Raw genomic sequence first — 57,671 nt, forward strand, 5'->3', positions numbered from 1 at the left:
ACATCCAAGAGAGTCGGGCAGCTGTGATTGACGAAAGCGTGCCGCAGTCAAAAATATAATTCAACATTATTATTTCTGTTACATATAATATTGCATTATGCATGCGCTCATATTGGCGTCCTCTGGCAAAAGGGAAATGGGATGATTGTTGATGAACCGATACGGATCAGGCAGCTTCAAGCCCTTAATATTCTTGCTGAAAGTGGCACGATGAGCTTGACAGCCAAGGCCATGAACATCTCTCAGCCCGCCGTAAGCCGCCTGCTCGCTGATCTGTCGAAGGAATTGGGCTATCCGCTCTTTTCGCGCTCGGGTCGTCGCCTAACACTCACGCGGGAGGCCCAATATTTATTGCCCGAAATCCAGCGGATTTTTGGTGCTATGGGGCAAATCCGCAATCTGCGTCAGAATATTCAGTCAGGAACCAGTGGCCATTTGAAAATCGCCTGCCTGCCCGGTTTTTCAACGAGTCATCTGCCGGGTGTCGTCGCAGATTTCCTATCCGCCCGCCCGGAGACTAAGGTAACAATCGAGCCAGACCGACCAGAAAGAATTCTGGATTGGGTCATCGGGGAACAATACGATTGCGGCATTACGGATGGTTTTCGTTCGCATCACGCCTTGGATAGTAAAACCATCCCTATTCGCTGTGTTTGCGTATTCCCGGAAGGGCATCGGCTTGCATCAAAATCGATCATCCACCCAGAAGATCTCGCAGGCGAGCGCATCGCCCATGACCGTTTCGGCAGCGAGTTTTATCTGCGCTTGCGTGACATCCTGGACGCTGCAGGCATCGCAATGGACAACTTTATTGAAACGCGGCAGTTCACATGCGCCTGCGAGTTGGCAGCCAAAGGTGTGTGTGTATCGGTCGTCAGCGAGCTTGATGCCAAACAATATGCTGGCAGAGGGGTCGGTTTCCGCCCTTTCTCCGCCAACATAACTCACCAACTCTCGCTTGTGTGGCCAAATCACAAGTCAACCTCGATCCTCACCCTAGAGTTTCTGGGACTGTTTGAAAAAAGCCTGCAGCCTTTTGCTCTCCCGGAAAGCTAAGTCCCGATTTCTAAGCCACGGTAGATAAATGTGCTGCTGGTAAAGCTGCGGGAGGCCGAGCGTCTGGTCTGTTGTTCTCGGACACCTCCATAGACTGCTCAGCGTTACTCTCAGAACGGGATATGAATGTTCAAGCTCGCCCCGTAGGATTCAAAATCGCTGGCTCCGATCCCGTCGTAAAAGCCCTCGAACGCGATTTTAATTCCGCGATCTGGGACGACGAAAGTCGCACCGGCCTCCAGCCGGCCTCGGAAATCCGATTGCGACGATGCCAGCGTGGCGTCCGTCGGATTGGCCCCCTGCAACTTGTTGAAATCATAGATGCCCGAGAACGACAGATAAGGCGAAAACTGCGTGTTCCCGTCCAATGCCAATTGCCACGAAACTCGCGGCCCGAACTCAAACCGCCCAAGGTCGAACTCCTGCGACGGGATTACGCGCCCAAGGGAATCTGTATAACTTTCCTGCTTTTCATAGTAGTAGATCAGCCGCGCAAACGGGCTGATCGTGGTGCGCGCATCCAGTTTGAAATCTCCGGTCAGCCCGCCTTGCAACAGGAACCGCTCGGTGTCGAAATCATCTTCGAACAGCCCAAGCGCATTGACCGTGTTGGAGGATTGCCCATAGGTCGCCGCTACATCGAGATAGAGGTTCTGGTCCAGACGCACCACCACATAGGGCCCGGCCATCCACCCCGTACCGTTGGCCGAGGTTCCGGCGGCGCTATTGTCCTCGTCGGTGATATCCAGCTGTCCCATTACCCCCAGAACAATCTTGTCCGACCACCGGTAATCCACTCCCGCAAAGAACAGGCCGGAGCGGCTCTCGAAATTGCCATTCTCGGTCACCGCATAGGTGCCCTCAGCCCAAAAGTCCCAGCCGGAAGCGATGACCGGTGCCAATACAGGGGCCTCCGTCGTCTCCGACCCGGCTGGTTCCGTGGCGCTGAACCGCAGCGCAGGAACCCGTGCCGCTATCGCATCCTCTGCCGCGGCCTCTGCGCCCGCCTCAGCGGTCCGGAGCGACTCGCGCCAGCGCGACCCGTCATTGCGGCGGCGTGCTTCCTCCAGCAGCGCGCGCAGGCTGAAGCGGAACGTCGCGGATCTCCTGTTTGAGGTAGCACGCAACCCAAACCCATTGCGCCCCTGCTGTCGTGTCAATCCGCCTTGTGTCAGTCTCGACACCAGATCCGGTTGATTGGACACGATGGTATTGGCGCGGTTGGAGACAAAGGCCGCTATTACCTCCTGGGTTTTCTGAATATCCGCTTCTGCATCGCGGTCATTGGTGAGCGCGAAATTGACGCTACTGAGGCCGGTGGCGCTTGCGCTGACATCATAGGAGGTCAGCGTCGATCCACCGGCGTAGCTGGACGCCGTATCATTGGCTGTCATGGCAGAGCTGGTCACCGTGCCGTCAGAGCCGGTGGTGAGGGTTTCGGTTCGTGTCCCGGTGCTGGCAAAGACCACCGAAGCCCCGCTCGCCGGCGCGGTAAAGGTCACATCAACCCCTGCAACGCCAGCGCCGCCGCTATCAGTCACCCGCGCAACAAGGGGCGCGGCGAATTGCGCGCCGACCTCGGCCACCTGGCCGGAACCGGACTGTATCGACAACCCGCTTGCCACGCTCTGCGCCGTGCCGGTGACGGAAATGTCAAACGGGTCCTCATCCGCGTCGTCAGAGCCAAGGCTCAGATCAAACCCATAGGCGCCGCCTGCGATGGCCGTATAGTCCACCTGCAATGTGGTGGTGCCGCCACCGCTGGCAACGCTTGTTGCCGCGAGGGACAGGCTGTCCACCGTCACATTGTTCTGATTGCTGATGCTGCTGGCCACCGAGGGCGCATCAAGGGTCAGAACATCCGTGCCGCTGTTGGTGATGGTATAGGTGACCGACGTGGCGGTGCCGGGCGTTATCACTCCTGCGATACTGTCGGTGCCTCCATCACTAAGCGCCCCACTGGCCGAGGAGGACACCTCGATTTCCGGCGTCCCGCTCGCGGCCCCGGCCACCGTGATGTTGAACAGGCTTTCATCCGCATCGGTATTGGCCACTTGCAGATCAAAGCTATAGGCCCCGCTGGCTTGCGGGGTATAGGAAATCTCAAGCGTCGTGGTGCCGCCACCGCTCGCCACCGTATTTGACGCCAGCGTCAAGCCGTTCACCACAACGTTGGTTTCGTTGGAAATGTTTCCAGCGACCGTCGGTGTCGTGATGTTGAGCGTATCGGAGCCGGAATTGGTGAATGTGTAGGTGATGACATTGACTGAACCGGCGCTAGGGGTCCCGGGGATCGTATCCGTGTCACCGTCCTCCAGATTGCCCCCACTCGAGGAGCCGACGCCGATTTCCGCGCTGCCGGTCGCCGTGCCACTTATCGTCAGGTCATAGGTGCCCTCGTCAGCGTCGTCACTGTCCACGTCCAGCTCGAAGGAGAACGCGCCTGCCGCTGTTGGCGTATAGGCCACCGTGAAGGTGGTGCTGGCGCTGGCCGCAAGGCTGCTGGTGCCCGGTGCGGAGATGCTGTCCACGCTGACGTTGCTCGCCGCCGCGCTGGCGGGCGTGCCGCTCAGGGTCAGGGTCGCGGTGCCGGTGTTCTCCACCGTGTAGGTCAGCACCTGCTGCACCCCCACCGCCACACTGCCCTGCGCATCGGTGCCACCATCCGCCAGCGAGGTCGCCGCCGGGCGTTGCAGGTCAATCTCCGGCGAGGCCACCGCCAGCGACGCGTTGGAGGGGCCGGAATTGCCCAGGCTCGACGTGAGATCGCCGCTGGTGTTGCTGTAGCTGCCGTCGGTCGCCGCGGTCACATCCGCCTGCACTGTGCAGCTGGCGCCTGCGCTCACCGTGCCGCCGGTGTAGGAGATCGTGCTGCCACCGCCGCTCGCCGTCAGCGTGCCGCCGGTACAGGTGGTGGAGCCATTGGGCGTCGCCGCAACCTCCACCCCCGCGGGCAGGGTGTTGGAGAAATCCAGCGACGTCGCCGCCGCTGCATTGGCGCTGTTGTCGATGGTGAAGGTCACCGTCGCGGTTCCATCCGCCAGGATCGTCCCCGGCGCGATCGCCTGGCTGAACCCGGGGGCCTGTGTCGCCGTGCCGCTGATCGTCAGGTCATAGGTGCCCTCATCGGCGTCGTCACTGTCCACGTCCAGCTCGAAAGAGAACGCGCCTGCCGCTGTTGGCGTATAGGCCACCGTGAAGGTGGTGCTGGCGCTGGCCGCAAGGCTGCTGGTGCCCGGGGCGGAGATGCTGTCCACGCTGACGTTGCTCGCCGCCGCACTGGCGGGCGTGCCGCTCAGGGTCAGGGTCGCGGTGCCGGTGTTCTCCACCGTGTAGGTCAGCACCTGCTGCACCCCCACCGCCACACTGCCCTGCGCATCGGTGCCACCATCCGCCAGCGATGTCGCCGCCGGGCGTTGCAGGTCGATCTCCGGCGAGGCCACCGTCAGCGACGCGTTGGAGGGGCCGGAATTGCCCAGGCTCGACGTGAGATCGCCGCTGGTGTTGCTGTAGCTGCCGTCGGTCGCCGCGGTCACATCCGCCTGCACTGTGCAGCTGGCGCCTGCGCTCACCGTGCCGCCGGTGTAGGAGATCGTGCTGCCACCGCCGCTCGCCGTCAGCGTGCCGCCGGTACAGGTGGTGGAGCCATTGGGCGTCGCCGCAACCTCCACCCCCGCGGGCAATGTGTTGGAGAAATCCAGCGACGTCGCCGCCGCTGCATTGGCGCTGTTGTCGATGGTGAAGGTCACCGTCGCGGTTCCATCCGCCAGGATCGTCCCCGGCGCGATCGCCTGGCTGAACCCGGGAGCCTCCGTCGCCGTGCCGCTGATCGTCAGGTCATAGGTGCCCTCGTCAGCGTCGTCACTGTCCACGTCCAGCTCAAAGGAGAACGCGCCTGCCGCTGTTGGCGTATAGGCCACCGTGAAGGTGGTGCTGGCGCTGGCCGCAAGGCTGCTGGTGCCCGGCGCGGAGATGCTGTCCACGCTGACGTTGCTCACCGCCGCACTGGAGGGCGTGCCGCTCAGGGTCAGGGTCGCGGTGCCGGTGTTCTCCACCGTGTAGGTCAGCACCTGCTGCACCCCCACCGCCACACTGCCCTGCGCATCGGTGCCACCATCCGCCAGCGAGGTCGCCGCCGGGCGTTGCAGGTCAATCTCCGGCGAGGCCACCGCCAGCGACGCGTTGGAGGGGCCGGAATTGCCCAGGCTCGACGTGAGATCGCCGCTGGTGTTGCTGTAGCTGCCGTCGGTCGCCGCGGTCACATCCGCCTGCACTGTGCAGCTGGCGCCTGCGCTCACCGTGCCGCCGGTGTAGGAGATCGTGCTGCCACCGCCGCTCGCCGTCAGCGTGCCGCCGGTACAGGTGGTGGAGCCATTGGGCGTCGCCGCAACCTCCACCCCCGCGGGCAGGGTGTTGGAGAAATCCAGCGACGTCGCCGCCGCTGCATTGGCGCTGTTGTCGATGGTGAAGGTCACCGTCGCGGTTCCATCCGCCAGGATCGTCCCCGGCGCGATCGCCTGGCTGAACCCGGGGGCCTGTGTCGCCGTGCCGCTGATCGTCAGGTCATAGGTGCCCTCATCGGCGTCGTCACTGTCCACGTCCAGCTCGAAAGAGAACGCGCCTGCCGCTGTTGGCGTATAGGCCACCGTGAAGGTGGTGCTGGCGCTGGCCGCAAGGCTGCTGGTGCCCGGGGCGGAGATGCTGTCCACGCTGACGTTGCTCGCCGCCGCACTGGCGGGCGTGCCGCTCAGGGTCAGGGTCGCGGTGCCGGTGTTCTCCACCGTGTAGGTCAGCACCTGCTGCACCCCCACCGCCACACTGCCCTGCGCATCGGTGCCACCATCCGCCAGCGATGTCGCCGCCGGGCGTTGCAGGTCGATCTCCGGCGAGGCCACCGTCAGCGACGCGTTGGAGGGGCCGGAATTGCCCAGGCTCGACGTGAGATCGCCGCTGGTGTTGCTGTAGCTGCCGTCGGTCGCCGCGGTCACATCCGCCTGCACTGTGCAGCTGGCGCCTGCGCTCACCGTGCCGCCGGTGTAGGAGATCGTGCTGCCACCGCCGCTCGCCGTCAGCGTGCCGCCGGTACAGGTGGTGGAGCCATTGGGCGTCGCCGCAACCTCCACCCCCGCGGGCAATGTGTTGGAGAAATCCAGCGACGTCGCCGCCGCTGCATTGGCGCTGTTGTCGATGGTGAAGGTCACCGTCGCGGTTCCATCCGCCAGGATCGTCCCCGGCGCGATCGCCTGGCTGAACCCGGGGGCCTGTGTCGCCGTGCCGCTGATGGTGAAATCAAAGGGATCTTCATCGGCGTCGCTGTTGACGAATGACACATCAAAGGAGAACGCGCCAGCTGCCGTCGGCGTGTATTGCACGTTGAACTGCGTGGTGCCGCCCGCAGCGGTGACGGTTGTACTCCCGGGCGCACCAACTGAATTCACTGTGACGTTGTTTAGACTTGATAAGGTCGCCGTGGCCACCGTCAGGTCGGCGGTTCCGGTATTGGTGATCGTATAGGTGAGCGTCTGCGCGCTGCCCGACGCCACCGTGCCCTGCGCATCACTGCCGCCATCCGATACCGTATTTGTGGTCGAGGAGGTCAGATCACTGATCTCGGCTTCGGCATCGATCGTGCCCGAGATGGTGACATTGAATGTGGTTTCATCCGTGCCGTCATCGGCGTCGTTAGTGGTGAAGCTGAACGGAACCGAGAACCCTGCGCCATCGGTGGTGGAACTGGGGGTGAAGGTGATGCTGATGGCATCGGTTTCTGTGCCACCCGATGCCACGGATGCGGTAGCGATGGAGGTGGAGCCGAATGACGCATTGGTCGGCGTGCCCAGGGTCAAGCCCGACAGCGTCAGTGTTTCCGAACCGCTGTTGCTGACATCATAGGTGATGGTTGTGGCTGTGCCGCTGTTGATCGCCGTTGCAATCGTGTCGGTCCCGCCGTCCGCCACGGTATTGCCGGTGGATGAAGAGAGATCGTCAATTTCTGGCGCACCATCCAGAGAGCCTCCGCCACCCGATGCCGTATAAACAAAGCTGAAGGGCGTACCCCCATGGGTGCCGCTCACCGTACACCCCGCAGCGCAATTGATACCTGTCAAGCTACCGCCATCCGCATCGAGTGTCCCCTGATCGCTCCCGTTGTTCACGTTGAACACAAGATCCCGGGTGTCGTTTGCAGACGGATCAAAGATGAAGAAATTGGTGCTGGAGCCGCTAACAATCTGAATCTGGATCAGATCGTCAGACAGCGCTGAACCTGCGGCGCCAGTTTCGAGGGTGCATTCGTCTTCTGTGAGGTTCATTGTGAGCGGGTTACCGGGCGATGTATTGGCCGGACAGTCGGTGAAGGACGCCTCTGCCGCCTGCGGGATCACAAAGAGCGAGAGCAGCAGAAACAGGAGCACACCACTTAGTCGCCGTCTCATCGGGCTCCAACCGCTCTCACGTCTCGAAATCGGACACCCCGAGACCAAAGGTGTTACCGCGCAACGACCGGCGCATACCGCGCTTTCGTTCCCAAACTCAACCATGAATAGTTCACTTCCAAACCGTCAACCACGCTCCAAAATCGTCGAGCGCAAACAATATTACAACCATCACTAGATTTTGAGGAATTTTAAAACAAGTATAATTTATGATTTTATATTTACGGCGGTTCTTTTCGACACATTCCACAAAACAATCTATGGTATTTATCAAATACCTACCCGCATCCCATTCAAGGATGCAGAATGGCACCTCACCATGCGGCACGGCGCGCACAAGGCTTAGGGCGGGGCAATGGCCAAACAGAGCGAACAGGAAGATAGATCCAAAAATATGGTCAAATAACCTTCAATCTCAGAATGAGTGGTTCCCTCCCCAGCATGATGACGCCACCACCAAAACGTAACACAGAAGATTGACACCACAATTTGCGTACAAAACACAAAACAATCATAGGAATATTTTTATTGCCAAAATAGCTGAACATATGTGACGCTCGAAGAATCACAAGAGCGCACTTATTATACCACCTATAGGGTATTGATATCATGCCTATCGTGCCAGATACGGTTGAGATCACACCAATAACGCGCACTTTTGGGGGAGATTATGTCAGAACCTTTTCTCGCTGAAATTCGCATCGTCGGGTTTAACTTCGCGCCCCGAGGCTGGGCATTTTGCGATGGGCAGATCCTACCCATCAATCAAAATCAATCGCTCTATTCCTTGCTCGGCACCACCTATGGCGGTGATGGGCGCACATCCTTTGCGCTGCCTGATTTGCGCGGCCGCACCCCCTTGCATGTTGGAGAGGGGCACGGATTAGGACAAAAGAATGGCGCAGAGACCACGACGCTGAGCTTCAGTGAAATGCCGGCTCACACGCACTATGTGCGTGCCTCCTCTGCGCCCGGGAACTCGCCCACTCCGGACGGACATCTCCTCGCCGCCGAAGTTTCCCCGGATACAGTCTACCACTCCCCCGATCCAGGGACGCTGGTCGGGCTGCGTTCAATCACAAATGTTGGTGGTTCTCAGGCGCACGAGAACATGCAGCCCTATGTCGCGGTCAATTTCTGCATTGCCCTTCAAGGGCTGTTTCCGTCGCGCAACTGAGCACGAAAGGACAGAGTATGTCGGAACCCTTTGTAGGTGAAATCCGCATGTTTGCGGGCAACTTCGCCCCCCGCGGCTGGGCCTTCTGCGATGGGCAGTTGCTGGCAGTGTCGCAGAACGACGCGTTGTTTTCCCTTTTTGGCACCATTTACGGCGGCGATGGTCGCACGACATTCGGCCTCCCTGACATGCGGGGGCGGTTGCCGATCCACGCAGGAACCGGCCCTGGCCTCAGTCCGCGACGACTGGGCGCGAAATCTGGCGCTGAAAACGTCACCCTTACGGTGAATCAACTGCCTAGCCACACGCATCCGCTGCAGGCGTCTACAGCCCTTGGCGATGCGGCCAGCCCGCAGGGCAATGTGCTGGCGGAAGGCGACGGGATCAATCACTACACGGCCTCCGATCCCTTCACGCAGATGTCTTCGCAGATGGTGACCCATACGGGCGGGTCGCGATCCCACACCAACCTGATGCCCTTTTTGTGCGTGAATTTTATCGTGGCGCTGTTCGGCATCTACCCGAGCCGACATTAGGAGGCGAAAATGTCTGAACCCTTTATCGCTGAAATCCGGATCTTTGCCGGGAATTTTGCTCCGCGCAGTTGGGCATTTTGTAATGGTCAGCTTTTGCCGATCGCCCAGAACACCGCCCTGTTTTCGCTGATCGGCACCACTTATGGCGGCGACGGCCGCACCACAACCGCGCTGCCGAATATGGAAGGGCGCGCGCCCATGCATCCCGGGCGCGGTCCTGGCCTCACAGCCCGCCGCCTCGGGCAGATAGGGGGCAGCGAACAGGTGACACTCACCGAAGCGCAGTTGCCTAATCATAGCCACACAGCGATGGCCAGTACCAACCCGGCAGACACGAACATCCCAAGCGACACAGCGACGCTTGGCAGAAGCGGCTTTGACCGTCTTTATCAGACCGATACCGACTCTAATCAGGTCGACCTTGCCTACGAGGCGATGCCCGGGGCGGGCGGAGGGTTATCGCACAACAACATGCAGCCCTATCTGACTTTGAATTTCATCATCGCGCTTCAGGGCCTTTACCCGTCGCGCAGCTGACCCTGCCCCTGCGACACCGCCTACGCCCAGCTCAGCCTATCGGAAGGACATTTCGACATGTCAGTTGAAGACGCCACCCTCGCAGAATTCGAAGGAAGTGTGGTCACAGAACCGAGCTACTTTCGGATCTTTTTTACCGCCCTCACTCCGGCGGGCGCGTTGGGCTACAAGGATCAGACTGTCGAAAACGGCGGTTTTGACAGCGGTTTCACGGCTTTGACCGACACCAGCTACCAGTCGGGGCATTTAAACGCTTCGGTCACCCAGAATGGGTATGTCTCCGTTCTGGCAGTGGACGCGGCCACCGGAGATCTGACCTATATACGCGAAACCCAAACCGAAGACGCCGACAACCGTTTTGCACTTCCTCAATACCTAGGCAAGCCAGACGGGGTGAGCGGCATTATTGATACGGTGTTGATCAATGGTTTGACCGGACGCGCGAACGTGTTCCTGTCCAGTTCAGAAGCGGACAATACCATCTGGTGGAAGTTCCAGAACCCCAACACCGTGGTTGAGAAAACCGTCAAAGTTCTACCACCCGGAACCGAAACTCCGATCGAAGTGACAGTACCCGTAGAAGTACCACCAGCGCAGATCTGGTCGGACTGGCAACAGCTGCCCGGTGCGCTTGTCAGGCTGACCGCCACACAGAATGCGGATGGCCGCATTTTTCTTGCCGGTATTAATGCGGACGGAGTGCCTTATCTGAACCTTCAGTCCAACGACAGGCCATTCTTACCCGAGAGCTGGAGTGGCTGGCAGGACATCTCCGAAGGGTTGGCAGGCTTCGAACAGATCGTCTGTGGCCTCGACCACAATGCACTGGTCCATATTTTCGCGCGGATCGGCGACAAGATCTACATGAAGGTGCAGCAACAGGTCAGTTCCAGCAGCTTTGGCGGCTGGGTGCTGTTTGCCTCCTTCGTGTCTCCGGTGCATACGATGGATGTGTCCACTTCGCCCCAAGGCGGTCTCTACCTTGTCGCCCAACTGAGCTATGGGGCAAACTGCCCGGTCTATGCAAAATATCAGACCGGGACTGGATCGGATGATTGGTCCGACCCGGCCGTCATCGGGCACGTCTACCAAAACTGCAATCTGATCCTGCAACCCAACGCGGACACCAGTCTCAGCCTGTTTTCTCTCGATCCAGACACCGGCAAAGCGGCCTATCTGCGTCAACAATCCCTTGGTCATTGGTCAGCGACATGGACCGAATTGGGGGCAGGCTATGCTGCGATCGCGACCACACAAGACATTACGCCCAACCCATCATGATCCCCGCATCCGTCCTCCCCGCAAAGCTCAAGGTGCGACCGCAAGCAACCGCCTCCTTGCCATTGCAGAACCGTGCAGCCGCACTGGGCTTGGGGTATCGATGGATCACGCCCGAAGATCACGCTTTCCTGACAGCGCTCTATCGAAGCACACGTGAAGTGGAGCTGGACCGCACCCCCTGGGATGAGCTGGAAAAACAAGCGTTCATCGCGATGCAGTTCGAGGCGCAGCACGCCCACTATCAGGCACACTACCCAGATGCGCTCTGGTTGGCGATCCTGCATGAGGACGAGCCTGTCGGACGGCTCTATCTGGAGCGCTGGGAGCGCGAACACCGAATTATCGACATCGCCCTGCTGCCCAAAGCACGCGGTCAGGGTTTGGGGTGCGCCATTATTCTTGATCTTCAGGAGGAGGCGGCAGCATTGCAAAAATCAGTGAGCATCCATGTCGAAAAAGCCAATCCAGCGCTGACGCTTTATCTGCGGCTCGGCTTCACCACACAGGAGGACAAGGGCGTTTACGACCTGATGCGCTGGGATCTTCCGGCCGATCAGGTGAAGACCGCCTCATACTGAATGCCTGCGTCCTTTTCGGCGACGGGTACAAGAAACACCTCCTGTTCACCGAACTCTTCCTCAAACAATCGATATGTTGCCTGTTCCAGAATGGGCGACCTAGGACCTTGCCAAAGCGTGGAAAACGCCCCGCCCTCTCGCGCACCAGAACCCATTGCCTTCACTTCGATCAGCGACAGATGCACATCCTCTGAAACAGATCGCACTTCAAACGCTCGGTCCAACAATGCTTCGAAATCGGTTGATGTAAGCGAGTGCAGAGTGGTCATGGGATCTCCTGAGCATTTGCGTCAATACGGCGCATCAAATGCGCAACTTATGCGAAGGTAACCCGCGCACCTCTCAACCGCAAATCCTGTTTTAGCCCCCAACCTTCGGTCTACCATGAACACGCCTCCCCGGCGCAGCTGATCGCGATTGCATGTCACTACTACAGTCAGCCGCCAGCTATGCGATTGGGGCTCCACTCAGGCCGCGAAAACTGATTTTGACACCGCGCATCGCTTTTCGCGACTAGGTGATTGCAAATAGGCGCTGGCACCCTGATATAGCAGGTGAGCCAAACGGAAAGACACAGATGCAGCAGGAAGACGGGAAAAGCAGGCGTCCCTCATTGTCACTCCCGATCTTACGCACGTCGCGTCACCAACATAGGGCCGGGACGTTGACCCTTGGCAACCTCCTCACAGCATTGGGTGAATCTTCCTTCGGATGGGCTATTGTCGTTTTCTCACTCCTGACGCTGCTTCCTCTCCCGCCTGGATCTACTCTTTTGACGGCTTTGCCCCTTCTCGTGACCACAGCGCAAATGGTGCTGGGCTATCCGCATGTGAAGCTTCCTCGATGCCTGGCTAACCTTCGGCTTGATCCAACGAAGCTGAGAAGAACTGTATTGCGCCTTCGGCCGGTGACGCGTCGACTGGAACGTATGTTGGTGCCGCGTTACAGAGCACTCTTTGCGCAGCGCCACGAGCGTGCACTCGGTCTAGTGATGTTTATCATCGCTTTTGCGCTATTCTTACCAGTTCCTCTAAGTGGCTGGTTTCCCGCGATTTCTTTGTTCATCATTGGGGTTGGAATTGTGGAGCAAGATGGTTTGGTTTGCGGCTTGGGTTTGGCACTTGGGGTGATGTCAGTGGTGCTGACGGTGACAATCCTCGCCAGTGTCGCTATTGGGGCTGACGCACTAATCCATTAACTGCAGCATAGTCCTATGTCCGCCATCAGCGACTAATCTGGGTGACACAATAGCCAGCGGATTGGATTTTAAGACCCAAACCGTTTTTGTATTATCTTGAACGAGAGAATGATCGGGACTGCCAGCACAAACAGAAGCGCCAAAGCTAAGAATGCCTCGTTGAAAGAAAGCATCGCCACCTGCGGTTTCAGCGTGCTTTGTAGCATCAAGGCAGAAGCGGGTTCTGCTAGGCCGGGTTCAAAACCACGCTCTACCAACACTTCGCTGAGCATCTGTCTGCGCAACCCAAACCATGTATTTGAAGGATCAAAATTCCGCCCGAGAACCTGCAGGTTCGTGGCATTCATGCTGGTGTTGTAGCTGCTCAAAACCGCCACACCGATAAGGCCACCAAGTTGACGCCCCCAATTGAAAAGCCCAACTCCATCTGCACGATATATGGGTTTGAGTCCGCTGAGTGTGATGAGCGTCAGACTGAGAAACAGGAAACCCAACCCAAAGCCTCGCAGCAATAGCGCGCCGCTCAGATCCTGCCAGCCGCTTTGCAAGCCCGTGCGCGACATCAACCACATAGACGTCATAAACAGCAAAACCCCAAGTGGAATAAATGCTATCGGCGGAGTGTTTCGGTACGTGATGAGCCACCCAGCCAGACACAGCCCTGTGATCGTCGCCAAACCCGAGGGTAACAACAACAGACCCGCCTCACCTGCGGGGAAACGCAGCACGCTCAAAGTGAAGGCCTGTATCAGAAACGCACTGCCAAAGAGCGCTGCGCCGGCGATGAAACTCACGAAAAACCCAAACGTGAAGTGATCATCACCGAACACGCCACGATCAAGAAGCACCTGATCTGATTTTGTGACGAGGCGGTGAATGCAAATCGCCATGGCGACAACGAACACCGCCGCGCTCCAGCGTAAATGTCTGGCCTCGAACCAATTCCACCGTGTGCCTTCATTCAGAATATACGTGAGGTTTAGCATCGCGATTGCAAACAGAACGAACCCGAGCCAGTCAAACGGGTTCACGGCGTGCTGGTACTTTGGGAAAACACTCTCCGGCATGCAGAGCAAAATCAAAGCTGCGCCTGCGGCGAGGCCGATACTCAAAACGAAAGAGGCCTGCCAGATCGCAGCGTCGATAAAATACCCCTGCACCACGGGGGCAAGAGAGGTCGGCGCCACAACAACAGCCAAGGCAAATATCGCCTGGACAAGGCCCTGCCGATTTGACGGAAAGACCCCCAACAACAGGGTTTGCGCGGAAGCGATCAACATCGCTCCGGCCGCGCCCTGCACCGCCCGACTGCTGATCAGCACAGTATAATTTACGGATATCGCACAAATCAGGGATGTTACCGAACAGAGCGACAAAGCCACCCAAATGACTGTCACCAAACTATATTTTTTGATGAACCAACTGCCGCAGGGAAACAACGTCAGCTTGGCCGATAGATAGACAATACCGATCCATGCCGCCTCATCGGGGGTCAGGTGAAATGTTCCCATGACGTGCCCGCGGGCCATTCCAAATATTGTTGCATTCAGCGCGTCCAGCATCACTGCGAGCACCAGTCCCACCAACAGGAGCGATTGTTTTAGCCCGAAGCACGTGGCTCGCAGGGTTGATCTGCAAAGGTCATTCGTCGCTTCACTCATCGCCCGCACCGCCAAGAGGAAGGCGAGTAGCCTCGATACTCACCTCAGCAGACATTCCGGGGCGGAGCCTGTGAAATAGTGGATTCTGTTGATCCAGCTCAATTTTTACCGGGATGCGTTGTACAACCCGGATGAAATTTCCGGTCGCATTATCTGGTGGCAACAGGCTGAACTCCGCTCCGCTCGCGGGTGCGATACTCTCCACTCTTCCCGTTAAGGCGATATCCTGAAAACTGTCCACGCGGATCGACACAGTTTGTCCGGGTTCTATCCGTCCAAGTTGCGTTTCCTTGAAGTTGGCGACGACCCATTTGTGGTCATTTGAGACAACAGACAAAAGTGGCGCTCCGGGGCGGGCGTATTGGCCAAGCTCTGCGTGGAGATTGCCGATAAATCCGCGTTCTGCGGCACGTATCGTCGTCTCAGACAGCGATATTTCCGCGAGTTGCAGTTGCGCCGCCGCCTGCTCTATTGCGGCATCCAGCGCTGATGATTGAGCGTCAAGAACACGCAATTTCTGCTCTTGTGCACGAAGACCTGCACTGGCTCTCTCATGCCCTGCGCGTGCCTTAATCGCAATGGCAGTTACCACTTCTAGACGCTCCGCTGGGACCCAACCATCGGCGATAAGGTTGTTGGTTCGATGCAGGTCTTTTCCGGCGCGATCCGCCTCGGCCTGCGCCGCCGCAATCATCGCATGCGCTTCATCTATAAAAACGGTTTGCATCTGCCGCTCTTCATCAAGCCTGAGTCGTGCAGCTGTTGCCGCCGCGAGTGCTGCTTTCGCCTGACGGACGCGCGCTGCGTGATCTGCGTGATCAATACGCAAAAGCACATCGCCTTTCTCAACCAGTTGATTGTCGTTCACAGCGACTTCGGCGATGTAACCGGAAACCTTCGGCGCAACCGCAACGATATCGCCCCGAATATAAGCGTTATCTGTGTAAACCCGTGATTGTGCGTTGCTCCAAAGGCCATACCCGCTGGGCAGGGCAATTAAGACCACGATTAAGACCCCAACAAGACGCAGTTTTCCGGATGATGGGCGTGGCATTGGCGATCTCCCTCTCATGTGGGCCCCATTTTGGCAGTGGGACACTTCCGCTATGGTACGACTTCGTACCATTGCAAGGTAGGGTACGAAGTCGTACCTTTCAAGCCAAAGAAATGACGGAGTTCTCTATGTCTGCCCCGGTCACACCGCCAACCGACAAACAAGCCGCAAAACGAGAGGAAATCTTGAACGTGGCGTGGGAGATATTTGCGAAGGAAGGATTTGGCCGCACCAGCATGGATCAAATCCATGCCTGTGTGGGGGGATCGAAGCGCACGCTCTACAAGCATTTTCCCAATAAAGAGAAGCTCTTTGAAGCTATGATCGAACGCATTTCGGGTCGTGTGATCAAAGCTCTGAAGCCGCGCTCTGCAAGCGAGAGCTTGGAGGCAACGCTGTTCAGGATGGGCGTGGACTACCTGACGGTATTGCTATCGGAGGATGGTCTGGCGCTGTATCGGGCGATGACCTCAGAAGCGCAACACTTCCCGGAACTGTCTCGGGATTTCTTTGAAAATGGGCCGGAAGCTGCCACCAAAAGCCTCGCCCAATTTCTATCCCTGCAACAATCTAAGGGATCGCTGCCTGATATCGATTTAGAAACAGCAGCGGAGTTATTTCTTGGGGCCGTGCGCGGGAACTTGCATCTTTCTGCCGTTTTGGCGGGCCGCTCTCATTCACCCGAGGTCATCCACAATAAAGTGTCAGACGCGGTACGTGCCTTTTTAAAAGATTGAGCACGCGCCCTCCGATCGCTGGTGCTGAGCTAGTTGGTTTCACCAGAATATTGCGGCCCCGGATGAAGGCAAGCTGTAGCATGTGCGCCAGTATTGGGCTGTGGCACGATCTGCGCGCAGTCGTCTTGAGAACGCGGGCACCGACCACGGAAGACACAGCCGGAGGGCGGGTTCATCGGGGACGGCATGTCACCGACCATCGGCATGATGCGCTTTGCTCGCTCCGCCACCGGATCAGGGATTGGCACCGCCGAAAGAAGCGCCTGTGTGTAGGGATGTTGCGGATCATTATAGAGTTCAGCTTTTGGCGCCTTCTCCATAATCCGCCCCAGATACAGCACCATCACCTCATCAGAGATGTTTTTAACCACACTCAAATCGTGGGCGATAAAGATCATCGCCAACCCCAAATCACGCTGCAATTCCTTCAAAAGCTCAATCACTTGTGCCTGAATTGAAACATCCAGCGCCGAGACGGGTTCATCACAGATCAAGAGTTTTGGTTCGACGATAAGCGCACGGGCAATACCGATACGCTGGCATTGGCCACCGGAAAACTCATGCGGGTAGCGGTTGATCATCTGCGGCAACAAACCCACCCGCTCCATCATCTGCGCAACACGTTTGCGGCGTTCCTTGGCCGGAATATCCGGGCGGTGCGTTGCAAGTGGTTCGGCGATGATTTGCCCCAGTGTCATACGCGGGTTCAGCGAGGCCAGCGGGTCCTGAAACACCATTTGGATTTCAGAGCGGTATGGTTTCATCCGGCGTGGACTTAGCGACAGAAGGTCGGTTTCGCCGCGCCACGTCACCTGCCCCGTGGCCGGAACCATCTGGATCAGACCACGCGCCATTGTCGACTTGCCGCTGCCAGACTCGCCGACAACACCGAGCGTTTTGCCCGCCTCCAGGTCAAAATCCACACCATTGACCGCGTGCAGATAGCGCGGTTTGGTCCAAGGCATATCGCCGGGGCGCACGAGCTGAAATTTGATATCCAATTTGCGGACGGAGAGAAGTGGACTCATGCGGCGACCTCCTCAACTGGGCGCTGGCATGCGCGCGCGCGGTCTTCGGCAAAAGCGGTTAGCGCGGGCATTACGCGGCAATCCTCAGCGGCAAAGCGACAGCGTGGGCGAAAGGGGCAACCTTCCGGCGGAGCGGCCATATTCGGAGGGTTGCCGGGGATTGCCTTCATGGCGGCGTCTGCATCATCGACACGCGGCACCGCTGCCAGCAATCCGCACGTATAAGGATGCGAGGGAGCCGCAAAAAGCGGCTCTGTGGGGCCCTGCTCCATCACGCGACCGCCATACATAACCAGCACACGTTCACAAAACCCCGCAACCACCCCCAAATCATGCGTAATCAGGATCGTCGCCATGCCAAAGTCTTTTTGCAAATCACCCAATAGATCCATGATCTGCGCCTGCACGGTCACGTCGAGCGCGGTTGTCGGTTCATCTGCGATCAAAATATCAGGTTTGCACAGAAGCGACATTGCGATCATCACGCGCTGTCGCATGCCGCCGGAAAATTCATGCGGATAGAGCCGAATACGTTCCCTCGCGGCAGGGATTTTTACAGCATCTAACATGCGTATCGACTCAGCGAGCGCGTCTCGCTTTGACAGACCCTGATGCAATGTCAGGACTTCGGTCATCTGGTCGGATATCCGCATATAGGGGTTAAGCGACGTCATTGGATCTTGAAAGATCATCGCAACCCGCTCCGCTCGTATTTTATTGAGCGCCTTGGGCTTTGCACCCAAGATTTCTTGCCCATCAAAACGTATGGAGCCTTCGGTACGCCCGTTGGGGGCGAGCAACCCCATAATAGAGAAGGCGGTTTGCGATTTTCCAGACCCGCTTTCACCAACGATGCCCAAGGTTTCACCACGATCGATGGAAAGCGAGAGGTTATTGACCGCATGCACCGGTCCGTCTTCGCCGTCAAAAGTGACAGAGAGATTGTTGATCTGCAAAAGCGACATCAGCGATCCTTGGGGTCAAGTGCGTCTCGCAGCCCGTCACCCACAAAGAACAGGCCGAACAGCGTGAGACAGAAGAACAGGAGAGGGAAACCCAACTGCCAGGTGGTACCATAAGCGATGGTCCCAGCCCCTTCGGAAATCAGAGCCCCCAAAGATGTCAGTGGTTCCTGTACTCCAAGGCCGAGGAACGAAATGAAGCTCTCGGTCAGGATCATCAGCGGCACCAGCAGAGTGGCATATACCGCGATCACACCAAGCAGGTTTGGCACAATGTGGCGCAGAATGATTACTGGTGCGGACACCCCCGTGGCACGGGCGGCCTCGACGAATTCGCGGCCCTTGATGGTCAACGTCTGGCCGCGCACGATCCGCGCCATTTCCATCCATGAGATCACACCGATCCCCGCGAATAGTATCGTGATCGAGCGTCCGTACATGACCAAAAGCAGGATCAGCACAAACATGTAAGGCACCGCCATAAATATATCGACGAGCCGCATCATGATGTTGTCTGTACGCCCGCCGACGTAACCTGCAATGGCCCCGTAAAGCGTACCAATGAGGCAAGCAATCAGCGCACCGACCAGTCCAACCGCGAGACTGATTTGCGTTCCCTGTACCGTACGCGCAAAGAGATCCCGTCCAAGATCATCAGTGCCAAAATAGTGGCCACTTGCGAATGATGGCCCACCCAATTCGGCAACCTGCCCCATGACGTTATAGTCGAGTTCCTCGTTCGACCACTGTGCGAAAAAGTTTCCAAAGAGCGCGAAAACCACCACGAAACCGAGGATGGCGAGCCCCACAAGGGCCGCCTTGTTGCGCAAGAAACGCCGCCGTGCATCGGACCATGGGGATCGGCCTTTTCCAACGAGCGTATTGGCTTCGACGGCCTGTTCCGGTGTCATTGCCATGTTAATACCTGATCTTTGGATCAATCCATCCGTAAAGGATATCGACCACGAGGTTGAAGAAGATGGTCAGCGCGCCCATCAGAATCGTCACGCCCATCATGACTGCGTAATCGCGGTTCAGGGCGCTATCGACAAAAGCCTTGCCGATGCCGCCGGTCGAAAAATAGATATCAACCACCACCGAGCCTGTGATCATCGCCACAAAGGCGGGACCAAGATAGGAAATGACAGGTAGCATCGCAGGCTTCAGCGCGTGACGCAGAATTACCTGACGTTCGGGCAGGCCTTTCGCACGCGCAGTACGAATATGGTTTGAGGTCAGCACCTCAAGCATCGATGAACGCGTGATCCGCGCGATCGACGCCATGAAAGACGTTGAAAGCGCGATCACTGGCATGATCCAATATTCGGGCCCCTGCCAGCCACCTCCCGGCAACCAACCGAGCCACAGCGTGAAGACCAAAACAAGGATTGGTGCCATCACGAAGTTGGGCAACACTTGCGCTCCGATGGAAACTCCTACCGCGGCATAATCCAACAGAGAGTTGTGTCGCATGGCTGCTGCCACACCAAGGCTCGCGCCAACAATCACCGCAACTGCAAAGGACAAAAGCCCATAGGTCAATGTGATCGGGAAGCCTTGCGCGATGATCTCATTTACCGTGCGGTCTTTGTAGACAAAACTCGGGCCGAAATCGAATTCGCTGACGATCCCCCAGACATAATTGACGATCTGCCTCCACAAGGGATCGTCGAGGCCGTATTTCGCATTTAGGTTGGCCAAGACCTGCGGCGGCAATTCCCGTTCCGATGTAAATGGCCCGCCGGGGGCGGAATGCATCAATACGAAGGAAATCACGATCAAAAGCAAAAGCGTCGGGATCGCAATAGCAAGACGCTTAAGGAAGTAAGTGAACAAGACTGTCGCTCCCGGAACAAGTCGAGGTGGCTAGGTATAAAGGCGAGCGATCCACCTAAAAGGGCCGCTCGCCCGAGTAGAATTACTCCGCGACGCGGTATAGATCCTTACCATACCAGTTATTGTTCACATTGTTTTGCGGCAGACCTTTGATATCTTCGGCGATCATATCGACGTTGGCATAGTGATAGATCGGGATAATCGGCATTTCTTCCGCCAGAATGCGTTCAGCGTCTTGATAGAGCGGCTGCGGGTTTTCAGCGGTCTTGCTATCTTTCATGACCTTGTCATAGGCGTCGTTGAAAAACTCGCCGTTGTTGTGACCAGAGTAAGAGGTCATGAGGTCCAGATAGGTCGACGCCTCATTATAGTCTCCGCACCACGCATAACGCGCCATGTCAAAGTCCTGATTTTGCATCCGGTCGGTGTGAACCTTCCACTCATAGTTATCAAGCGTGATGTTCACACCGATTTGCTTGAGCATTTGTGAGGCCGCGATGGCAATCTTCTTGTGGTCCTCGGAAGTGTTGTACTGCAGCGTCAGATCAAGCGGATTGTCTGATCCATATCCAGCCTCTGCCATCAGGGCCTTGGCTTTTTCCAGACGTTGAGATTGATCCATCTCATCCGCCCATTCCAACTCAGGACGCTCAAAATCCGCAATCGCCCAATGGGTCCAATTATATGAGGCCTTTTGCCCCCCCTGCAGAATGCGGTCGACGATAATGTCGCGGTCAATCGCATAGGCCAGCGCCTGACGGACCCGCACATCGCGCAAGGCTTCAGGGCCCTTTTCCCCCACATTCAGCATGTAGATGTAAGAACAATTATAAGGGGTCGAGACCGCTTGCTCAGGGTATTCTTTCTTTAGCCGCGGATATTGCCCTGCGGGAATATCCACCCGATCCAGCTCGCCCGCCAGGTAGCGTGTCAGACCTTGGTTCACATCATTGATGGTCAATGCCGTGAGTGTTTCCATCACCACATTGTCAGCATCCCAATAGGTGTCGTTTTTCTCCATGACTACCCGTTCGCCCAGTTGATGGGCGGTCAGAGTATAGGCCCCGTTGCCCACCAGCGTTCCCGCATCGGTCCAGTCATCTCCATGCTCCTCCACAACACTTTGCAGCACCGGGAAGGTCGATGCGTGGACGAGCATTTGGGGGAAATAGGGCAGCGGTGTCGTGATCTTGACCTCAAGGGTGTGGTCATCCACTGCCCGCACACCAAGTTCTTCGGGAGATTTGTCACCCGCGATCACCTCAGGTGCATTCTCAACCTGCATCAATTCCATGTACCACGCGTACTCCGACGCGGTCACAGGGTTGGCCAACCGGCGCCAGGAATAAACAAAATCCGCGGCGGTTACTGGTTCGCCATTGGACCACTTGGCATCTTTGCGCAGGTTGAATGTGTAGGTTTTACCATCTTCCGACACCTCGTGATCCAGTGCCACGCCGGGAACCAAGTCGCCGTTTCCGTCTTCGTTGTAGAGCCCTTCAAAGATGTTACGCAGCACATCAGAGCCTTCGACATCGGTATTGATTTGCGGGTCCATCGACTTGATCGCATCCAATAGCCAGAAGGTATAGGACTGATCTGCGGCCAAAGTTACGCCCTCAGGCACATCCGCCGCATGCGCCTGCAGCGCGAGACCCAAGGCAAGTGCCGAGGACGCCAATGTTGTGCGAATTTTCATGATGACTCTCCGTCTGTTGGTAGCTTTTCTCGTTATGATTGAAGTCATCCAATCTGAATCTGTATTCAGTTGCAAGAGGGTGCCTTGCGTCATCAACAGAGAGCAATTTTGCGCCGATGGAAGAACGGACGGAGTACAAAGTAAAGGAATATGAGACTTGGCTGGGCCCTCCGCATTTTTCCTATTCAGTCATAAATCGATTTCCCGCCCTCATACGTATGCCGCCATTCGGCAGGCTGCGCATAAGGCACCGGGACAGGGGAATTAGTTGAAATAGGCCTGCAGTTTTTGATGATGTCACACGCCTGACAACTGCTCGTGAACCCACGGGCGTTCAGGTATTTGGCCTTAGATGACAACGCCCCGCGTTGCGATGTGGATGGATGGCACAAATAGGTATCAAGCTGCGACCGATCACGGCCAACAGCGCATAGATCACCTGTGCGCCTACCAGAACAAACCTACGAACTCAGCACCGTACAGCATGTTCCGGAACACCTGATTGCTCCACGGGAACTTGATAAACACAGCCCTGAGCTGGATTTGGGTTGGCAATTCCCTCAAAGGCCGTCGTTACAAAAAGTGTCTGCATATTCGGCCCACCAAACGCGGGACAAGAAGAATGCAACCCTGCCACTTTAATGATCCGGTCAACTTCACCGTCTTGAGAGTACCGAACAACCCTGCCCGCACCCCATTGCGCATTCCAAAGGCCACCTTGTGCATCAACCACCGAACCATCTGGGTTAAAACCTTCGGATCCGGGATCAGCAAAGACGCCGGGTTCACCTTTGGGCCACCCTTCATGGTCAAGCGGTTGCTTCAAAATCCGCCCTTGCTGCGTATCTGTAAAATACCCGGTGCTGCCATCCGGAGAAAAGCAGATCGAATTGGGGATCGACAGGCCCGACCAGAGCTTTCGCAACTCGCCACGATAATACCGGTAGATCGCGCCGTATCCGGCTTCTGCGCGCTTTCCCATGGTGCCGATCCAGAACCCGCCTTTTGGGTCGGCGCGACCATCGTTTGATCTGGTATCAGGATTGTTGGCTTCAAGTTCACAAATCAAATCGCGATGACCTGTGCCAATATCAAATCTCCACAGCCCAGTTTCAGAGGCGATAAGCAATGTGTCTGTATCAATCCAACCCGCGGCAGAGTGGCATTCGCTGAATTGCCACTCCAAGGCCTGACCGTCGACACGAGACAAGAGCCTATGCCCAAGAATATCAAACCAGAACAGCTGCTTGCGCAAAGGGTGCCACAACGGACCTTCCCCTAATTCGCAGGCGCGCTCATCGAATACTGTCGCAATATCTGTCATAGTCGGGCCTCGTCGTAGCTCACCGCAAATGCGGCGGCTTTGTCTGCCACGATTTGAGCCGTATCTCCCGGCTTAAAAAGTGCACTTCCAACGCCGATGCCATTAGCCCCAGCCGCAAGCCATTGCGCCAAGTTTGTTGGTGAAACGCCACCGACCGCCCAGCACGGCACTTCAGATGGTAAAACTGCACGGATAGCCTTTAGTCCTGTCGGCCCGATAACCTCTCCCGGGAAAAACTTTAGCGCATCTGCTCCACTGGCCAGAGCCGTGAAAGACTCAGAAGGCGTCATCACCCCCGGATAGGATCTAAGCCCAACCTGCTTGGTCTTGCGAATAACATCTGGGTTTACGTTCGGCGAAACCACAAAGCGCCCGCCTGCCGCGGCGACCTCGCCCACCTGTGTAGATGTCAGCACTGTTCCGGCTCCAATACTGGCCCGTGCTCCGTGTGCTTGAACCATGCGGCTGATAGAGGAGAGAGGATCGGGAGAATTTAGCGGCACCTCAATGATGGTAATGCCTGAATCGATCAGGGCCCCGCAAATTGCAACGGCTTCATCCGGGGTGACGCCGCGCAGTATCGCCATAATGTTTCGGGTCACACGTCTTCTCCTTTTAGCGCAGACCGTGCAGCGATGAGACCTGCGAGGGTCATGTCCTCAGTTTCGGCGTGGCGGACCTCGGGCGCAAGTCGGTCCAGAGAAGCATATAGCTCCCTTGTCCGTTTCTCGCCGACTAGAATTACAGGGTTTTGTTCCCAAAAAGAACGCGCCCCGGCGAATTCCAAACCTATCAACAATCCTGATAAACGCGCCCGCGTTTCCCCGCGATCTGGCGTGGCGAGCAAATTCTGCGCTCTCAAACCAAAGAGCGTAGCGCTGGTGTCTGCAGGGGCGGCTAACCCCTGCGCCACGGCGTCGGCAAACGCGGCATCGTCCCAATCACCGTCGAGGCTCTGCCGTAGGATCGAGTGTTGCGTGAGGATGGCATACAACTCTCCAGTCATAAACGTCCTGAACTCAAGGACTGCGCCACCTGCGACGCGCACCCATTTTGTATGCGTACCGGGCAGGCAGATCACGCCGTCAAACTCTGGATTTCGGGCGAGAACACCAGCTATCTGAGTTTCTTCGCCCCGCATCACATCCGGCGGGTTTGTTTGTGACAAGCCCGGCAAGATGCGCACATCTATGCGACTATCATGCGTAATAACCCGCGATACGGTCCCGTTTTGCGAGGCAGCGGGAACCGAAACATAACCTGCTTCCCGCCAGCCGCCGCGTGCACCAGCCATCCCGCAAACCAAAACCGGAGTTGGGCGGTCTGGCAGCAAGTCTTCGACAAGCGACAGAAAGCTCTCCTCAAATTGGTCCTCTCGCAAACGCCCCATCCCGTGATCCGATTTACGCCGTTCCAGAACGGTGTCATCCGCGCGCATTGCCCAAATCCGAAGGTTGGATGTCCCCCAATCAACTGCAATCCAATCTGGTGCTGTCATACGCCACTCACATCGTTGGGCAGCAGCGCGTCAGGCATATTCTGATAGCAAACTGGACGCAGAAAACGCCGGATCGCCAGCGTTCCCACACTGGTCGCGCCGAAGTTGGTCGATGCAGGATATGGTCCGCCATGCACCATACCGTCGCAAACCTCGACACCGGTTGGATAGCCGTTGGTCAAAATACGCCCTGCCTTTCGCTCAAGAACTGGCATGAGGTGGCGCGCAAGGTCGCTGTCACTGTCATCCATCATCAGAGTGCAGGTCAGTTGACCCTTGAGAGAGCGAGCCACCGCAAGCATCTCCTCGCGATCTTTCACGCGAACGATCACACCAAACGGGCCAAAGATCTCGTGAGCGAGCGTGTCGTTTACCAACCATTCATCACCCGTTGTTTCGCAGAGATAGGGCTTTGCCCTGCGCCCATCACAGACAGAACTCAGAGCCTCCGTTACTCGGCTCATGTCAGCTACCCGTTCGCAGCCAGCTCGATAGCTGTTTGCAATCCCTTCGGTCAGCATGGTCTGGGCACCAACCTCAGACAGGGCCAAACGCGCAGTTTCAGTGAAAGAGGCAGCACTTGGTCCCTCCATCAAAACGACCACGCCGGGATTGGTACAAAATTGCCCTGCTCCCATGGTGAGTGATGCGGCCCAACCTTGGGCCAAGGCCTCGCTCCGTGCTGACATCGCTTCCGGCAGCAGGAATATCGGGTTCACGCTGCCCAATTCGCCGAAGAACGGAATCGGCGTTGGACGGTTGGCACACAAGTCAAATAGGGCGCGCCCGGCACCGAGCGATCCGGTGAACCCCACCGCTGCTATGAGCGGGTGCTGCACCAATGCGGCGCCCAATTCATTCGTATTGCCTTGCACAAGATTAAAGCACCCAGGATGCAGATCGCATTTCGTGATCGCGGCAAGGACCGCTTCAGCAACTATTTCGCCTGTGCCTGGGTGGGCAGGGTGGCCCTTAACCACAACCGGACACCCCGCTGCCAAGGCTGACGCGGTATCGCCGCCGGCTGTAGAAAAGGCGAGCGGGAAGTTTGATGCACCAAAAACCGCAACTGGCCCTATTGGGCGCTGCGCCATCTTGAGGTCCGGGCGTGCCAGAGGCTGACGGTCCGGTAATGCGGGATCGTGACGGTGGTCGAGGTATTCGCCCACTTCAATATGGTCTGCGAACAGACGCAACTGACCAGTGGTCCGGCCCCGTTCCCCCTGCAATCGCGCCTCAGGCAGGCCGGTTTCTCGAACGCCAATTTCTGTGATTTCTTCTGCCCGAGCGTCGATCTCACCCGCGATGGAGCGTAAAAACGCAGCCCGCTCTGCGCGAGAGATGTAGCCAAAGGTCCAGAACGCGTCCTCTGCGGCTTGAACCGCGCGATCGACATCCTTTGCGTCACCATTGGCCGTCTCGTGCGATAGTCCGTCGATCGGCTGAGACGCAAAAGTGGTGGCAGAGCCGATCCACGCGCCTCTAATCAAGTGTTTTCCGTGCGGTCGATACGCCATGAATTACCTCTTTATTTACCCCAGCGCAGCGCGATCAGGTCGAGTTCTCGTGACAGTGAAATAAGCCGCTCTTTGGTACGTGGCGACAGCGGAGTAAGCGGATGGCGCACGTAATCAGAGCCGATCACGCCGCCCTCCATCATCACCGTTTTTGCTGCGCGCAGCCCACACTGGCGATTTTCGTGGTTGATCAGCGGCAGGCATAGTTTCCACTGATCCAGTGCCGCCTCTAGATTGCCTGCACGGTAGTCTGTTACAATGTGGCGGATCATTTCCGGCTGCAGTGCCGAGGTCATCGTTCCCGTACAGCCTGCATCAAGATCGGCCAGCAACGTCACCGCTTCTTCGCCATCAAATGGTCCGACAATATGCTCTGCACCCAAGTCGATCAGCGCGGCGAGTTTGTCGGCTGCAAACGGTGTTTCGATCTTAAAGTAAGAGACGTGTTCGATCTCCCTCGCCATCTTGACCAGTAATGGTACGGGCAAGGACACGCCCGATAGCGGCGCATCCTGCACCATGATCGGGATAGAAATCGCGTTCGAGACGGCTGCAAAATGTTCGAAAACTCCCTGTTCAGGAGGAGCAAGCCCCACGCCATGATATGGCGGCATCATCATGAGCATCGACGCCCCCAAACTCTGCGCTTCTTTCGCGCGATGTATGACGATGTCCGTTGCAAAATGGCTGATCGTGACAATGACCGGAACCCGGCCTGCCACATGGTCAAGACTGACCCGAGTGAGGGTCGCGCGCTCTTCGTCCGACAGCAGGAACTGTTCGGAATAGTTGGCAAGAATACAGATCGCATCGACGCCTTGGTCGATCATACAATCGAGCACGCGCCGCATCCCATCGGGATCAATGGCCCCATCGCTGTGAAACGGTGTTGGAGCGACCGGCAGAATACCGGTGAGTGGATTTTGCATTTTGACCTCTCAGTCTCAGGTCACGCCAAGACGTGAAACCTGCATGAAAACTGCCCTCTGCACTGCCAGAGAAGCAAAAGAGTCAGCGATGCGCTGGACTTGGTGTTCAACGACTCCCAGCCCTCGCTCAGTCGATTACCATTCGAAGGGTTCAACGGTGATGCGCTTGCCGAGTGTAAAAGCATCGGCCACATGCCGCATGGGCGACAGATCCATATCTATGCCCCCCCTTTGCACCAATGAGGCCATCTGAGCGTAAAGACGAGAGTATTCACCGGCCAGATCAGAAACACCTTCGTCAATCTCGCCATCAATCGTCAGCTTATCACCACCATTTTCAAGGATCATAATGCCTTGATCCGTTTCGGCCTGAATGGTCCATGTCGGCGCGCCGGGCTCCAGCCAGTCGAGGCTCATGGACACCTCAGCCCCCCTCGGATGATGAAAGCTGCATTCCGCTGCAATTGGCGTCTCGCGGTTCGCGGGAAAGTGAAGCTGAGCCCCGGTCAGATGGACTGGCTCAGGCAGAATTTCCGTCAGGATCGACAGTGCGTTGATGCCCGGATCAAAGACACCTAAACCGCCTGCCTCAAACACCCAGTCTTGCCCGGGATGCCATTGCCGCACATCTTCTCGCCAGTTGATCGTCAGTTTCCGCAGTGTCTTCTCTGCAAGCCAAGCCTTTGCCGCGGGCACTTTGTCTGCTTGTCGTGAGTGCCACGTTGCATAAAGCGACACCCGATGAGCTTGCGCCATCGCTTTGAGCGCGTGGCATTCCGAGAGCGTCGCACCGGGCGGTTTTTCAAGCATCACGTGCCGACCCGCGCGGATTGCCGCAGCCGCATAGTCAAACCGTGGAACCGGCGGCAGGCAGAGCGACACGACACGGATGTCTGGCCGCTCTTCCAGCATCTGTGCAAAATCATGAAAGGCGGGAACGCCCGCCACTGTGCCATGACGCGACACGGTCGCAGACAAATTCCAGTCAGGGCTGTTCTGGATCGCGGGCACATGTTGGTCGATTGCGATCTTTCCGATGCCGATTAATGCGATTTCCATCAATGAGAGTCCTTTCCGACAGGAGATCCCCGGCACCCCTTCAGAAAATCGAGATCAGCGCCGGTATCCGCGCCCTGCACGTGCTGCTGATGCATCCAAAGATAGCCGCTATCAACTTGTTCGTGGCTCGGCGCCCAAGCCTGTAGCCGGGCTGCCAGTTCAGCGTCGGGAATATCGAGGTGCAAACGTCGCGCTTCTACATCCAACTCGATCATGTCCCCGGTCCTGACCACCGCAAGGGGTCCGCCTGCTGCGGCCTCGGGCGAGGTATGTAAAACGACAGTTCCATAAGCCGTACCCGACATGCGCGCATCCGAGATACGAACCATATCGGTTATACCTTTCCTCAGGACTTTGGGTGGCAGCCCCATGTTGCCGACCTCCGCCATGCCGGGGTAACCCTTTGGGCCGCAGTTCTTCAGAACCATCACGCAGCTCTCGTCTATGTCGAGCGCCTCGTCATTGATCCGAGCTTTGTAATCGTCAATATCCTCGAACACGACCGCCCTGCCCCGGTGTTTGAGTAGCTGTGGTGTGGCAGCCGAAGGTTTCAAAACCGCGCCCTGCGGGGCAAGGTTGCCACGAACCACGGCGATGCCGCCCTGCTGGGTCAGCGCTTTGGAGAGCGGCAGGATGACGTCTTCGTTCCAGTTGCGGACATCCTTCACCTCGTCCCAGATCGTCTGCCCGGATACCGTTAGCGCAGTTTTGTGCAACTGCCCTCCTTCGCCCAAGCGTTTCAGAACGACAGGCAGGCCACCTGCATAAAAGAACTCCTCCATCAGATAGGCCCCCGAGGGCATCAGGTTGACGATCGTGGCAACGTCCCGCCCGCAACGATCCCAGTCGTCCAGCGTCAGATCGACCCCGACCCTGCCCGCGATGGCAAGCATGTGGATCACTGCATTGGTTGACCCTCCAATAGCGCCATTTGTCCTGATTGCGTTTTCAAAGGCCTGCTTTGTCATAATGTCCGAGGGCTTCAGATCATCCTTCACCATCTGAACGATGCGTCGTCCTGACATCTGCGCGATCACCCGGCGGCGGCTGTCGACAGCTGGAATTGCAGCATTGCCTGAAAGAGCCATACCAAGTGCTTCGGCCATACTGGCCATCGTCGAAGCCGTGCCCATGGTATTGCAGGTCCCAGATGACCGGCTCATGGATTCTTCGGCTTCGAGGAACTCGTCCTGTGTCATCTCCCCTGCCTTCACCGCCTCGGAAAACTTCCACAAATGAGTGCCTGATCCGACCCGCTCACCGCGAAAATACCCGTTCAGCATCGGCCCGCCCGTCACCACGATTGATGGCAAATCAGTAGAAGCCGCAGCCATCAACAATGATGGCGTGGTCTTGTCACACCCAACCAGCAACACCGCGCCATCAATTGGTTGCCCTCTCATTTGCTCCTCAATCGACATGGCGGCGAGGTTGCGAAACATCATCGCTGTTGGGCGAAACGTATTCTCAGAAGCTGAAAAGACCGGAACTTCGACAGGGAAACCGCCCGCCTCCCAGATGCCGGCCTTCACCTTCTCGGCCAACTCGCGAAGGTGCCCGTTGCAAGGTGTCAGATCAGACCAAGTATTAAGGATACCGATGATCGGACGCCCGTCGAACAAATCATGTGGGTAGCCTTGGTTTTTCATCCAGCCGCGGTGGTAGATCGTGTCGCGACCGTTTCCGGCATACCACTCTTGCGAGCGAAGCCTGCGCGGCCAGGGTGCGGGTTCGAACGCCATAGCTTACCCCTGCTTTGATTTGTTGTAGACGTCAAAAATGACAGCGGCGAGCAGAACAAGTCCCTTGATCATCTGCTGATAATCGATGCCGATACCCATGATCGACATGCCGTTGTTGAGCACCCCCATCAAGAATGCACCGACCACTGCCCCAACGATCGTGCCCACGCCGCCGGACATGGATGCGCCGCCAATGAAGACCGCCGCGATCACGTCGAGTTCCAGCGCGAACCCTGCTTTTGGCGTCGCAGTGTTCAGGCGCGCAGCAAAGACCAGACCCGCCGCGGCTGCCAGCACGCCCATGTTTACAAAGGCCAGAAAAGTCAGCCGCTCGGTCTTAATGCCAGATAGTTTCGCCGCCTTCTGATTGCCACCTAGCGCATAAACCCTGCGCCCCAGCACGGTGCGCTCGGTAAGGAACGCGTAGATCATGGTCAACACACCCATGGTAATCAGCACATTCGGCAAGCCCCGAAAGGTCGAGAGCTTGAACATAATGAATACGATGGCTCCTACGACGATCACATTGCGGGCAATAAAGAACGCGCGCGGCTCGTCCACGACACCGTATGCGCGATTGCGGGCTCTGGCGCGTAGGCCACTCCAGACGATTGCGACTGCCGCGATGATCCCCACACCAAGCGCCAGGACGTTCACCTGACGCGCACCAAACATCGCCGCAAATGTCTGCCCCATTCCTGCCGGAAAGACATCCGCCACAAACCCATTGGCCAGGGCCTGAAATTCCCGTGGGAATGGTCCGACAGATTGACCTTCAAGCAGCAACAGAGACAGGCCACGAAACACCAGCATTCCCGCAAGCGTCACAATGAATGACGGGATTTTCCAATATGCGACCCAATATCCCTGCGCCGCACCAATCAGCCCCCCGACGACAAGGCAGATCACGATAGCCAAGAGATACGGCACATCCATTTGCACGATCATCACCGCCGCAAGCGCACCGACAAAGCCCATGACTGACCCAACCGACAAGTCGATGTTTCCCGACACGATGACGATCAGCATCCCAAGCGCCATGATGATGATGTAACTGTTTTGTAGCAGCAGATTGGTAATATTGACCGGCCGCAACAATGTACCAGACGTCGAAATCTGAAAGAAAATCATGATGGCGATGAGCGCGAAAAGCAGCCCATAAGTCCGCAGATGGCCCAACAGATATTCACCGATCCGCATCGGTTCTGCTTCGGTAGCGGTGGTTTGCGCAAGTGTCATTCCTTGCTCCTCCCTATTCGGTCACGATGAGCGACATAATCCGCTCTTGGCTGGCCTCTTCGGCGGTCAACTCGCCGACCAGAGCGCCTTCGTTCATGACGTAGATGCGATCACACATGCCCAATAGTTCGGGCATCTCGGACGAAATCATCAATACGCCTTTCCCCATCGCGGAGAGCTCGTTGATGATCCCGTAAATCTCGAATTTTGCACCGACATCGATCCCGCGTGTCGGCTCGTCCAGGATCAGAACCTCAGGCTCGGCAAAGAGCCATTTGGACAGCACCACCTTTTGCTGGTTGCCGCCTGACAGGTTCATCACCTTCTGGAATACAGATGGCGTGCGGATATTCATCGCCTTGCGATAGCGCTCGGCAACCTCTGTTTCGATGTTGTCGTTCAAGATGCCGTTTTGTGAGACACCCTGCAGATGGGCGAGCGATACATTGCGGCTGATCGGCTCCTCCAGGATCAGACCAAGGCTTTTGCGATCTTCGGTGACATAGGCAAGCCCGGCGTCGATGGCGCGATCAACACGGCTGACATCAGCCTCCTGCCCTTTAATACGGACGGAGCCCGAGATGTTTTGACCATAAGAACGGCCGAAAATACTCATAGCGAGCTCAGTCCGGCCGGACCCCATAAGTCCCGCGATCCCCACGACTTCGCCGGCGCGCACCTGAAGATTGGCCGATTTAATCACCTGCCGGTCAGGTTGTTCGGGGTGCCAGACATTCCAGTTTTGAACCTCGAAAAGAACATCTTTTGCGACACGTTTTCGGGCCGGATAGCGATGCGCCATATCCCGGCCAACCATGTCGCGCACAATGGCGTCTTCGGTGATCTCTTGCGTACGCGCATCCATGCTGGAAACGGTCGCCCCGTCCCGAATGACAGTGACGCTGTCAGCGACGCGACGCACCTCATTGAGCTTGTGACTGATGATGATGCTGGTTACGCCCTGTGCCTTCAACTCAAGCAGCAGATCTAGCAACGCTTGACTGTCGCTTTCCGACAGTGCTGCCGTTGGCTCATCAAGGATCAGCAGACGCACCTCTTTGGACAGCGCCTTGGCAATCTCGACCAATTGCTGCTTACCCACACCCAGTTTGCCGACCAATGTTGTGGGTGCCTCGCGCAAGCCAACTTTATGCAGCAGTTCTTCTGTCCGCCGAAAGGTGTCATGCCAGTTGATAACCCCACGCGAGGCTTGCTCATTGCCCAGAAACAGGTTTTCAGCGATCGACAGAAGCGGCACGAGTGCCAGCTCCTGATGAATGATGATAATGCCACGCTTCTCGCTGTCGGCTATGTTACGGAACTCGGCCAAACCGCCGGAATAGTGAATTTCACCCTCGTAACTGCCCGCCGGATACACACCGGACAGAACTTTCATCAGTGTTGATTTCCCGGCTCCGTTTTCCCCGACCAACGCGTGAATTTCTCCCTCGCGGACCGTCAGGCTGACCTCATCCAGTGCTTTCACGCCAGGAAAGGTTTTCGTGATCGAGCGCATTTCAAGAAGTGCGGACATAAAACCCTCTCGGACTTTTTATGGACCTGCCCGCACAAATGCCCGGACAGGCCAAGGAAAATCCTTCGTTTTAAAGGAGATTACTGGATTTGGTCCATGGTGTAGTAACCCGATCCGACAAGCACCTCTTCCCAGTTCGCAGCCGTCACCGGCAGTGGTTCGAGCAGATATGAGGGCACGACTTTTACACCATTGTCATAGGTTGTCGTGTCGTTGATCTCTGGTTCGCTGCCTTTGAGCAGCGCATCCACCATACCCACGGTCACCCCAGCCAATGCGCGCGTGTCCTTAAAAATGGTGGAATACTGCTCGCCCGCGATCATGGATTTGACCGAAGGCACCTCCGCATCCTGCCCGGTCACGATCGGCATCTGCATGTCGCCAGACCCATAGCCCACGCCCTTGAGAGATGAGAGAATACCAATCGACAAACCGTCATAGGGGGATAGGGCACCGTGCAGGGGCTTGTCTGTGTAATTTGCGGACAAGAGGTTATCCATCCGCGCTTGTGCAACAGCGCCATCCCAACGCAGGGTCCCCACGGTATCCATACCCGTCTGACCAGACACAACCTGGATCGAGCCGTCGTCGATCAGCGGTTGCAGCACGCTCATCGCGCCATCATAGAAAAAATACGCATTGTTGTCGTCGGGCGAGCCACCGAACAGCTCGACATTCCAAGGTTTCACATCCGGAAAGCGCTCCTTCAGGCCGTCAACCAGTGTCGTCGCTTGCTGCACACCAACCTTAAAGTTGTCGAATGTCGCGTAATAATCGACATTCCCGCTGTCGCGGATCAGCCGGTCATAGGCAATGACCTTGATGCCAGAGGCCGCCGCATTTTCCAATGCGTTCGACAAGGTCGTGCCATCAATCGCGGCGATCACCAAAACATCGACCCCCTTGGTAATCATGTTTTCGATCTGAGCCAGCTGGTTCGGGATATCGTCTTCTGCATATTGAAGATCGGTCTCATATCCTGCGGCTTCAAACTGATCGACCATCGAATTGCCATCCGAGATCCAGCGCGCCGAAGACTTGGTCGGCATGGCGATCCCGACAGTGCCATCTGCCAATGCCGCTGTCGCCAGAATGGCAAGAGCACTGGCCGAGGCCAGGATTTTCTTGAATTGCATGGTGTTCCTCCAACTTGAAGCCAGCATCTCCCGGCTGTGCTTCATCTCCCTTTCAGGTCCTCCCGAACCCTGAAGATGGGTAGCAGGTGAAATTCATACCACTCAATTCGAATTTTCGAGATTCTGCATATCATTTATGGTATGTTGAAGTATGGATTTAGCCAGTCACCTCAAACCAGCACATCTCAACCTGTTGATGAAAATCGCGGAATCCGGTCAACTGCAAAGAGCTGCTCAGATGGTCGGCATGTCGCAACCCGCTGCATCCCGGATCCTCGCCGAGATAGAAGATCGCGTGGGCGGCCCGCTCTTTGAGCGTCACCCCAAGGGAATGGTAGCAACGGCGCTTTGCGAGATCTGCATCAGGCACGCCAAGATTATCCTAGAGGAATATCACGCCCTTGATGAAGACGCCCGCCGGATCATGTCAGGTCAGGCTGGTCGTGCCCGAGTTGGCGCAGTGACAGGGCCTGCGGTCGGGCTGTTGATGCCCGCGATCCGTGCCATCAAAGCGTCAGCCCCCGATATCGAAATGACCATCGAAGTCGGCCCTTCCACGGAGTTGGTGCGCGGTCTGGTCGAAGGTCGTTTCGATTTTGTGATCGCCCGCATTCCGCCGGAGTATGACGCGCGTGATTTCCGCCTTCAGCCCGCGCGTAGCGAGATCGTTTCCCTTCTCGTACACCCGGAACACCCATTAGCCAGCAAGACGCGCATTGATCTGGCCGAACTCACGGCGTTTGAATGGGTCGTGCAGGAAATAGGGTCCCCGATCCGTCAGGCCGTCGAAGCCGCGTTTCACGAAAAAAAGGTTGAAACCCCAACGCGGGTCACCAATTCGTCCTCTTTGTTGGTGGTTCTGTCGTTGCTCGAGGCAAAAGAAATGATCGCGCCACAATCAGAAGAAGTCGCAAAAATGCTGGCGCACGGGCCGCTCGGGACCAAACTGGTTGCTCTCGACCTGGCTGACCCGATCATGGTTTCGCCCTGTTTCATCATCCGCAACAGATTCCGACAACTTCCTCAGGCCGCCATGCAGGTTCTAGATGCTGTATATGGAAACCTATGAGCGACAAATTGATGATGCCAAATAGCGAAGGGTGACTTTCGGGGCTCTATCCCACCAAAGTGGACCCGTTCGAATGCTCTTTCATGATGACGCGGTGGACGAACACGATAGTTTGTGAGGTCAGCTTATGCCCGAGGGTACTAGGCCGTGTTGACAAAAGGGATTCACAACGCACCGTAGGCGTGATTCAAGCTAGTATCTGCTATGGAGACCAGCTTGGCACGAGATTTGATGACTGACGAGGAGTGGACGTTTTTCGAACATTTCATCCTCGCTGCCCGCGGCCCGAATGGGCGCAAACCAACCAATCATCGCCTTGTTCTGGATGGGGTTTTCTGGATCGCCCGAACAGGATCCCCGTGGCGTGACCTGCCGGAGGAATTCGGAAAATGGTCAAGCGTCTATCGCCAGTTTCGCCGATGGACCTTAGCTGGGCTTTGGGAGGACATTCTGGATGCGTTGAACCAGAGCGGAGCCGTACCAGACGCCCTGCAAATGGTCGACAGCACCGTCATTCGCGCCCATCATCAGGCAGCGGGCGCTAAAGGGGGACTCCTCGACAGGGTTTTGGCCGCTCAAGAGGTGGGTTCACGACCAAGGTCCACCTCCGCGTCAATGCGCATGGCATGCCGATGAGAACGGAGATCACGCCGGGCCAAACATCGGATTATCTCGGCTTCGATCTGGTCATGCACGACAACCTGCCGGAGCCCAAGGTGCTGCTGGCGGATCGGGGTTATGATGCGGACCGTATTCGCAAAAACATGGATAAGCGCGACATCATCACCCAAATTCCAATGCGTAAGACCCGTAAGATGCGCGTGGGTGTAGATCACACGCTTTATCGGCTGCGAAACATGGTTGAGCGGTGCTTCAACAAACTCAAGAACGCCCGGCGCGTCGCAACCCGCTACGACAAGACTGCTGAAAGCTTCTTGGGCTTCATCGACATCACGTCAATCCGACTTTGGATCCGTCATTTGTCAACATGACCTAGGTCCATTTCAGTACTTTGTATTGAGGACCTCTACTTAAAACTCTGCAACTATCTGTATAAATTTCGTTTCCCTCTGGCAGGGCTTTTTTGACTTGAAGAGGCTCTCCATGCAACCTATCACGACCATGTGCCGCTGTGGTGGAATGGTAGACACAAGAGACTTAAAATCTCTAGCCTGTATGGGCGTACCGGTTCGAGTCCGGTCAGCGGCACCACTCATTTCCAGAATCGAATTCACCTTCAGCAACGGCTCATCGGTTTCAGCTTCTACTCGGATCGCGAGCATAACCTGAGCAGCCGACAGCGGCTGAGCTGCGCCGACTGAATAGTCCAAGTTGAAAGTTGAGTGCATGGTCGGCCTTTGCCCGTCAGAACGATGCCCTCGATGAAATAGCCCGCAGTCAGGTGCGGCCGCTGGGCCTGCTGCAAGTCGGGATCGCCGAAAACCTAGAGGCGCAGAACATCGGCTTTAATCGCATCGAGATCGGGCTGCGCAGGATCGAACAAAGGCTTGAAGTGCGCCACTTTCCGGGCCGCAGCTAGAGGACTGGGACAACAACCATGATCCGCTCGTGATGCTGCCGCTCGAAAACCTGCCAAGCGAAACCTCGGGCCTGATCGCGCTTACACCGGAACTCGCGCAGCGGTTCGGGCCAAAGGAGGCGCCCGTGGGGGCAGCCAGGCCGGTCAAACGCCGGCTGGCGCGCGGATCGGGTGGTTCAGAACGCATCCATTTCGTCGCAGCCACCGATGAGCCGCGGCTCGAAATTGTTGGCGCTACCCGCGCGCCTCCAGCCGTTGTTTGTTCTGATCATGATCATCCGGGCACAGCGTCTGCAGATTGCCCGGATCCAGAAACAGCACCGGATCACCTCGATGCGGGATCACATGATCCACCACCAGGCGGCAGCGCTTTGGGTTACCCTGTCGGGATCCCGAGGCCGTCAGTGAGCCGTCATTGACGATCCCCCGCCGCAGACACGCCCGGCACAGCGGCTCTCGCGCCAGATGCTCAGGCCGCAGCCGACGTCGCCACGCCGACAGGTTGTACAAATGGTGATACTCGCTCCGTGCCGTCATACCATACCCCCGGAACGCAAAAGCGCCCGCCGGTCTCCCGTGGGCGCAGTTGGTGATGATGCATATTTACTGGCATGCCGGTGACATCAGCGTCAAGGGGGTATGTAGCCGGTGATCCGTGGTCAGATATCATGACCCTTGTTTTGATTGGGATCGTTTGTGCAATGCAGACGCCAACTTTTCTGTATGCCCACACTCGGTGAGTTTGGGTGATAAATCCAAGTCATGGTACTTTCCATAGTCCTCGAATACGGCAGCATCGACCCACAGTTTCCAAGTATCCGGGTTGATCTCAATCGCGCCAGCATCGAACAGTCTATGGATGTCCGCTCGCAAGGGAATACCGTTCCATGCCTCATCAACGCCGTCATCTGCAACTGGTATAATATGAGCGGCCTCCAAGCTGATAAGTGTTTCGCTACCTGTTACAATACAACAACTTCCAAAAGCTTCGAGCACCACCTGCCGAAACTGTGCTTGCCTGGAACGTACCCAAACATTGGCCAATCTGCGTTGCCGCTCTGCGGCCTCCTCGGCTTCCACCTGAGTTGCAATCTCATCCGCCTCTTCAACATCACCATCAGTCAGCGCAAAACCGAGTTTTTGGAAATGAGCGCGAAAATCATTAGTGATCGGGTTGCCTGACATCGGATGCCCAGCAAGCTCGTTCGCCAAGCGACCCAGAGGTTTTACGGGATATGCAATCCCTTCATGTATGAGGAAGCCGGTTCGAGACTTCGTCGGTCTACCATCCGGTTTGGGATAGTTTTGATACAACCAATCCCGGCCTTTGGCTTGTGCTTGTTGCATCGCATGAACCGCATGAACCGCATGAACCGCATGAACCGCATGAACCGCATGAACCGCATGAACCGCATGAACCGCATGACTGCGATTAAACAACAGTTCAGACATATCAATACCTTTATATAATAGAATCCTTGTCTAGATCGCTCATCGGAAACATCCGTGGAGTGAGGATCGCAGGTATCCAACTGAAACTATTGTTGTTGGTCAAGGTGTCGAAAGTGCGAGCAAAGAACTGAGGCAGCAACACACGCTATCTGAGAAATATAAACCCACGCAGGTATACTGTGCCCAGCCGGCTCTAAAATGAAGTGAAAAACGTAAAAGAAGGCCACAGCGCCCAGTGTCGCTGAAACTAGAAAAATCCCCCGTGAAGTGTAGGCAAACAAAATCACAAGGAAAGCAAATGCCCCAAAAGCGTATGCAGGCAGATTGGTTTGTGGCCAATAAAATGCCGCAAACCAAAAAACCATTTGCCACATACATATTGCGACAAGGGCGATCACCCACACTATCCTATATTTCGAACTAGGTGTTGCCATGCTCACAACTCAAGCGCGTCTAATCCGCATTCCGTACTTACGCGCTCCGACACACTATGCCCTTACAAAACAGTATTTTGGCGGGCGAATGGCTAGCTTCTAAAGCAGGCTTAGCGACGACTGCCTCCGTACGTCAAGGCTGAATCCCCTACCTCAATTTCATGCGTGATACGATTGGCCACCCAAGGCCATCAAACCAACATCCGCCCCAACACCTCCGCCAAAGCCTGCCGCAGCGCACCAGCCGTCTGCCCCCGGACACTCCACCCATGCGCCCGCAGCACTGCGCTGATCGGCTTATCGTCCAGGCACACCATATCCACCAGCCGCCGATCCGTGATATTCAAACGCGAGCCCCGCTTGGACGGGCGGATCTTGCGCACGGCCATGGCGGTGCCTGAGCCGATGCGCCTGCGGATCCGCTCAATCTCTTCGCGATCTCGCAGCACCGCATCAATGAAGCTGCCACTGCCACCACCGCCACTGCGGAGCGCCTCGATGGATGAGCACCGGACTCCGGCGCAGGCGTGACGCTCCACCAGATCCCGATAATACCGCCCCGCCGCCACCTGCGCGCGGGTGAAGGGCGCGGGCTTACCGTTGCTGGCCGCCTTGGCCGCCATCACGTCGAACACATCTGCGCGCTGCATGGCCGACCGACCACGATAGCCCGAGGGGCGGGCGACCCAGTCGTCTTTGCCGTCAGGAAACAGGCTCATCGGCTGGAAAACACGAATGGCACCCCGCGCCGGTGCCTCAGGGATCGCATCACCGCAGACCTCGGGCACATAACCCTGTGCTTTCACCGCCTGGATGCGATCCGCCTCTGCCTTTAGGCGGAGCTGGCGTGCCGCCATGAACTTTGCCACCGGGGTCAGATCCGCTACGCCATCGGATGCCACGATCACAACATGCTCGCTCATGCTGCTGCACCCCGCTGTGCCTGGTCTGCAATCTCCCGGCATTTCTGCAGTGCTTCAGACCGGCGGGCGCGAAAGCTCTCATCCTCCATCGACAACCGATCCCCACGGCCAACTCGCATCTCGATATCCGCCATCCGGCGCACAGCCCCATCCGCCTCATTACGGATCTGGGTGATTGTGTACGGCCCTGGCCAGACGCGCGCACCGCGCAGGTAACGCAGCAACTCCGGTGCCCAGCCCTCAGCAAGTGCCTTATGTCCAAGTTCGCCTGTAAAGGCCTTCAACAACAAAGGCGAAGGCCCGCTGTTCGGGAGCTGGATATCGCGCGCCTTGTTCAGAATTTTCAACCCAATCGGAAACCGATCCTTATCTTTGCCGCCCGGGTGCGCCTCAACCCAATCCCGCAAGATCGCAAGGTTGGCCGGGGTCATATACGCCAGCTTCTGACGCAGCTCACGGAGCATCACCGCAAACTGCGCCTTGGTCAGCGTCGAGGGCCGCGCCAGCCCCAGCGCCTCCAGCGGCGTGATCAACAAATCCTGCACCCGCGCCTCACCGGCGGCCTGTTCTTTCGCATCCATTCCTGCACCTCTTTTTCTCAGCGTTCCGACATATCCACAGGCTGCTCGGCCCGAGTGGGAGTGGAACGAAATCTCATTTCATATTCTCTCATTTCATTTCCTCTCTTATGTCTGGAACTGTTCCATTCTGTTCGGAACTGTTCTGGTATGTTCCGTTCTGTTCCGCCCACAGGTGGCCGGATTTCTTCAATGATTTCAGGGGGTGCGTCGTGGGCGACCCACAATGCCCTCAGAGACAGCCTCTTTGAGGGCACGTCCGATGGAGGCTTGGAACTGCGGCATGCGCCTCTGACCGGGGTGGTGTTTGAGTAGCCAGTCATCCACCCAAGCCACGGCCAGCTCATCGGAACACAGATCCTCGCTGCAGCCGATGTCGCGCAGCACCTCGATCAGCCGTTTGCGCCGCGCATAGACCGCCTTGTCTTCATTGCTGGCCTTGTGTTCCAGATGACCGCGCAGCGCGGCCTCCATCACCTCTTGCACCACCGGATGCGCCAGGCGAATTGCACCGTTGTCACAGCGCACCGGGTGCCAGTTATAGAGCGGGTTAAACGCCCGCTCTTTCAGCGAGATCCACCGCTCCAACGGCAACCCCAGCAGAAAGGCCAGACTGTCATCGTCGCTGGGCAAGGTCCCCAAGGGGGCCTCACCGTGTGACTTGAAGAACAGCTCCATACCAAAAAAGCCGACTTCCGGATCACGGTAGGCCTTGCGCCGGAAGTCGCTGCGGTCATAGCGATCATGATTGAACGGCATGAAGTAATGCGAGTCCAACCGGCTTTCTGCCGAGATCGGGTATTCTGGCAGATCATCGGTAGAAACCGGGCGCAATCCAGCAGCACTCAACATCAGGCTGCCTCCCCGAACAGGGCTGACAGCTCGCTATCCAACGCCTCGATCATCAACGGGCCGTTATCCAGCGCGTGGCTCTGTGACATTTTGCGATACGATCCTGCCCAGCCCCGATAGCGGCAAATCTGAGAGCAGGTCTGCATCGAGGTCTCGGTAAATTCGGCCATATCCCGCAGGGTGCATTCCCCGGCGCTGTCTTGGATCAGACCACACGTTCAACCCATGGGAAGGATGCCAGAAAGTCGCGCCGGAATGCAATCACTGCTATGCAGAGACCCGCGACCTTCGATTTACTGGTGGCTCACACTGGGGACCAAAAGCACCTCGCCGCAGGACCAGTGTTGCGAACTGGAACAAGCCGCTGCGCTGGAACAAGCAAGCCGATGCCTTTGAGGCTTCACATGGGCGGCGGCAGCGGGTGTTCTGTGCCTCTCTGGCCGATGTCTTCGACAATGCGGTGGATACACAGTGGCGAGCCGATCTTTGGTCACTAATTCGGTCCTGTGATCGCTTGGATTGGCTGCTACTAACGAAGCGCCCACAGAACATCATCAAGATGCTACCGTTCGACTGGGGCGATGGCTGGCCCCACGTATGGCTTGGCACCAGCGCCGGGACACAGAAGACCGCTGAAACCAATATCCCGCACCTTTTGTGCTCCCCTGCCGCTGTGCGCTTTGTCAGTGCTGAACCGCTCCTTGAGCAGGTTTATCTCAACGCGCTCAAAATCAGAGGGAACATCACCATTGATGCGCTGCGCGGCGAAGCCGAAGAAGAGCTGACAGGCAAACCTGTACTAGGACCAAAGCTCACGCATCTTGATTGGGTTATCTGTGGTGGTGAGAGCGGTGCCAAGGCTCGTCCGATGCACCCAGATTGGGCAAAGTCTCTGCGGGATCAATGCTTAGCCGCAGGCGTGGCCTTTCATTTCAAGCAATGGGGTGAGTGGAGGCCTGATGATTTCAGCCTAAGCGGCGCAAAATCAATCTGGATGTCAAACGATGGCACAACGGTTGACGGTGGCGTTGCCGAAGTTCACGCCTCCTGCTGTCGAAAGACAATGAGGCTGATGGTTCGCCATGGAAAGGCAGGTGCGGGCCGCATGCTGGATAATCGCGAATGGAACGAGGTGCCAACATGACAGTACCTGCGCTCATGAAAATTGAAGACGCCGCCTTAGAACTTGGCGTGCCCAAGGCCTCCTTGAAAACCGCAGCGCTGGAACATGGTTTCCTCATACGAATGGGCCGCTGTATCAGGATCGACAGAAATGATTTTCCCAAACTGGTGAAAGCATGCCGAGACCAAGCAAAGGTGCCCGCCTCCACAAATTCAAACACCGCCCACACTGGTACATCCGAGATACCGGCCAGCCCGACCGGTCAACGGGCTGCACAAGCCGCGAACAAGCTGAAAAAGCGCTTGCCGCCTACATCGCCACCAAAGGGAGGGAAGGTGTTGCCAATGAACCGGCAAACGTAACCTGTGGTGAAGTGCTGGCTATCTATGCAGAGGAATACGCGCCCACAGTAGCTGCGCCCGAGCGGATAGGATATGCCATAGACGCCCTCTTACCGTTTTGGGATAGCCTAAAACTGAGCCATGTAAAGGGGGAGACGTGTCGCCGGTACGCCAAGACCCGCAAGAAGGTGGTGAAGCGCGGCGCGGAGACCAAAGAGGCCATTGAGTTTAAGCCGGTTTCCCCCGGCACCATTCGGCGTGAGCTCGGCGCATTACAAGCGGCAATTAACTATGCTCACCGGGAAGGATATATCACCTCGGCACCGGTCGTGAGCCTGCCAATACCCCCACGCCCTAAAGAGCGCTGGCTAACCAGAGCCGAAGCGGCTCGGTTACTTTGGGCAGCCTATCGGGGGGGAGAAATCACAGCACCTCGCTCGCTTCATCCTGATCGCGTTATACACCGGAACCCGAAAGGATGCTATTTTGCGAATGGGGTTTGAACCGAATACGGTTGGGGGATGGTTCGACCTCAACCAGAACATTATGCATCGTATGGGCGAAGATGAGCGGAAAACAAAAAAACGACGCACCCCTGCTCCGATTCCCCGCAAGCTAGCCGCACACCTCCGGCGCTGGCGCGCGCAGGGCTGCATATGGGCCATTGAGTATGATGGTGCGCGAGTCGCGAACGTGAAGCGCGCATTTGCCAGTGCGGTGAATGCAGCCGAACTTTCTGGCGTTACACCACACACACTCAAGCACACCGCAATCACTTGGGCGCTTCAACGTGGCGTTTCGACTTGGGATGCTGCTGGTTTCTTCTCCACCAGCCAAGAGACAATTGAGAAGGTCTATGGACACCATGCACCTGACTACATGCAATCTGCCCGAGACGCTATGGATCGGGTGTCAAGAGGATGAAACTGTTACGTGTAACAGAAACAGCGCCAGCCTCATGACTTGAAGCGCCTTGTTTTATTGGTCGGAGCGAGAGGATTCGAACCTCCGGCCCCTGCCTCCCGAAGACAGTGCTCTACCAGGCTGAGCTACGCTCCGACCGTGGCGCGTGAATTATACTTAGCCTACATCATTTGCAAGCCCTATTCAGAGCGATTTTCATCAGAACTTGACTTGGACAACCAAGACAAACCGAAGCCACTGCTTAGGACGGGGCGGCTGCGGGATTTAAGGACAGGAGTCGTGGAAGAGCGTCCTCCCCGAGCTTCTCTGAGGACAATGAAGACGCCGCTTGCGATGATGATACCCGCACCAAGGATTGTGAGCAGATCCACACTCTCTTGGAACAAGAAAACACCAAACAGGATAGCCCAGATCATCTGTGAATATTGCATCGGGGCGACCACGGCCGACTCCCCGAGCGAGTATGAATAAACCAGTAGCAAGGTGGCACAAAACCCGAAGGCGGATATGATCACCAATCCCCCCATCTGCGCGCTGGTGAGCGGCACATAGACGAATGGAAGAGCGACCCCCATGACCACCACTGTCGTCAGGATCGGAAACAGCATCAATACCACTCGGCGTTCCACATGCCTGAGCTTGCGCAAAATGACTGACTGAAAAGCGTTTCCAAAAGCTGCCAACAGGGCAGCGGCATGACCAAGCCCCAGTTCGGTTTCACCCGGACGTAGAACAACCAAAACGCCAATAAACCCCGCAATCACTGCCGCCATTCGGGGCAGGCCCACTTTTTCACCAAGCAAAGGAATTGAAAGGATGGTGATCAGGAATGGCGTTGCAAACAAGAGCGCATAGGTCTGCGCCAGCGGCAGCACGGAGAACGCATAAAACGCACAAGCCGGTATGATCGCCATGGCGAGCGATCTTAACGCGATCCAACCGGGGCGGTTAGGCCGAAGCGTGCCGGGCGTTGCATCCCGCACCATCATCAACGTCAGCAATGGAAAGGACAACAGGCTTGAAAAGAATACGATCTGAAAAGCAGAGACTTCCGCACTGACATATTTCACCACCACATCATGGGTGGAGAATATTCCATAGGCCAGCAAGGCCAAAAGCGCCGCTTTAATGTTCATCCAATCACCAACATTCGTCTTTACTGGCGACCGATGCGCCTCTCACCTATAGCGCTAACTCTGACGAGGGGGATGTGGCAAGAGCGTGATGGCCCCTCAGAGCACAGCTTGTTGAAAAAGCAACAGGCCGGAGCAAAAACTCCGGCCTGAACGTAAAGATATAAGAATAATATCAGAGGCTCGCGTCGAGCGCGCCAATGATCGCGTCACCCATTTCGGATGTGGTCACCGGGGTTACCCCTTCTTCACCAAGCAGATCTGCGGTACGCACGCCATCGGCGAGAACCTTCTCAACAGCGGCCTCGAGACGATCAGCCTCGGCCACCATATCGAAACTATAGCGTAAGGACATTGCGAAGGAGAGAATGCAGGCGATCGGGTTAGCTTTGCCTTGGCCCGCGATATCCGGCGCGGAGCCATGTACCGGTTCATAGAGCGCCTTGGGGCGACCGTTGGCCATCGGCGCACCGAGTGACGCAGAAGGAAGCATGCCAAGGGAACCTGTCAGCATTGCTGCCGCATCGGACAACAGGTCGCCAAAGAGGTTGTCCGTTACAATGACGTCAAACTGTTTGGGCCAGCGGCACAGCTGCATCGCGCCAGCATCTGCGTACATATGAGAGAGCTCAACTTCGGGATAGTCCTTGCCCACTTCTGTCACAACTTCGCGCCACAGAATGCCGCTCTCCATGACGTTAGCTTTTTCCATCGAGCAGAGCTTTTTCCCGCGACGCATCGCCAGTTCAAAAGCGGAGCGCGCAACACGGTCGATCTCAGACTCTGTGTAGCGCTGGGTGTTGATCCCCACACGCTCGTTGCCTTCCTCGATAATGCCGCGTGGTTCGCCGAAATAGATGCCGGATGTCAGCTCGCGCACGATCATAATGTCGAGGCCAGCGACGACGTCCTTTTTCAGTGAAGAGAAATCCGCCAGCGCGTCAAAGCACTGAGCCGGACGCAGGTTGGAGTAAAGATCCATTTCCTTGCGCAGGCGCAAAAGGCCGCGCTCGGGCTTTACGGAGAAATCAAGTGCATCGTATTTAGGCCCGCCCACGGCACCAAGCAGAACCGCGTCCACCTCTTGCGCCTTGGCCATTGTGTCGTCATGCAACGGTGTGCCATGGGCATCATAAGCAGAGCCACCAACGAGATCTTCGCTCACATCGAACTGAACGTCACGCTTGGCACCGTACCAAGCAATGACCTTTTTGACCTCCGCCATAACCTCTGGGCCGATGCCGTCTCCGGGCAAAATCAGAATCGATGGGTTAGACATCTCGAAAACTCCTTTGACGTGTTGCCAAAGGGCGTAGCGGGCCGCTGTCGCGGGGTCAATAATCGCAGCGCAATTATGCTGCGCATGAGGCGCTTTCAGCGTCTAATATCGACCCAAACTAGCCCGTGGCGGCTGCCTTTGCTGCGCAGGATGCCGGAATCGATCACATCCATGCCCTTTGATGGCAAAACATAGTCAACCCGCATCGGGCCGGTTCGCTCCCAATTCACCGTATGCGCACCTTGTGAATCCGATGGCTCAACCATTTGCAGATGAGGATCATTCAGAAGCCGATGAATCGCGTCCTTGTGCCCTTCGCCGCGATCGGGGTCATTGTTTGCATCCCCCATCAGGACAAACGGCTCAGGCATCCTGTCGCCGAGCAAACCGTTTAAGACATGCACCCAAAGCAGGATCTCATCCGCATTTCGCCGTCCGTTTCGATCCTCAGGCCCATCAAACACAGGCGGGGTCGCATGAAAGCTCAAGATCCAGAGCGGCTTGCCATCCGGCAATATCACGGGCACCGCCCAGTGGTTGCTGGACGACAGCCGCAGTTGTGCTGCAGTCACGGCATCGGGATAAAGCTGCCCTTCTTTGGTGAGAGGCATGCGATGATCTGGCAAATCCTGCCAGCGCATCTGGGTAAAATCCTGCGCTTGAGCCGCAGCTATCGGGAACTTCGACAACAGCGCGATACCGCCCTGTCCGGTAAACCGCCCCCACCCCCAAGCATCTTCCGGCTCACCCATTCGGCCGTCACCATCCAGATCCAATCCAGAAGCGACGCCCGCGTTAGGTTTAAGCGTGAAGAAATAGGGATACTCCACGCCACGCGTTGCTATACCCGATTGCAAAGTACGTAGCGCGGTATTTTCATGGTCCCAATCCAACCCTTGCAGTGCGAGGATATCCGCGTCTGCGGCCGCAATTGTCGCGATCACCGCCGACACCTGCTCATTATCGCGGCGTAAATCCTTTAGCAGCAAACCCGGCCCTTTGCGGCTCAGCTCTGCATTAAAGGTCGCAACGCGTATGGTCTCAGCCGTCACACCAAGCGGCAGAAAGAGAGTCACGAGCAGCCACGTAAATGCCGCTCGCCAGATCATACGACTTGAAGGTCGTTGTCGTGATTGAAGGTGCGGCGTTTCTGTTCGATCAGATCTGCAACACGCAGGCGCGCCATGCCGCGGGTAATCATACTCGCTGGGACCATCGCCCAGCCGGTCACGCACCAGATCAACAATTGGGGACTGCCAAGCAAAGCAGGATCAAACACGCTCGCGGTCATCTGCACCAGAGCAGGCAGCAGAAAGGGCAGCAGAACGCCCGCCACAATATGTAGTTTTGCATCGCGTTGCAGCCGGGTCACCACGTCACCGCCGGTGGTCGGGTCGAACAACGGCAAATTCACCCAGACGTTAAAAGTGCCGCTTGCCAACGGCCAGTTCCGCAACCGTATCACATAGGCGAAATACGCAATCGACACCAATGAGATCAGATAAGACAACCCAGCAGCAGCCCGCACCAGATCCACCGTATACTGTGGAACATGCGACGGCATCATCAACCGCGCCAGTTGCACCGGCGAATAAGCAAAGTCGAGCGCATCGCCAACCGTAAAGGCAAGCTTATGCACCAAGGCGGAAAAACCCGTGGGTTGAAAGGGGTGGCCTGCAAGAAGACTGAGCAGGATCATGCAGAGCGATACAAAGATGAACCGGCTACGGTTCAGCGGTGGCGCATCTCGAAATTCCAGAAAGCTCGGGAAATTTGAGTAGTACTCAGCAAAGATCAAACCGCCCGCGAGCAATGCGGTAAAGGCAACAATTTCCGGAGACTGCGTTGCCGCGACTGGCAACAGCAAAGAGGGCAGCACGACCAGCAGCGCCACCAATAGCCCACGAATTGCCGCGCTTGTTATGCGTGCAAGCACTGTTTGTTCCCTTCACCCTGGGGTCTTCCGGTTTTTTAGTGGAATGACCCGGTATGAAGCACCCCGACTGTGTCAGGCTGCTCTGCCTCATTTTTGCCCTAATTGTGCACGGCGTTTCCCGGTTTCTCAAGCATAGGGTTAAGAAAATGCATCAAATTAGACAGGCCGGGCATGAAGTGATGCCAGCATGCATCAATCTAAGGTCGAGAAATCATGCACTTAAAGAACATTCTTGAGAGAGCATGAGGAACTCCAGCCCCGGTATGCAGTTAAGACGCCATTAGATCCGTTGACGCACATGCTGAGTGATGCGGCTTTTGATCTTGCCACCGCACAGGATCAAACTGTCCACATGAGGGAAATTTTGCACCTCTCAAAAGTCCAAAATGTCCGCAAACTTAGGTTTTTTTCGCCTGCATGTGGGAAGCCCTTGCGAGACGGAGGGGTGGAACGCTAATCTCCACGTCGGAGAAAATGCAAAAGGCGTAAATTTTGCAAAACATGGGAGAAGCTCTTTCATTGGCGGTTCAGCTGGTGATGTCCGGGGACGCCGATCTGTTCGAGATCGTCGGCCTGTCCTTGCGCGTAAGTCTCAGCGCGACTCTGTTGGCATGTCTCATTGGCTTTCCGGTTGGTGCATTGGTGGCAATTAGCCGTTTTCCCGGTCGTGGAGCGGTTTTGGTGCTGATGAACGCGCTCATGGGGCTGCCTCCGGTTGTGGTCGGTTTGCTGGTGTATCTGCATCTCTCTCGCTCCGGCCCTCTCGGTTTTCTGGGGCTGCTCTATACCCCCACTGCAATGATCATTGCGCAAACCATTCTCATTGCTCCCATTGTTGCGGCGTTGTCGCGACAAGTGATCGAAGATCTGCACGCCGAATACGCCGAACAATTTCGCTCCCTGTGCCTGAGCCGCATGCAGACTGTGACGGCGTTGTTGTGGGATGCGCGATACTCCCTCCTGACTGTCGGGCTGGCCGGGTTTGGCAGAGCCGTAGCAGAGGTCGGCGCAGTGATTATCGTTGGTGGCAACATCGACCATCTGACCCGTGTGATGACCACTGCAATTGCGCTTGAGACCTCTAAAGGGGATCTGGCGCTGGCATTGGCGCTGGGACTAATCCTGCTGGTGATTGCTCTCGGCGTGAACGCCGCGGTGCAAGGCCTTCGTATGAGCGCTCGAAGGCAAGCCTATGTCTAATGCCCAAATCGCAACCTTCAGCCCAACCGCCCAACGGGTAACGACTGATCCTTGCCTGCTGCCGCTGCGCGTGCGTGATCTGGGCCTAAAGTGCGCTGAGACCTCTATTTTACATGGGCTTGATTTAGATCTTGCCCCCCATGGCTGCACGGTGATCATGGGTCCGAATGGTGCTGGCAAAAGCATGTTGTTGAAACTGCTACATGGATTGATCCAACCAACAGCAGGGCGGATCGAGTGGGGCGGAAAATCCCCGACGGAGGTCACAGCCCGTCAAGCCATGGTGTTTCAAAAGCCGGTTCTGTTGCGCCGGTCTGTTGCAGCCAACATCGATTTTGTCCTGAAAGCGCGACGCAAACCCCACACTCAAAGGGACTCGCTGCTTGAACATGTTGGTTTGCTCCACAAAGCGCGCGACCCGGCGCGGCGGCTGTCGGGGGGCGAGGCGCAGCGTTTGGCGCTTGCACGCGCTTTGGCATCCGAACCCGAGGTCTTGTTCCTTGATGAGGCAACGGCGAGCCTTGATCCCGCTTCGGTAAAGGCCATTGAGGACATCATTCTTGATGCCAGCGCACGCGGTATTCGCATCATCCTTGTGACCCATGACATCGGTCAAGCCAAACGCCTCGCCGATGACGTGGTCTTTTTGCAAGGCGGCCGTGTCGCAGAACACAGTGCCGCGCGCGACTTCTTTCCCAATCCGCAATCCCCTGCGGCGCGGGATTATTTGAACGGCAGACTTGTTTTCTGACCCAAAACCCTAGGGAGATCCTACATGAAACTGAGCCACACCCTTGGCGTGACATTGTCTGCGCTGACCCTCGCCACGAGCGCGATAGCGGCGGACCAATCCATTATTGTGCAGTCGACCACATCCACCGCCAATTCGGGTCTCTATGATTACCTGCTGCCGCTGTTTCAGGACAAAAGCGGCATTCAGGTGAACGTCGTCGCAGTCGGCACTGGTCAAGCGATCAAGAACGCACAGAACTGTGACGGGGATGTGCTATTGGTCCACGCCAAGGCGGCGGAGGAGAAGTTTGTTGAGGCCGGATTTGGCACCACGCGCACCGATCTGATGTATAATGATTTTGTCATTGTCGGCCCCGACGCTGATCCCGCAGGTGTAGAAGGCATGAATGATGTGCAAGGCGCGCTGGCAAAGATCTCCGAAACCGGTGCCCTCTTTGCGTCGCGCGGCGATGATTCCGGCACTCATAAGAAAGAGGTCGCACTTTGGGCGGATGCCGGTGTCGATCCCACCGCAGCCTCTGGTGAGTGGTATCGCGAAACAGGGTCTGGCATGGGGGCCACGCTAAACGCGGGTATCGGCATGGGCGCTTATGTGATGACCGACCGCGCCACTTGGATCAGCTTTGACAACAAGCAGGATTACTCCATCAAGGTCGAAGGTGACGACGATCTGTTCAACCAGTATGGCGTGATCCCAGTCAATCAGGAGCAATGCCCGTCGGTGAATGCCGAGGCCGCCAAGGCTTTTACAGATTGGCTGATCTCGGACGAAGGCCAAAACGCCATTGCCGCCTATAAGGTGAGCGAGCAGCAACTGTTCTTCCCCAACGCACCGAAGAACTGATACAGTCAAAGGGGAGCGGCCAGTGTTTCGGCCGCCCCCTTATTAGACTGCACCATGACCAAATTTGATCTGCCAGACCACGAATACCTCACCGTTCCTGAACTGGCGGAGTTGCTCCGCCTCAAGGAACGCAAAATCTATGATCTCGCGGCGTCGGGTGAGGTACCCTGCTCTCGGGCTACGGGTAAATTGCTGTTTCCTGCGCTCGAAATTCGGGCGTGGATAGAACGGGCAAAATCTGGCGGTGACAACACCACGCCCATGGAACGCCCACAAATCATGCTCGGCAGTCATGATCCCCTGCTAGATTGGGCGATGCGCCAGTCACGGTCTGGCCTTGCGAGCTATGTCGATGGCTCGCAAGATGGCTTGGAGCGTTTCAGCAAGGGGGACGGGATCGCAACCGGACTTCACTTGCGTGATGGCAAAACCGGCCAATGGAATACGCCTATTGTAGAGCGAATGTCCGCGCGTCAAAACGCGGTTCTGATCCACTTTGCCAGCCGGCAGCGTGGACTCGTTTATCGGGGCGATGGCCATGAGTTGACAGCCCTCGATGACATCGCGGACTTGCGGTTTGTGCCGCGCCAACCTGGCTCTGGTACGGATCGGCTGTTTCTCGATCTAGCCTCTGAAACGAGCCTCAATCTTAGCCAACTGACACAGTCAGACGTGGCCCGTTCTGAAGATGAGGCAGTCGAGAGCATTCGACGTGACACCGCAGATGTGACCTTTGGCCTAGAGGCCGTCGCACAGAGTTACGGGCTACGTTTCACACCGCTCATCAAAGAAGAATTCGCGTTGCTTGTGGACCGAAAAGCGTGGTTCGAGCCCGCATTTCAGTGCTTCTTGACCTTCTGTCAGACCGAAGCGTTCGCCCAACGTGCGGCAAGCATGGGCGGCTATGATATCAGCGGCCTTGGCAAAGTGCTCTGGAATGCCTGACCTGGCGCGGCGCTCCCTCAGGAACGCCAGCCCAGCAGCCGCCGCTCAATCATACCGATAGCCCCGGACGTAAGCACCCCGAGCAGCGACAGGATGACCACGCCCGCGAACAGACGCTCCAGATCATAAAGGGAACCTGCCTCAAGGATATAGGCACCGATCCCGTATTGCGCCCCCAGCATTTCTGCGGCCACAAGCAGGATGATTGCAATCGCAAGGCTGATACGCAGGCCTGAGAGGATACCCGGCATCGCCCCCGGCAGGACGATTTTGCGTACAATCGACAACCACGACAGACCAAAGCTCTGCCCCATACGGATCAAGGAGCGATCCACATTGTCCACCGCACCATAGGTGGCAACCACTGTCGGCGTGAACGTGCCAAAGGCGATCAGAGCGTATTTTGACCCCTCATCAATGCCGAACCAAATCACAAACAACGGCAGCAGCGCGATTTTGGGAATGGGAAAGATTGCCGCCATCACCGGCACTAAACCGGCACGGATGTAAGAAAACAAGCCAATCAGAATACCAACCCCCACCCCGAGGCTCGCCCCAAGCGCGGCCCCCACGGCAAGCCGGGTCAGAGAAGGTCCCATATGTTTGAAAAACAATCCAGATTGCCAGAGTTCAACCAAGGTCGCGAAGACATCCGAGGGCTTAGGCAGCGTCAGCGCAGAGATGAAACCAACACGCGTGCCCCATTCGACAAACCCGATGACGACAACAAAAACCGCCAGGCCCACCCAGCGCCGATTGCCGGGCGCAAAGCCACCACCACGAAACCGAACCTCAAGCGGCTGTCGGGAAAGAGAGGTATCAGACATTGAGCAACTCCTCATCCGCCGCGCGGGCCTCGTCTCGCATCAGGTTCCACAGGTGTTTTTGAACCTGCTCCAACTCCGGGTCTGCATAACCACGCTGTGACAGGGGCTTTTCGATTTCGACCACTTCACGGATCTGCCCGGGACGCCGTGACAGCACGACAATCTTATGCCCCAGACGCACCGCCTCAGCGAGGTTATGGGTGACATAGACAGCCGTAAAAGGCTGGCGTTCCCAAAGGGTAATCAGATCATCCATCAGCAATTCGCGCGTCTGACTGTCGAGTGCCGAGAGCGGCTCATCCATCAGCATCACCGCGGGCTTTACCGCCAGTGCCCGCGCAATTGCGACACGTTGCTTCATACCGCCAGACAGTTGCTTGGGCAGCGCTTTGGCAAAGTCCGTGAGTTTTGTGCGCGCAAGCACATCTGCGATGATCTCTTCTGCCTTGGCTCCGCGAATTCCGTGATCTTCAAGCACGAGGGAAATATTCCCGCGTACGCTGCGCCAAGGCAGCAACGCGAAATCCTGAAACACATAGGTGAGTGGGTTGAGGCACCCTTCTGGCGGCGTTCCCAATTGTAAAACCCGACCGGCTGACGGCCGCTCTAGCCCGCCGAGAAAGCGCAGGAGCGTAGATTTACCGCATCCAGATGGCCCTACGAGGCAGACGATCTGCCCGGAGGCCACGTCCAGAGAAATGTCCCGCAGGACTTCGGTCTCGCCATAAGAATGGCTGATCCCGTCCAGTCGAATATCCATGAGAATATGCCTTGTGTGGGGAGCGGCATCACCACCGCTCCCGGAAGTTCCGGTTCAGGCGCCGATGGTCTCGACGTAGCTGGTATCAAGGAAGGTCTCCAGCGTGATCTCGCTGTTCACCAGACCCTCCGCCTGCATCCATGCCAGTTGATCTGCAACAGAAGCGACATTGATCGCAGCATCTTTGTTCAGACGCATGGAGCCATTGATGATCGACGGCGCGGCCTTTTCGCGCGGGCGATCAGTGTAGACATATTTGTGGATCAGATCGACCATCTCATTGATCGCCTCGTCCCCGTTTTCCTTGTCGACCATAGTGGCGTTGTAATCCGACACCCCCATGCCAAAACCCTTGAGGAAGCTCTCTGTCAGATCCCGCTCATCGCTGGCGTTCTTTGCTGATGTGAAAACGGTCGTGACCTGATAATTCGGCAAATAGTCCGCGACATTGCCAATGATATGCACCGCGCCGGAACCGGCCAGCGGTTTTGCGATATGGGGCACGATGGACCATGCGTCGATCTGACCAGATTTGAGCGCCCCGATGATCGCGCCGACTTTTTGCAAAGGCACGAATTGTGGCGTGCCGCCTTTGGCACCAGCGATCTTTGAGCCCATGTAGTGAAAGGACGACCCCGCCGTGGTCATACCAAAACGCTTGCCGTCCAGACCTGCGGCTGAGGTCAGGCCAGCCTGAAACGCGGCGTCGGATGCGAGGATTTTCTGACCGTCGATGCCCGGCTCCTCAGAAAGCGCGCCCCCAATCACCTTAACCGCGCCCTTGTCTGCAAGGCTGATCAAGCCGCCGGAAATCGCGGTCACGCCAAAATCTACATCACCAGAGGCAATCGCAACCGCCATTGGCTGTGCCGCCTGAAAGAACTTCAATTCGACATCAAGTCCCGCCTCTTTGAAGTAGCCGCGCTCCAGTGCGATAAAGCTTCCTGAATGGCTTGTCAGGCTCAGTGCGCCCACAACCGGCTTTTTGCCCGACGCAATAGCTGGAGCTGCGAGGCTGGACGCAGCGGCCGCGCCCATGAGCGCCAGTGTCTGTCGTCTGTTGAATGTCATGATGGTGTCCTCCCTGTGGTCGTTGACCGGCAAGCATCCGGTCGTATTTGTCAGTTTATTAACCACGCAAATCTGCGCGCGTATCTTCCTCCAGCAGTCTGAGCGCAGATGCGAAATCACGCTCCATCACTGCAGATTTCAGGGCTTCGTGCCGGCTGCGGCGGGCCCCAAAATCTATGCGCCCTTCCCTGAGGCGCGCCAGTCGGAACCGGCGGGACTGATCATAAAACCGTCCAACCATCTCATGAAGGCGCGGCGATCCACATGCAGAGATCAGTGTCGTGAGATAGGATCGACAGGCCTCGTCCCAGCCAAGCGCCGTCGCGTCATCTGGTTGCTGGCACAGTTGGTCTTCGGCACGTATCATCTGATGATGCGCTGCGACGACGGCCGCCTCCCAATCAACACCACCGTGCTTCATTGCGCGTTCAAATGCCAGTTTCTCTACCTCGATCCGCATCATGAGGATGTCGGCCAGATCATCCTCTGTTGCGGAGGTCACCCGGAATCCACGTTGGTTGGTTGCTTCAACCATCCCCTCAGAGACCAGCATGCGCAGGGTTTCCCGCATGGAATGATTAGAACCACCGTATCGCTGGCGCAGGGCTTCGATTTTTAGCTTTTCGTCAGGGTGCAACACACCAAAGGAGATATCGCGCCGGATCGCTGAAGCGAGCATGGCGACGACGGTCGCGTCTTCGACGGATCGGCGAGAAAACAGCATTTCATCCCTGAAAATCGAAAATGTTGGATATTTAGGACTCTGCTCCACCAAACTGTCAACCCGCCAGTCCGATAAGGGCGCTCTCTTCGACCCTTCGCAGACTCTCAAAGGTTACGCGAGAAAGCGCCTGCAGCGGGAAATCTTCAGACAGCTATATACTTGACTCTTTTAAATAGGTTTTATAGCCGCTGAAGCATTCAAGCCGTTGCCGCCAGAAAACACAGCATCGACGCCGCAGCACCAAACCAATCAAGCGAGTTTGCACGCATGGACCTCCACCTGGGCAATATCGAGAGCAAACCTCGCGAAGAAATCTATAATTTATACTTCAATACTAATGACTTGCCTTTCCATATCCACCAAAGTGAAAGCAGCACATAATGCGTTGTTTCGCTCTACTCATCGCAGTGCTTATTGCGTCATGGCTCCCTGCACGCGTTATGGCCCAGAGCTTTCCGGTCGAAATCGAAACGATCTACGGCGTTGCGCGAATTGAGGCCGAACCCAAGCGCGTCGTTTCGCTGAGTTTCATTGGGCATGACTTTCTGCTCTCCCTCGGGGTGGTGCCATACGCGTTGCGCAAATGGTATGGGCCTTACCCTCAGGGTGTCTGGCCTTGGGCCAATAAGGCACTTGGTGAGGCAACCCCGATCGTGATGCAGGGTGAAATCGATATTGAAAGAATCGCAGCGCTCCAGCCGGATCTGATCGTGGCGCAGTGGTCTGGGATTACCCAACGGGAATATGATCTTCTGTCGCAAATTGCCCCCACAATTGCGCCAGCCCCCGGCGAAGGGGATTACAGCATGGCGTGGCAAGACATGCTGATGAGGCTTGGAAAAGCAACAGGACGCAGCTCGCGTGCAACCGAGGTCATCGACCGGATTGATCAGCGCTTTGCCTCTTTGCGTCAGCGCCACCCGGACTGGCAAGGCGCCACGGGTATCATGGTCTGGGCCGGCACCACCGGCGCATACACTGAAACAGATCTCCGGGGAAAATTCCTCGCACAGCTTGGGTTCGTGATGCCGGATGCTATTCGCACCAACGCAGGCGCACGCATGGGCTATTTTCCAATTTCGCCAGAAGACCTATCCCCCATAGATGCGGATGTATTGATCTGGCTCGACAGCGGTGCGTCCATCGATCGCCTAAACAGGCTTCCACTGCGCCGTTTTATGCGCGCCTACAGAGAGGGCCGCGAGATTTATTCAGGTGCGTTGCTGTCGTCAGCGGTGTCGCATTCAAGCCCGCTCAGTCTCGACTATGCGCTTGATGAATTAGAGCCATTGCTGGAGCAGGCCATGGACGGCGATCCCAAAACCACCGTCACAAGCTCTGAAAAGGTGGGGATTCTGGCAAAAGGCGTTTCAGATGGCAGCTGACAGCTCCTCCGTCGCGTTTGGGGGACTGCGCCCTCATCGTCTGATGTGGCTCGGCATTGGTATTCTTGCCTTGCTCATCAGCGCTTTGTTGTCCTTGCGCCTTGGCGTGCGCCTCATTGGTTGGGCGGATATTGGGCAAGCGCTGTTCTCTTTTGATCCCGATACAGCAGATCACATCGTCCTATGGCAGATCCGCCTGCCCCGCATGGTTGGCGCGTTGCTCTGCGGCGGCTGTCTGGGGGTCGCTGGTGCATTGATGCAAGCCCTCACACGCAACCCGCTCGCAGACCCCGGCCTGTTGGGCGTCAACGCAGGTGCAGCTCTTGGGGTTGTCATCTGCACGATTGCGCTTGGGCTAACTGACCCTGCCCAGTTTATCTGGGCCGCGCTGGCAGGGGCTGCAATTGCCTCGGCGCTTGTCTTTGCACTTGGTGGAAACGCCCCTTCGGGCACTGGGCGACTGATCCTCGCCGGTGCCGCCGTAAGCGCCCTTTTTTATGCGCTGATCCGTGGGTTGCTTCTCGTCAGCCGTTCCTCGCTCGAGGTCTATCGAGTCTGGGTATTGGGCGGCTTTGACAACGTCACATTCGACATGGTGGCAACTCTGATGCCGTTTCTTGTCGTGGGATTGGTCTTGGCATTTGCCGCAGGGTTCAGCCTCAATGCGCTGCAGCTTGGCGAAAGTACCGCACAAAGCCTCGGCGTGAGAGTCGGATTTTTGCAACTTCTGACCGGGGCCGCCATTGTTCTTTTGTGTGGAACGACGGTGGCGATGGCCGGTCCAATTGCCTTCATCGGCTTGATCGTACCGCATCTGGCCCGCGTCACTGCCCCGGCCGATATGCGATGGCTATCGATCTACAGTGCAGTCTACGGCGCAACCCTGATGGCGCTTGCAGATCTGATTGCACGTTCTGGCGTATTCGGCGGCAACATGCAGGCCGGTGTGATGTCTGCGATCATCGGCGGCCCGGTCCTGATCTGGCTTGTGCGCAGTAAAGGAGTGCGCAAACTATGATCTACACAATCCGGCTTGGCTCCCTATCTGTGCGCCTTGCACGACGACACCTCCTCATCGGAATGGGGCTATTCTCAGCTCTACTGATTGCGGGAGGTATGGCCTTGCAACTGGGTCAGTTTGATCTGGGTGCAAGCGATCTCTGGTCAGCCTATCGTGGCGAATTGGACAAAATCAGCCAGATGGTCCTGCTGGATCACCGCCTGCCGCGTGTGCTCGTTGCGATTGGTGCGGGCGCGGCCTTTGGGGTGTCCGGTGCCATTTTTCAATCAATGCTGCGCAACCCGATGGCCTCGCCAGATGTGATTGGTTTTAACGCTGGTGCAAGTTGCGCTGCGGTATTTGCGATCCTCGTATTTGGATCTGCACGTTTTGTATTGCCTTGGGCCCTGACAGGCGGGCTTTTGACGGCAGCGCTGGTCTTGCTGCTTGCATGGGATCGAAACGGAAAATCTGGTATTGACCCCTACCGCCTCATCCTTGTGGGGATCGGAGCCAGCCTGACCCTAGGCGCGACCAGCGATTTGCTGATGTCGATGACCGACGAGCAGCGCGCAGCCGATATGGCACAATGGCTGACCGGTACGCTCAACGCACGCAATCAGGCGGATGCAGCCTTGATTTGGGGCGGTCTGGCCGCGCTGACACCGGTTCTGATCTGGCTACAATTTCCATTGAACCGTCTGATCATGTCCGATGACATCGTCCATGGTTTTGGCCTCCGACTGGCCGGTTTGCGTCTGCTCATCACCGGTGTTGGCGTTCTGCTTGCAGCCCTCGCCGTGAGCGTCGCAGGCCCTCTGCCTTT

At 56.8% G+C, this 57,671-nt stretch carries 54 protein-coding genes and 2 tRNA genes (1 of these 56 cut by a window edge); 22 read left to right on the forward strand and 34 right to left on the reverse strand.

Going from position 1 to position 57,671, the window contains the following annotated elements:
• Positions 1-141 precede the first annotated feature (141 nt).
• Positions 142-1,056, forward strand: coding sequence for a LysR family transcriptional regulator (locus K529_RS15995; protein ID WP_005605853.1), 915 nt, complete (start codon positions 142-144; stop codon positions 1,054-1,056).
• A gap of 110 nt (positions 1,057-1,166) precedes the next feature.
• Here the strand turns inward: K529_RS15995 and K529_RS16000 are convergent, their stop codons facing one another.
• Positions 1,167-7,490, reverse strand: a complete 6,324-nt coding sequence (locus K529_RS16000; protein ID WP_228707423.1) for a DUF7933 domain-containing protein — start codon at positions 7,488-7,490, stop codon at positions 1,167-1,169.
• Between the two features lie 670 nt (positions 7,491-8,160).
• Between K529_RS16000 and K529_RS16005 the strand changes: the two genes are divergently transcribed.
• Genes K529_RS16005 through K529_RS16025 form a run of 5 tightly spaced genes read left to right on the forward strand, consistent with a single transcriptional unit; the run spans position 8,161 to position 11,599 of the window.
• Positions 8,161-8,667, forward strand: a complete 507-nt coding sequence (locus K529_RS16005; protein WP_005611214.1) for a phage tail protein — start codon at positions 8,161-8,163, stop codon at positions 8,665-8,667.
• Between the two features lie 17 nt (positions 8,668-8,684).
• Entirely contained in the window at positions 8,685-9,203 is a 519-nt protein-coding gene (locus tag K529_RS16010; protein ID WP_005611211.1) for a phage tail protein, read from the forward strand.
• Positions 9,204-9,212: 9 nt separating this feature from the next.
• Positions 9,213-9,740 (forward strand): phage tail protein, encoded by a 528-nt coding sequence (locus K529_RS16015; protein ID WP_046002686.1) that lies wholly within the window; start codon positions 9,213-9,215, stop codon positions 9,738-9,740.
• Between the two features lie 57 nt (positions 9,741-9,797).
• Positions 9,798-11,021, forward strand: a complete 1,224-nt coding sequence (locus tag K529_RS16020) for a hypothetical protein (RefSeq protein WP_005611206.1) — start codon at positions 9,798-9,800, stop codon at positions 11,019-11,021.
• Positions 11,018-11,599, forward strand: a complete 582-nt coding sequence (locus K529_RS16025) for a GNAT family N-acetyltransferase (RefSeq protein ID WP_005611203.1) — start codon at positions 11,018-11,020, stop codon at positions 11,597-11,599. Before K529_RS16020 ends, K529_RS16025 begins: the two co-directional genes overlap by 4 nt.
• Here the strand turns inward: K529_RS16025 and K529_RS16030 are convergent.
• Positions 11,575-11,868 (reverse strand): DUF6916 family protein, encoded by a 294-nt coding sequence (locus tag K529_RS16030; protein WP_005611201.1) that lies wholly within the window; start codon positions 11,866-11,868, stop codon positions 11,575-11,577. The genes K529_RS16025 and K529_RS16030 overlap by 25 nt on opposite strands.
• A 308-nt stretch (positions 11,869-12,176) precedes the next feature.
• Here K529_RS16030 and K529_RS16035 point away from each other — a divergent pair, with 308 nt between their 5' ends.
• The gene (locus tag K529_RS16035) at positions 12,177-12,797 is read left to right on the forward strand and encodes an exopolysaccharide biosynthesis protein (RefSeq protein ID WP_005611198.1); all 621 of its coding nucleotides are present in this window, start codon (positions 12,177-12,179) and stop codon (positions 12,795-12,797) included.
• Positions 12,798-12,865: 68 nt separating this feature from the next.
• Here K529_RS16035 and K529_RS16040 read toward each other — a convergent pair whose 3' ends face one another.
• Positions 12,866-14,458 (reverse strand): MFS transporter, encoded by a 1,593-nt coding sequence (locus tag K529_RS16040; protein ID WP_046002685.1) that lies wholly within the window; start codon positions 14,456-14,458, stop codon positions 12,866-12,868.
• Positions 14,451-15,530, reverse strand: a complete 1,080-nt coding sequence (locus K529_RS16045) for an HlyD family secretion protein (RefSeq protein WP_319822673.1) — start codon at positions 15,528-15,530, stop codon at positions 14,451-14,453. Before K529_RS16045 ends, K529_RS16040 begins: the two co-directional genes overlap by 8 nt.
• A gap of 110 nt (positions 15,531-15,640) precedes the next feature.
• On the opposite strand from K529_RS16045, the gene K529_RS16050 reads away from it, so the two are divergent.
• On the forward strand, positions 15,641-16,249 hold the full coding sequence (locus tag K529_RS16050) for a TetR/AcrR family transcriptional regulator (protein ID WP_005611188.1): 609 nt from the start codon (positions 15,641-15,643) through the stop codon (positions 16,247-16,249).
• A gap of 29 nt (positions 16,250-16,278) precedes the next feature.
• On the opposite strand, the gene K529_RS16055 is transcribed toward K529_RS16050, so the two are convergent.
• The 15 genes from K529_RS16055 to chvE form a co-directional block, all read right to left on the reverse strand.
• On the reverse strand, positions 16,279-17,277 hold the full coding sequence (locus K529_RS16055) for an oligopeptide/dipeptide ABC transporter ATP-binding protein (RefSeq protein WP_005611185.1): 999 nt from the start codon (positions 17,275-17,277) through the stop codon (positions 16,279-16,281).
• Positions 17,274-18,242, reverse strand: a complete 969-nt coding sequence (locus K529_RS16060; RefSeq protein ID WP_005611181.1) for an oligopeptide/dipeptide ABC transporter ATP-binding protein — start codon at positions 18,240-18,242, stop codon at positions 17,274-17,276. Before K529_RS16060 ends, K529_RS16055 begins: the two co-directional genes overlap by 4 nt.
• Complete coding sequence (locus tag K529_RS16065) at positions 18,242-19,156, reverse strand: ABC transporter permease (RefSeq protein ID WP_005611178.1); 915 nt, start codon at positions 19,154-19,156, stop codon at positions 18,242-18,244. Before K529_RS16065 ends, K529_RS16060 begins: the two co-directional genes overlap by 1 nt.
• 1 nt (position 19,157) lies before the next feature.
• On the reverse strand, positions 19,158-20,075 hold the full coding sequence (oppB, locus tag K529_RS16070) for an oligopeptide ABC transporter permease OppB (protein WP_005611177.1): 918 nt from the start codon (positions 20,073-20,075) through the stop codon (positions 19,158-19,160).
• Between the two features lie 82 nt (positions 20,076-20,157).
• Entirely contained in the window at positions 20,158-21,774 is a 1,617-nt protein-coding gene (locus K529_RS16075) for a peptide ABC transporter substrate-binding protein (RefSeq protein WP_005611174.1), read from the reverse strand.
• A 469-nt stretch (positions 21,775-22,243) separates the two neighbouring features.
• Positions 22,244-23,098 carry an SMP-30/gluconolactonase/LRE family protein gene (locus tag K529_RS16080; protein WP_005611172.1) on the reverse strand — a complete coding sequence of 285 codons (855 nt, stop codon included), beginning with the start codon at positions 23,096-23,098 and terminating at the stop codon, positions 22,244-22,246.
• A complete protein-coding gene (locus K529_RS16085; RefSeq protein ID WP_005611170.1) occupies positions 23,095-23,700 on the reverse strand; it encodes a 2-dehydro-3-deoxy-6-phosphogalactonate aldolase in 606 nt (201 codons plus the stop codon). Before K529_RS16085 ends, K529_RS16080 begins: the two co-directional genes overlap by 4 nt.
• Positions 23,697-24,596 (reverse strand): 2-dehydro-3-deoxygalactonokinase, encoded by a 900-nt coding sequence (locus K529_RS16090; protein ID WP_005611168.1) that lies wholly within the window; start codon positions 24,594-24,596, stop codon positions 23,697-23,699. The genes K529_RS16085 and K529_RS16090 overlap by 4 nt, the downstream gene beginning before the upstream one ends.
• On the reverse strand, positions 24,593-26,113 hold the full coding sequence (locus K529_RS16095) for an aldehyde dehydrogenase (NADP(+)) (protein ID WP_005611166.1): 1,521 nt from the start codon (positions 26,111-26,113) through the stop codon (positions 24,593-24,595). Before K529_RS16095 ends, K529_RS16090 begins: the two co-directional genes overlap by 4 nt.
• Positions 26,114-26,124: 11 nt before the next feature.
• Complete coding sequence (locus tag K529_RS16100) at positions 26,125-27,042, reverse strand: dihydrodipicolinate synthase family protein (protein ID WP_005611164.1); 918 nt, start codon at positions 27,040-27,042, stop codon at positions 26,125-26,127.
• 135 nt (positions 27,043-27,177) lie between these two features.
• Positions 27,178-28,101, reverse strand: coding sequence for a Gfo/Idh/MocA family protein (locus tag K529_RS16105; protein ID WP_005611162.1), 924 nt, complete (start codon positions 28,099-28,101; stop codon positions 27,178-27,180).
• Complete coding sequence (araD, locus tag K529_RS16110; protein WP_005611160.1) at positions 28,101-29,843, reverse strand: L-arabinonate dehydratase; 1,743 nt, start codon at positions 29,841-29,843, stop codon at positions 28,101-28,103. The genes K529_RS16105 and araD overlap by 1 nt, the downstream gene beginning before the upstream one ends.
• A gap of 3 nt (positions 29,844-29,846) precedes the next feature.
• A complete protein-coding gene (gene mmsB, locus K529_RS16115) occupies positions 29,847-31,082 on the reverse strand; it encodes a multiple monosaccharide ABC transporter permease (protein ID WP_005611157.1) in 1,236 nt (411 codons plus the stop codon).
• Positions 31,083-31,095: 13 nt separating this feature from the next.
• On the reverse strand, positions 31,096-32,616 hold the full coding sequence (gene mmsA, locus K529_RS16120; RefSeq protein ID WP_005611154.1) for a multiple monosaccharide ABC transporter ATP-binding protein: 1,521 nt from the start codon (positions 32,614-32,616) through the stop codon (positions 31,096-31,098).
• A gap of 80 nt (positions 32,617-32,696) precedes the next feature.
• Positions 32,697-33,752 carry a multiple monosaccharide ABC transporter substrate-binding protein gene (gene chvE / locus K529_RS16125; protein ID WP_005611152.1) on the reverse strand — a complete coding sequence of 352 codons (1,056 nt, stop codon included), beginning with the start codon at positions 33,750-33,752 and terminating at the stop codon, positions 32,697-32,699.
• 151 nt (positions 33,753-33,903) lie between these two features.
• Between chvE and K529_RS16130 the strand changes: the two genes are divergently transcribed.
• The 4 genes from K529_RS16130 (at position 33,904) to K529_RS16150 (ending at position 36,361) form a co-directional block, all read left to right on the forward strand.
• Positions 33,904-34,821: a LysR family transcriptional regulator gene (locus K529_RS16130; protein WP_005611150.1), complete on the forward strand. Its 918-nt coding sequence runs from the start codon at positions 33,904-33,906 to the stop codon at positions 34,819-34,821.
• A gap of 204 nt (positions 34,822-35,025) precedes the next feature.
• Positions 35,026-35,813 (forward strand): IS5 family transposase gene (locus K529_RS23150; RefSeq protein WP_110590768.1). Its coding sequence is split into 2 segments (ribosomal slippage): positions 35,026-35,365 and positions 35,365-35,813, totalling 789 coding nucleotides; the frame shifts between segments, so codons are not numbered across the junction.
• 134 nt (positions 35,814-35,947) lie between these two features.
• A tRNA-Leu gene (locus K529_RS16145) sits at positions 35,948-36,033 on the forward strand.
• Positions 36,034-36,160: 127 nt separating this feature from the next.
• The gene (locus tag K529_RS16150) at positions 36,161-36,361 is read left to right on the forward strand and encodes a hypothetical protein (RefSeq protein WP_040641385.1); all 201 of its coding nucleotides are present in this window, start codon (positions 36,161-36,163) and stop codon (positions 36,359-36,361) included.
• 234 nt (positions 36,362-36,595) lie between these two features.
• Here K529_RS16150 and K529_RS16155 read toward each other — a convergent pair whose 3' ends face one another.
• The 6 genes from K529_RS16155 to K529_RS16180 all read right to left on the reverse strand — a co-directional run bounded on the left by K529_RS16155 (position 36,596) and on the right by K529_RS16180 (position 40,770).
• Complete coding sequence (locus K529_RS16155) at positions 36,596-36,898, reverse strand: HNH endonuclease signature motif containing protein (RefSeq protein WP_046002684.1); 303 nt, start codon at positions 36,896-36,898, stop codon at positions 36,596-36,598.
• Between the two features lie 129 nt (positions 36,899-37,027).
• Positions 37,028-37,813, reverse strand: coding sequence for an HNH endonuclease (locus K529_RS16160; RefSeq protein WP_005657888.1), 786 nt, complete (start codon positions 37,811-37,813; stop codon positions 37,028-37,030).
• Positions 37,814-38,438: 625 nt separating this feature from the next.
• Positions 38,439-39,170 (reverse strand): hypothetical protein, encoded by a 732-nt coding sequence (locus K529_RS16165; RefSeq protein WP_046002683.1) that lies wholly within the window; start codon positions 39,168-39,170, stop codon positions 38,439-38,441.
• Positions 39,167-39,751: a hypothetical protein gene (locus tag K529_RS16170; RefSeq protein ID WP_005614054.1), complete on the reverse strand. Its 585-nt coding sequence runs from the start codon at positions 39,749-39,751 to the stop codon at positions 39,167-39,169. The genes K529_RS16165 and K529_RS16170 overlap by 4 nt, the downstream gene beginning before the upstream one ends.
• A 195-nt stretch (positions 39,752-39,946) precedes the next feature.
• A complete protein-coding gene (locus tag K529_RS16175) occupies positions 39,947-40,600 on the reverse strand; it encodes a hypothetical protein (RefSeq protein WP_005614055.1) in 654 nt (217 codons plus the stop codon).
• The gene (locus K529_RS16180) at positions 40,600-40,770 is read right to left on the reverse strand and encodes a hypothetical protein (protein ID WP_227512356.1); all 171 of its coding nucleotides are present in this window, start codon (positions 40,768-40,770) and stop codon (positions 40,600-40,602) included. Before K529_RS16180 ends, K529_RS16175 begins: the two co-directional genes overlap by 1 nt.
• Positions 40,771-40,784: 14 nt before the next feature.
• Between K529_RS16180 and K529_RS16185 the strand changes: the two genes are divergently transcribed.
• The 3 genes from K529_RS16185 to K529_RS23880 all read left to right on the forward strand — a co-directional run bounded on the left by K529_RS16185 (position 40,785) and on the right by K529_RS23880 (position 42,988).
• Positions 40,785-41,744, forward strand: a complete 960-nt coding sequence (locus K529_RS16185) for a DUF5131 family protein (protein WP_040641643.1) — start codon at positions 40,785-40,787, stop codon at positions 41,742-41,744.
• Positions 41,741-42,085 (forward strand): hypothetical protein, encoded by a 345-nt coding sequence (locus K529_RS23875; RefSeq protein WP_227512357.1) that lies wholly within the window; start codon positions 41,741-41,743, stop codon positions 42,083-42,085. Before K529_RS16185 ends, K529_RS23875 begins: the two co-directional genes overlap by 4 nt.
• A 471-nt stretch (positions 42,086-42,556) precedes the next feature.
• Positions 42,557-42,988 carry a site-specific integrase gene (locus tag K529_RS23880; protein ID WP_052032006.1) on the forward strand — a complete coding sequence of 144 codons (432 nt, stop codon included), beginning with the start codon at positions 42,557-42,559 and terminating at the stop codon, positions 42,986-42,988.
• Between the two features lie 58 nt (positions 42,989-43,046).
• Here K529_RS23880 and K529_RS16195 read toward each other — a convergent pair.
• The 5 genes from K529_RS16195 to K529_RS16215 all read right to left on the reverse strand — a co-directional run bounded on the left by K529_RS16195 (position 43,047) and on the right by K529_RS16215 (position 47,336).
• Positions 43,047-43,123 (reverse strand) — tRNA-Pro (locus K529_RS16195).
• 44 nt (positions 43,124-43,167) lie between these two features.
• The gene (locus tag K529_RS16200) at positions 43,168-44,124 is read right to left on the reverse strand and encodes a DMT family transporter (protein ID WP_005614057.1); all 957 of its coding nucleotides are present in this window, start codon (positions 44,122-44,124) and stop codon (positions 43,168-43,170) included.
• Between the two features lie 172 nt (positions 44,125-44,296).
• Entirely contained in the window at positions 44,297-45,400 is a 1,104-nt protein-coding gene (gene leuB / locus K529_RS16205) for a 3-isopropylmalate dehydrogenase (RefSeq protein WP_005614058.1), read from the reverse strand.
• A 95-nt stretch (positions 45,401-45,495) separates the two neighbouring features.
• Positions 45,496-46,509 (reverse strand): endonuclease/exonuclease/phosphatase family protein, encoded by a 1,014-nt coding sequence (locus K529_RS16210; protein WP_005614059.1) that lies wholly within the window; start codon positions 46,507-46,509, stop codon positions 45,496-45,498.
• Entirely contained in the window at positions 46,506-47,336 is an 831-nt protein-coding gene (locus K529_RS16215; protein ID WP_005614060.1) for a hypothetical protein, read from the reverse strand. The genes K529_RS16210 and K529_RS16215 overlap by 4 nt, the downstream gene beginning before the upstream one ends.
• A gap of 492 nt (positions 47,337-47,828) precedes the next feature.
• On the opposite strand from K529_RS16215, the gene K529_RS16220 reads away from it, so the two are divergent.
• Genes K529_RS16220 through K529_RS16235 form a run of 4 tightly spaced genes read left to right on the forward strand, consistent with a single transcriptional unit; the run spans position 47,829 to position 51,078 of the window.
• A complete protein-coding gene (locus K529_RS16220; RefSeq protein WP_040641644.1) occupies positions 47,829-48,536 on the forward strand; it encodes an ABC transporter permease in 708 nt (235 codons plus the stop codon).
• A complete protein-coding gene (locus K529_RS16225; RefSeq protein ID WP_005614065.1) occupies positions 48,529-49,287 on the forward strand; it encodes an ATP-binding cassette domain-containing protein in 759 nt (252 codons plus the stop codon). The genes K529_RS16220 and K529_RS16225 overlap by 8 nt, the downstream gene beginning before the upstream one ends.
• Positions 49,288-49,311: 24 nt before the next feature.
• Positions 49,312-50,133 (forward strand): substrate-binding domain-containing protein, encoded by an 822-nt coding sequence (locus K529_RS16230; RefSeq protein WP_005614067.1) that lies wholly within the window; start codon positions 49,312-49,314, stop codon positions 50,131-50,133.
• A 54-nt stretch (positions 50,134-50,187) separates the two neighbouring features.
• Complete coding sequence (locus K529_RS16235) at positions 50,188-51,078, forward strand: helix-turn-helix transcriptional regulator (protein ID WP_005614070.1); 891 nt, start codon at positions 50,188-50,190, stop codon at positions 51,076-51,078.
• A 17-nt stretch (positions 51,079-51,095) separates the two neighbouring features.
• Here K529_RS16235 and K529_RS16240 read toward each other — a convergent pair whose 3' ends face one another.
• Genes K529_RS16240 through K529_RS16255 form a run of 4 tightly spaced genes read right to left on the reverse strand, consistent with a single transcriptional unit; the run spans position 51,096 to position 54,460 of the window.
• Complete coding sequence (locus K529_RS16240; RefSeq protein ID WP_005614072.1) at positions 51,096-51,905, reverse strand: ABC transporter permease; 810 nt, start codon at positions 51,903-51,905, stop codon at positions 51,096-51,098.
• Positions 51,898-52,665 (reverse strand): ABC transporter ATP-binding protein, encoded by a 768-nt coding sequence (locus K529_RS16245; RefSeq protein WP_005614074.1) that lies wholly within the window; start codon positions 52,663-52,665, stop codon positions 51,898-51,900. The genes K529_RS16240 and K529_RS16245 overlap by 8 nt, the downstream gene beginning before the upstream one ends.
• Positions 52,666-52,719: 54 nt before the next feature.
• Positions 52,720-53,736, reverse strand: a complete 1,017-nt coding sequence (locus K529_RS16250; protein WP_005614076.1) for an ABC transporter substrate-binding protein — start codon at positions 53,734-53,736, stop codon at positions 52,720-52,722.
• A 58-nt stretch (positions 53,737-53,794) separates the two neighbouring features.
• Positions 53,795-54,460, reverse strand: a complete 666-nt coding sequence (locus K529_RS16255) for a GntR family transcriptional regulator (RefSeq protein WP_005614078.1) — start codon at positions 54,458-54,460, stop codon at positions 53,795-53,797.
• A gap of 380 nt (positions 54,461-54,840) precedes the next feature.
• On the opposite strand from K529_RS16255, the gene K529_RS16260 reads away from it, so the two are divergent.
• The 3 genes in view from K529_RS16260 to K529_RS16270 are tightly spaced (each overlapping or abutting the next) and all read left to right on the forward strand, a layout consistent with a single transcriptional unit that may run on beyond the window.
• A complete protein-coding gene (locus tag K529_RS16260) occupies positions 54,841-55,845 on the forward strand; it encodes an iron-siderophore ABC transporter substrate-binding protein (protein WP_005614080.1) in 1,005 nt (334 codons plus the stop codon).
• A complete protein-coding gene (locus K529_RS16265; protein ID WP_005614082.1) occupies positions 55,835-56,863 on the forward strand; it encodes a FecCD family ABC transporter permease in 1,029 nt (342 codons plus the stop codon). The genes K529_RS16260 and K529_RS16265 overlap by 11 nt, the downstream gene beginning before the upstream one ends.
• Positions 56,860-57,671, forward strand: the 5' portion of a protein-coding gene (locus tag K529_RS16270) for a FecCD family ABC transporter permease (RefSeq protein WP_005614084.1). It continues 223 nt past the right edge of the window; only the first 812 of its 1,035 coding nucleotides appear in the window; its start codon is at positions 56,860-56,862; its stop codon lies off the right edge, out of view. The genes K529_RS16265 and K529_RS16270 overlap by 4 nt, the downstream gene beginning before the upstream one ends.

The organism is Tritonibacter mobilis F1926, assembly GCF_000376545.2.
Taxonomy (GTDB): domain Bacteria; phylum Pseudomonadota; class Alphaproteobacteria; order Rhodobacterales; family Rhodobacteraceae; genus Epibacterium; species Epibacterium mobile.

Excerpts from the sequence above, each read along its gene's own strand:
- K529_RS16045 (WP_319822673.1), bottom strand. The coding sequence starts at position 15,530 with ATGAGAGGGAGATCGCCAATGCCACGCCCATCATCCGGAAAACTGCGT.
- araD (WP_005611160.1), bottom strand. The coding sequence starts at position 29,843 with ATGGCGTTCGAACCCGCACCCTGGCCGCGCAGGCTTCGCTCGCAAGAG.
- chvE (WP_005611152.1), bottom strand. The coding sequence starts at position 33,752 with ATGCAATTCAAGAAAATCCTGGCCTCGGCCAGTGCTCTTGCCATTCTG.
- K529_RS23880 (WP_052032006.1), top strand. The coding sequence starts at position 42,557 with ATGGGGTTTGAACCGAATACGGTTGGGGGATGGTTCGACCTCAACCAG.
- K529_RS16010 (WP_005611211.1), top strand. The coding sequence starts at position 8,685 with ATGTCGGAACCCTTTGTAGGTGAAATCCGCATGTTTGCGGGCAACTTC.
- K529_RS16210 (WP_005614059.1), bottom strand. The coding sequence starts at position 46,509 with ATGATCTGGCGAGCGGCATTTACGTGGCTGCTCGTGACTCTCTTTCTG.
- K529_RS16055 (WP_005611185.1), bottom strand. The coding sequence starts at position 17,277 with ATGAGTCCACTTCTCTCCGTCCGCAAATTGGATATCAAATTTCAGCTC.
- K529_RS16260 (WP_005614080.1), top strand. The coding sequence starts at position 54,841 with ATGCGTTGTTTCGCTCTACTCATCGCAGTGCTTATTGCGTCATGGCTC.
- K529_RS16065 (WP_005611178.1), bottom strand. The coding sequence starts at position 19,156 with ATGGCAATGACACCGGAACAGGCCGTCGAAGCCAATACGCTCGTTGGA.
- K529_RS16100 (WP_005611164.1), bottom strand. The coding sequence starts at position 27,042 with ATGCAAAATCCACTCACCGGTATTCTGCCGGTCGCTCCAACACCGTTT.
- K529_RS16090 (WP_005611168.1), bottom strand. The coding sequence starts at position 24,596 with ATGACAGCACCAGATTGGATTGCAGTTGATTGGGGGACATCCAACCTT.
- K529_RS16060 (WP_005611181.1), bottom strand. The coding sequence starts at position 18,242 with ATGTCGCTTTTGCAGATCAACAATCTCTCTGTCACTTTTGACGGCGAA.
- K529_RS16095 (WP_005611166.1), bottom strand. The coding sequence starts at position 26,113 with ATGGCGTATCGACCGCACGGAAAACACTTGATTAGAGGCGCGTGGATC.
- K529_RS16025 (WP_005611203.1), top strand. The coding sequence starts at position 11,018 with ATGATCCCCGCATCCGTCCTCCCCGCAAAGCTCAAGGTGCGACCGCAA.
- K529_RS15995 (WP_005605853.1), top strand. The coding sequence starts at position 142 with ATGATTGTTGATGAACCGATACGGATCAGGCAGCTTCAAGCCCTTAAT.
- leuB (WP_005614058.1), bottom strand. The coding sequence starts at position 45,400 with ATGTCTAACCCATCGATTCTGATTTTGCCCGGAGACGGCATCGGCCCA.
- K529_RS16130 (WP_005611150.1), top strand. The coding sequence starts at position 33,904 with ATGGATTTAGCCAGTCACCTCAAACCAGCACATCTCAACCTGTTGATG.
- K529_RS16250 (WP_005614076.1), bottom strand. The coding sequence starts at position 53,736 with ATGACATTCAACAGACGACAGACACTGGCGCTCATGGGCGCGGCCGCT.
- K529_RS23875 (WP_227512357.1), top strand. The coding sequence starts at position 41,741 with ATGACAGTACCTGCGCTCATGAAAATTGAAGACGCCGCCTTAGAACTT.
- K529_RS16265 (WP_005614082.1), top strand. The coding sequence starts at position 55,835 with ATGGCAGCTGACAGCTCCTCCGTCGCGTTTGGGGGACTGCGCCCTCAT.
- K529_RS16050 (WP_005611188.1), top strand. The coding sequence starts at position 15,641 with ATGTCTGCCCCGGTCACACCGCCAACCGACAAACAAGCCGCAAAACGA.
- K529_RS16020 (WP_005611206.1), top strand. The coding sequence starts at position 9,798 with ATGTCAGTTGAAGACGCCACCCTCGCAGAATTCGAAGGAAGTGTGGTC.
- mmsB (WP_005611157.1), bottom strand. The coding sequence starts at position 31,082 with ATGACACTTGCGCAAACCACCGCTACCGAAGCAGAACCGATGCGGATC.
- K529_RS16000 (WP_228707423.1), bottom strand. The coding sequence starts at position 7,490 with ATGAGACGGCGACTAAGTGGTGTGCTCCTGTTTCTGCTGCTCTCGCTC.
- K529_RS16030 (WP_005611201.1), bottom strand. The coding sequence starts at position 11,868 with ATGACCACTCTGCACTCGCTTACATCAACCGATTTCGAAGCATTGTTG.
- K529_RS16170 (WP_005614054.1), bottom strand. The coding sequence starts at position 39,751 with ATGGATGCGAAAGAACAGGCCGCCGGTGAGGCGCGGGTGCAGGATTTG.
- K529_RS16040 (WP_046002685.1), bottom strand. The coding sequence starts at position 14,458 with ATGAGTGAAGCGACGAATGACCTTTGCAGATCAACCCTGCGAGCCACG.
- K529_RS16035 (WP_005611198.1), top strand. The coding sequence starts at position 12,177 with ATGCAGCAGGAAGACGGGAAAAGCAGGCGTCCCTCATTGTCACTCCCG.
- K529_RS16240 (WP_005614072.1), bottom strand. The coding sequence starts at position 51,905 with ATGTCTGATACCTCTCTTTCCCGACAGCCGCTTGAGGTTCGGTTTCGT.
- K529_RS16155 (WP_046002684.1), bottom strand. The coding sequence starts at position 36,898 with ATGACGGCACGGAGCGAGTATCACCATTTGTACAACCTGTCGGCGTGG.
- K529_RS16175 (WP_005614055.1), bottom strand. The coding sequence starts at position 40,600 with ATGTTGAGTGCTGCTGGATTGCGCCCGGTTTCTACCGATGATCTGCCA.
- K529_RS16005 (WP_005611214.1), top strand. The coding sequence starts at position 8,161 with ATGTCAGAACCTTTTCTCGCTGAAATTCGCATCGTCGGGTTTAACTTC.
- mmsA (WP_005611154.1), bottom strand. The coding sequence starts at position 32,616 with ATGTCCGCACTTCTTGAAATGCGCTCGATCACGAAAACCTTTCCTGGC.
- K529_RS16015 (WP_046002686.1), top strand. The coding sequence starts at position 9,213 with ATGTCTGAACCCTTTATCGCTGAAATCCGGATCTTTGCCGGGAATTTT.
- K529_RS16080 (WP_005611172.1), bottom strand. The coding sequence starts at position 23,098 with ATGACAGATATTGCGACAGTATTCGATGAGCGCGCCTGCGAATTAGGG.
- K529_RS16230 (WP_005614067.1), top strand. The coding sequence starts at position 49,312 with ATGAAACTGAGCCACACCCTTGGCGTGACATTGTCTGCGCTGACCCTC.
- K529_RS16225 (WP_005614065.1), top strand. The coding sequence starts at position 48,529 with ATGTCTAATGCCCAAATCGCAACCTTCAGCCCAACCGCCCAACGGGTA.
- K529_RS16075 (WP_005611174.1), bottom strand. The coding sequence starts at position 21,774 with ATGAAAATTCGCACAACATTGGCGTCCTCGGCACTTGCCTTGGGTCTC.
- K529_RS16245 (WP_005614074.1), bottom strand. The coding sequence starts at position 52,665 with ATGGATATTCGACTGGACGGGATCAGCCATTCTTATGGCGAGACCGAA.
- K529_RS16105 (WP_005611162.1), bottom strand. The coding sequence starts at position 28,101 with ATGGAAATCGCATTAATCGGCATCGGAAAGATCGCAATCGACCAACAT.
- K529_RS16255 (WP_005614078.1), bottom strand. The coding sequence starts at position 54,460 with ATGCTGTTTTCTCGCCGATCCGTCGAAGACGCGACCGTCGTCGCCATG.
- K529_RS16180 (WP_227512356.1), bottom strand. The coding sequence starts at position 40,770 with ATGGCCGAATTTACCGAGACCTCGATGCAGACCTGCTCTCAGATTTGC.
- K529_RS16235 (WP_005614070.1), top strand. The coding sequence starts at position 50,188 with ATGACCAAATTTGATCTGCCAGACCACGAATACCTCACCGTTCCTGAA.
- K529_RS16165 (WP_046002683.1), bottom strand. The coding sequence starts at position 39,170 with ATGAGCGAGCATGTTGTGATCGTGGCATCCGATGGCGTAGCGGATCTG.
- K529_RS16160 (WP_005657888.1), bottom strand. The coding sequence starts at position 37,813 with ATGTCTGAACTGTTGTTTAATCGCAGTCATGCGGTTCATGCGGTTCAT.
- K529_RS16200 (WP_005614057.1), bottom strand. The coding sequence starts at position 44,124 with ATGAACATTAAAGCGGCGCTTTTGGCCTTGCTGGCCTATGGAATATTC.